Below are 44,584 nucleotides of genomic sequence, written 5' to 3' on the forward strand. Positions count from 1 at the left end.
ATGTGCGGACGGGATAAGTGCTGAAAGCATCTAAGCATGAAGCCCCCCTCAAGATGAGATTTCCCATAGCGCAAGCTAGTAAGAACCCTGAAAGATGATCAGGTTGATAGGTCAGAGGTGGAAGCGTGGTAACATGTGGAGCTGACTGATACTAATCGTTCGAGGACTTAACCAATTTTTAAGGCATACTCGTTTTTACAAACTTCTTCTGCATTATCTAGTTTTGAGGGAATGATACCTCAATAAAATAGTCTGGCAGCAATGGCGAGAAGGTCACACCCGTTCCCATACCGAACACGGAAGTTAAGCTTCTCAGCGCCGATGGTAGTTGGGACACGCGTCCCTGTGAGAGTAGGACGTTGCCAGGCAAATCTAAGACAACCAGTAATGGTTGTTTTTTTGTTATGTGGAGAAAATAATTGTGATTATTAATTTATGGTGATGTAAACCAGGGAGTAAGGATAAGTGTCCGATCTTAAGGCTCACAGTGCCCATGCACGAAGAAAAAAGGACCGAACGGTCACTCTGAGGAGATCACAGTGCCCATGCTCGAAGAAAAATACACTGAACGGTCACTCTGAGGGTTTCAAAGGACAAAATCTCACAAGTGAGCAGGAAAAAAGTCTATCGTAAAATTATTTTTCCATTAATTGTTTGTAACATCAAACATTGTAAACACTAAGTATGATTGGAAGACAAGTGGGTGATATGATGGATTGGATGGAATTGCTGCATCACTATAAACTGATAAGTATTCTAATAGCTGCTGTTATTGCAAGGGTCATTGTTTTTATCATAAATAAAACGGTTCATAATTTCTTTCTAAAAACTCATTTCATTGAGGAACGAAAAGAGCAAACGATTGAAAGCATGATCCGCTCTTTAACAAAATACACAGTTACGATTAGTTTCATCTTTTTTGCGATATCTCAATATGTAAGTAATTTTGGAAGAATTCTTGCCGGGGCAGGGGTTGTCGGGGTAATCGTTGGATTTGGGGCGCAAAGCTTAATCAAAGATATTCTCTCAGGTATTTTCTTAATTTATGAAAAGCAGCTGCATAAAGGCGATTTTATCACAATCAATAATACCTTTAATGGAACGGTTGTGGATATAGGATTAAGGTTCTTAAAGATTCGAGAATGGAATGGAAAGGTTTTAACGATAAGCAATGGAGAAGTAAAACAGATTCACAATTTTAATATCGATCAAATGCGTGTGATTGAAAGAGTAGTGGTAAGCTATCGGGAAAATCCTGAAAGGGTGTTTGAGATTCTTGAGATTGCCTGTGAAAAAATTAATGAGGTTCACAAACCATGTTTAAAGTTAGACCACTCCAATTGTGCAATTGAACCGTTTGAAGTATATGGGATGACTACGATCAATTCGGGTTATCGAGGGATAGAATACACGGTAACGGGTCTTGTGGATGATGCCTATTACTGGGATGCAGCAAAAGGAGCAAGAAGGATTATTGCTCAAACCCTGTTTGATTACGAAATAAAATTGGCCGAAGACACTATGTTATTAAGACAGGCTGAAAATGTCTTACTTAGAGAGAGAAATTAAAGGTGGAAAGAGAGGTAATTAGTGTCAATGGGTAAAAAGAAAATGCAATTTGAGGTACATGAAAATGAAAGTATTGAGGAATGCTTGAATAGAATGAAAACGTTGGGATATACGCCTGTACGCCGCACGGAAAAGCCGATTTTTCAAGAAATAAAAAAAGGCAGTGAAACAATTTATGAGCCCGTAGCACGCCAAATTATCTTTGAAGGTACATTAATAGAGTAAAACACGAACAATATACTGTTATTTAAAAATATTGTTCGATTAATTGGTTGACACCTAAATGAGATGATTGTAAGATATAGAAGTGATTTAAACAACAAACAATTTATCTTTACCCTCGTATATCCATGGGGATATGGCCCATAAGTTTCTACCCAATAACCGTAAATTATTGGACTATGAGGGAAAGTCGATATGTTCGGTAGATTAAGGGCTGGCCCCTTTCTATTGTTATGCCCGAACAAATGGCTTTCTCTTTCATGAGAAGCTATTTGTTACGGGCTTTTTATTTAGGTAAAAAAGGAGGATTAGCGATGTCCATTCTTGTTGGAGTTATCATGGGGAGTAAATCGGATTGGGAATCAATGAAATATACTTGTGAGGTTCTCGACCAGTTAGAAATTGCTTATGAAAAAAAAGTGGTATCAGCCCATCGGACACCTGATTTGATGTTTACATATGCGAAGGAAGCCAGAGATAGAGGTTTAAAGGTGATTATTGCCGGAGCCGGCGGTGCGGCCCACCTTCCCGGAATGGTAGCTTCACAAACCATCTTGCCGGTCATCGGTGTTCCCGTACAAACACAGGCATTAAAGGGATTGGATTCATTGTTGTCTATCGTCCAAATGCCGGGTGGTGTACCTGTAGCAACAGTCGCGATTGGTAAAGCGGGTGCAGTGAATGCAGGTTTACTAGCTGCACAAATTTTAGCAACGGGTGACGCTGAATTAGCTGGAAAATTAGAAGCAAGAAGAGAAGCAACTAAACAAGAGGTACTGGAAAGTAGTGATCAACTTGTCTAACAAAACGATTTTACCAGGAGCAACGATAGGAATTATCGGCGGCGGCCAACTTGGTCGTATGATGGCTCTAGCGGCAAAGGCTCAAGGCTTTCGAATTGCGGTATTAGAACCGACGGAAGATTCTCCGTGCGGACAAGTCGCAGATATTGAAGTCATTGGGGCTTATGATGATCGCAAAGCCATCGGTAAATTAGCAGAAGTTAGTGATGTCATCACATATGAATTTGAAAACATTGATGCAGATACATTAGACTGGTTATGTGATCAAGCTTATGTGCCGCAAGGGCCGCGGCTGTTAACGGTCACGCAGGACAGGATTAAGGAGAAAGCAGCTATCCAACAAGCTGGGGTAGATGTTGCACCATATGAAGTAGTTAACAGCATGGAGGATTTATTTTTAAAAATTAACACCATCGGTTACCCGGCTGTCCTGAAAACGGCAAGAGGCGGTTATGACGGAAAAGGCCAGCTGGTGATTAGGGAACCTCAGGATTTATCGAAAGGGGAACCCCTTCTAAAACATGGTGCCTGTGTAGTAGAAAAATGGATTCCCTTTGAAAAAGAGATATCTGTGATTGTGACACGAAAGCCTGATGGTGAAACAACATTTTTTCCAGTCGCTGAAAACATTCATGAAGAAAATATTTTAGATACGACGATTGTTCCTGCACGAATTTCACAAGTTTTACAAAGAGAAGCTATTCAACTGGCAAAGAAGCTGGCCGATTCGTTACAATTAGTCGGGACGCTTGCTGTCGAAATGTTTTTGACTAGTGATGGAACCATTTATATTAATGAATTGGCGCCACGGCCGCATAACTCTGGTCATTTCTCAATTGAAGCTTGTGAAACGTCACAGTTCGAGCAGCATATCCGTGCGATCTGTAATTGGCCGCTAGGGAATACGGGGCTATTAAAACCGGCAGTTATGGTTAACCTATTAGGAGAGCATCTTGAAAACCTATATGAGGAAATTCCGACTTTGAATGACTGGAAGATTCATTTATATGGAAAAAAAGAACCAAAAATCAAACGGAAAATGGGCCATGTGACGATTTTGCGAGAGAGTGTCGAAGCGGCTCTTGCGGAAATTAATGAAAGTAGCATCTGGAAAAAAACAAAAGAAAAGATCGGGGGATAAAACATGATTGATCGTTATACTAGACCGGAAATGGGAGCTATTTGGACGGAGGAAAACCGCTTTAATGCTTGGCTTGAGGTGGAAATCCTTGCATGTGAAGCATGGGCGGAACTTGGGGATATTCCAAAGGAAGATGTTAAGAAACTTCGTGAAAATGCCTCTTTTAATATTGACCGCATTAAAGAGATTGAAGAGGAAACACGGCACGATGTGGTTGCCTTTACCCGAGCTGTCTCTGAAACATTAGGGGAAGAGCGGAAATGGGTCCATTACGGCCTAACGTCAACAGATGTGGTTGATACGGCCCTTTCTTATTTATTAAAGCAGGCCAATGCGATTTTACAAAAAGACTTAGAAAACTTTGTTGAGATATTAAAAAATAAAGCCAAGGAACATAAATTAACGGTAATGATGGGACGGACGCACGGAGTTCATGCGGAGCCGACCACATTTGGTTTAAAGCTTGCCCTTTGGTATGAAGAAATGAAACGGAACTTGGAGCGCTTTAGACAAGCGGCCGAGGGTATTGAGTTCGGAAAGATTTCAGGTGCGGTAGGGACATACGCGAATATTAATCCGTTTGTAGAACAGTATGTTTGTGAAAAATTAGGGTTGCAACGGGCGCCGATTTCGACGCAAACCTTGCAGCGCGACCGCCATGCCCACTACATGTCGACGCTTGCTTTGATTGCAACTTCTATTGAGAAATTCGCTGTTGAGGTTCGCGGACTGCAAAAGAGTGAAACTCGTGAAGTGGAAGAGTTTTTTGCAAAGGGACAAAAGGGATCTTCGGCAATGCCGCATAAGCGAAATCCAATTGGTTCGGAAAATATGACTGGTTTAGCCCGAGTGATTCGCGGCTATATGATGACGGCTTTCGAAAATGTACCGCTTTGGCATGAACGTGATATCTCTCACTCATCTGCGGAACGGATCATTTTACCGGATGCCACGATTGCTTTGAATTATATGTTGAACCGCTTTGGTAACATTGTGAAGAACCTAACCGTTTATCCGGAGAATATGAAGCGCAACATGGATCGTACCCTCGGGTTGATTTATTCCCAACGTGTGTTGCTTGCACTGATTGATAAGGGGCTATCACGCGAAGAAGCTTATGACACAGTACAGCCAAAGGCGATGGAAGCATGGGAGAAACAAGTTCCTTTCCGCAGCTTAATTGAAGCAGAGGATAAAATTACTTCGCTGCTATCCAGTGCTGAAATTGCCGATTGTTTTGATTATAGCTATCATCTTCAACATGTAGATACAATTTTTGACCGCTTAGGGTTGAATGAGTAAAGGGACATGTGACTAAAACATAAAAAAAGGCGAGAGCTGGGGCACTCATGCCCCTCGCCTAGTAAGAAGATTCCCAATATTGCAATATAGGAGGCGTTTCTACAATGAAAAAACCTTTATACGAAGGAAAAGCGAAACGAATTTATGCAACAGACGACGAACAGATTGTTTTGGTTGAGTATAAGGATTCAGCAACTGCCTATAACGGACAAAAGAAGGCTGACATCACAGGAAAAGGCCGTTTAAATAACGAGATTACTAGTTTGTTATTTTTAAAACTTAAAGAACAGGGAATTGAATCCCACTTTATCGAGCGTATATCTGAAATAGAACAATTGGTGAAAAAAGTAACCATCATTCCGCTTGAAGTAGTTGTTCGAAATATTGCGGCAGGAAGCCTTGCAAATAGATTGGGAATTGAAGAGGGCCGCGAGTTATCGACGCCGATTGTTGAGTTTTACCTGAAAAACGATGAACTTGGAGATCCGCTTGTAACATTAGATCACATCCTTGAACTGCAAGTTGCAACTGAAGAGGATGCAGCAATTTTACGAGAAAAAGCACTTCAAATTAATACAGTTTTATCAAGCTTCTTCAATGAACTTGGCATACGTCTCATCGATTTTAAACTAGAGTTTGGAAAAGACAAGGACGGTCAAATATTACTTGCCGATGAAATTTCCCCCGACACCTGCAGGCTATGGGATAAAGAAACCAATGAAAAGCTCGATAAGGATGTATTCCGCCGTGATTTAGGAAGTTTAACAGATGCTTACGAAAATATTTTAGCGAGATTGGGAGGACGTCAGCATGTATAAAGTAAAGGTATTTGTCACATTAAGAGAAAGTGTATTAGACCCACAGGGGAAAGCAGTAACCAACTCGTTAAATTCTCTAAACTATAAGGAAGTAGCCGATGTCCGAATCGGTAAATATATGGAGTTAACGATTGAAAAATCAGATCGGGATATTAATGAAGTGATCAATGAAATCTGTACCAACCTTTTAGCTAATCCGGTCATTGAAGATTACCGTTACGAAGTAGAGGAGTGTGTTACTCTGTGAAATTTGCGGTAATCGTCTTCCCTGGATCAAATTGTGACGTTGATATGTTCCATGCCATTCAAGATGAACTTGGAGAGCAAGTTGAATATGTTTGGCATGATTCTGAAAGCTTAGAAGAATTTGATGGAATTTTGCTTCCAGGCGGCTTTTCTTATGGTGACTATTTGCGCACTGGAGCTATTGCTAGATTTAGTAATGTTATGAAAGAAGTCATCAAAGCGGCAGAAGCAGGAAAGCCGGTTCTTGGAGTATGTAACGGATTTCAAATTCTGCTCGAAGCAGGGTTACTTCCAGGGGCTATGAGACGAAACGAAAGCCTCTCATTTATTTGTAAGCCTGTTGAGTTAAAAGTCGAAAACAATCAGACGATGTTTACGTCTGAATACAGCAAAGGGGAATCTATTGTTGTCCCTGTTGCGCACGGTGAAGGAAATTACTATTGTGACGAGGAAACACTTGCGAAGTTGAAAGAAAATAATCAAATTGTTTTTACCTATAATCAAAATCCGAACGGTAGTCTTGCTGATATCGCTGGAATTACCAATGAAAAAGGAAACGTTCTTGGGATGATGCCTCACCCGGAAAGAGCAGTAGATGAACTATTAGGCGGCGCCGATGGACTGAAAATGTTCCAATCGATTGTGAAAACTTGGAGGGAAGCACATGTTGTCAACGCTTGAACCAAATCCTAACCAGATCAAAGCAGAAAAAATATATCAGCAAATGGGTTTGTCCGACGAAGAATTTGCAATGGTTGAAAACATTCTTGGACGTACACCGAATTATACCGAAACAGGTTTATTTTCCGTCATGTGGTCGGAACATTGCAGCTACAAAAATTCAAAGCCGATTCTTAGAAAGTTCCCGATTACAGGGGAACGAGTTTTACAAGGACCTGGTGAAGGTGCGGGTATCGTAGATATCGGCGATGAACAGGCTGTTGTTTTTAAAATAGAAAGTCATAATCACCCATCAGCTATTGAACCATATCAAGGAGCAGCAACCGGCGTAGGCGGTATTATCCGCGATGTTTTCTCGATGGGAGCAAGACCAATCGCTATGTTAAACTCGCTTCGCTTTGGTGAACTGGACTCCGCCCGGGTACGCTATTTATTTAAAGAGGTCGTTGCAGGGATTGCCGGCTATGGCAACTGTATTGGAATTCCAACAGTTGGCGGCGAAATCCAATTCGACCCTTGCTATGAAGGAAATCCGCTAGTCAATGCCATGTGTGTTGGACTAATTGACCATAAGGACATCAAAAAAGGGCAAGCACATGGTGAAGGCAATACTGTTATGTATGTTGGGGCTAAAACTGGCCGAGACGGTATTCATGGTGCGACCTTTGCTTCCGAGGAATTAACGGAACAATCCAATGAGGATCGTCCTGCAGTTCAAGTAGGCGACCCATTTATGGAAAAATTACTGCTTGAAGCCTGCTTAGAATTAATTCATTTTGATGCACTTGTCGGCATTCAGGACATGGGTGCAGCGGGACTTGTCAGCTCATCTGCGGAAATGGCCAGTAAAGCAGGAATGGGAATTGAAATGAATTTAGACTTGGTTCCACAGCGGGAAACAGGGATGTCTGCTTACGAAATGATGCTGTCTGAATCCCAAGAACGGATGCTCATCGTCGTGAAAAAAGGTAGAGAACAAGAAATTGTCGAGCTTTTTGAAAAATACGGACTTGAAGCAGTTGGTATCGGGACAGTAACTAGCGATAAACAGCTTCGTCTCATTCATAACGGGGAAATCGTTGCGGACGTTCCGGCTGATGCGTTAGCGGAAGATGCACCGGTTTACCAAAAACCGTCAAAAGAACCAAGCTATTTTAAGGAATTCCAAACAATGGAGAACGAAATTCCACAGGTAGATGATGTGAAAGAAACGCTTTTACAAATTTTACGTCAGCCAACCGTTGCAAGTAAGGAATGGGTGTATGAGCAGTACGATTACATGGTGCGTACAAATACAGTCGTTTCCCCAGGATCAGATGCTGCCGTTGTTAGAATTCGTGGAACAAGGAAAGCATTAGCGATGACAACGGATTGTAATTCCCGCTATGTCTATTTAGATCCAGAAATGGGTGGGAAGATCGCCGTGGCAGAAGCAGCCCGCAATATTGTTTGTTCTGGTGCGGAACCATTAGCGATTACAGACAACCTAAATTTCGGAAACCCGGAAAAACCAGAAGTGTTCTGGCAGATTGAAAAAGCTGCTGATGGCATGAGCGAAGCCTGCCGTGTTCTTGAGACTCCGGTAATTGGTGGAAACGTCTCTTTATATAACGAAACAAGTGGAACAGCGGTCTATCCAACACCAGTCGTCGGGATGGTTGGTTTAGTAACCGATATTGATCATATTACGACACAGCACTTTAAAAATAGCGGCAACCTTATTTATTTAGTCGGGGAGACAAAGGATGAATTCGGCGGCAGTGAACTGCAAAAGCTTCTGAACGGAAAGGTTTTCGGTAAAGCCCCTGAATTAAATGTAACGATTGAAAAAGAAAGACAGAATCAGGTCCTAGCTGCGATTCGTGCAGGATTGGTTCAATCAGCTCATGACCTATCAGAAGGCGGTTTAGCCGTTGGGTTAGCTGAATGTCTTTTTGCGAATGAAAAGCTTGGAGCGGAAGTAGAAATAGCGGGAAACCTAGTTTCTGCCTTATTCAGTGAAACACAGTCTCGTTTCCTTTTGTCGGTAAAAGAAGAAGATAAGCTTGAATTTGAAAGCTTAGTAGACGCAGTACAAATCGGTTTAGTGAATGATACAGCTAAATTGCAAATCACAATGGGTGAGTCAACCGTACTTGAAGCTTCAATTGAAGAATTAAAAGATGCCTGGAAAGGGGCGATCCCATGTTACCTGAAATCAAGGGATTAAATGAAGAGTGTGGAATTTTTGGGGTTTGGGGACATGTAGACGCAGCACAGCTTACCTATTACGGACTTCACAGCCTTCAGCATCGCGGCCAGGAAGGAACAGGCATTGTTGTATCTGATGGAAGTAAGTTAAAAGGCGTAAAGGGTGAAGGGCTCGTGTCCGAAATCTTTACGGCTAGTGCCATGAAGGAATTGACAGGTACTGCAGCGATTGGACACGTTCGGTATGCAACAGCAGGCGGCGGCGGGTACGAAAATGTTCAGCCGCTCTTGTTTCATTCACAAATGGGAAGTCTTGCCCTTGCACATAATGGCAACCTAGTTAATGTGAACTCATTAAAACATCAGCTTGAGGCTCAAGGGAGTATTTTTCAAACCAGCTCTGATACCGAGGTATTAGCTCACTTAATGAAGAGAAGCGGCTACACTGATTCAAGGGACCGTGCCAAAAACGCACTCTCGATGTTAAAAGGGGCGTATGCCTACCTTATTATGACAGAAAACGAATTAATGGTGGCACTTGATCCGCACGGCTTAAGACCTCTTTCGCTCGGATGCCTTGGTGATGCCTATATTGTTGCATCAGAAACCTGTGCTTTTGATGTAGTAGGTGCGGAATATATTCGCGATATTCGCCCCGGGGAACTATTAATTATCAATGATAAGGGGATAACTTCTGAACAATTCGCTGTAAGTACAACGAAAGCTATTTGTACGATGGAATATATTTATTTTTCAAGACCGGACAGTAACATTCAAGGAATCAACGTTCATACCGCCCGTAAAAACCTCGGGAAAAGAATGGCAGTTGAAGCCCCGTTTGAGGCGGATGTCGTCACAGGTGTACCGGATTCTAGTATTTCAGCTGCGATTGGTTATGCGGAAGCAACGGGAATTCCCTATGAAATGGGATTAGTCAAAAACCGCTATGTCGGAAGGACGTTCATCCAGCCTTCTCAATCGTTACGAGAGCAAGGGGTAAAAATGAAGCTTTCCCCTGTACGTGGCGTAGTAGAAGGAAAGAGAGTCGTGATGGTGGACGATTCGATTGTTCGAGGAACAACAAGCAGGCGGATTGTCACGATGCTAAAAGATGCAGGAGCAACAGAGGTTCACGTTGTCATTACTTCTCCTCCGATTAAAAATCCGTGCTTCTATGGAATTGATACGTCTACGAAGGAAGAATTGATTGCCTCTGATAAATCGATTGAAGAAATGAGAGAACTGATTGGTGCGGACACGCTAACGTTTATTAGCGTGGAGGGAATGATCGAAGCGATTGGTAGAAAAGATGGGGACGGCACCAGCGGTTATTGCCTTGGCTGTTTTACCGGAAATTACCCAACCGAAATTTACCCTGACACACTCCAATATTATTACCAAAAGTAGAAAGGGGCGAGCAGCGTGGCAAATGCGTATAAGCAAGCAGGAGTCAATATTGAAGCAGGCTATGAAGCAGTAGAGAGAATGAAAAAGCATGTTCAAAAAACAGCCCGGGCTGGCGTCCTTGGCAGTTTGGGCGGATTTGGCGGTATGTTTGATTTATCTGCACTACAATTAAAAGAACCAGTTTTGGTGTCAGGCACCGATGGGGTGGGCACGAAACTGATGATTGCTTTTTGGATGGATAAGCATGATACGATTGGAATCGATGCAGTCGCGATGTGTGTTAATGATATTGTTGTACAGGGTGCAGAGCCCTTGTTCTTTTTAGATTACATTGCTTGTGGAAAAGCGGAGCCTGAAAAAATTGAGGCAATTGTCAAAGGAATTGCCGATGGTTGTGAGCAGGCTGGCTGTGCGCTGGTTGGCGGTGAAACAGCTGAAATGCCTGGATTGTATAGTGAAACGGAGTATGATTTAGCCGGATTTACGGTTGGTGCCTGTGAAAAATCGCAGCTCATCACGGGCGAAACGATTCAAGCGGGTGATGTGCTGATTGGCTTAGCATCGAGCGGTATTCACAGTAATGGTTATTCACTTGTAAGAAAAGTATTTAATGACTGGTCGTTACTTGATTTTGTTGATGAACTCGGGTGTACATTAGGAGAAGAGTTACTCAAGCCTACAAAAATTTATGTGAAACCGATTTTGTCCGCGTTGAAAAAGTTCCAATTAAAAGGTATGGCTCATATAACAGGCGGCGGATTTATTGAAAATATTCCGCGCATGCTGCCAGCGGGTCTTGGTGCTGAGTTGTATGAAAAAAGCTGGGATATCCCACCTGTTTTTAAACTACTATCTTCTCATGGACAAATTGATTACCAAGAGATGTATAATATTTTTAACATGGGTATCGGCATGGTGATTGCTGTGGATCCGGAAAATGCAGCTGACCTGTTAGAACATTTTAACCAATCTGGAGAGACCGCTTATGAAATTGGTGTGGTAACTGGGAATGAAGGAATTAACATCAAGGCTCAAGGTGGCCGCCTATGAAAAAGATAGCTGTGTTTGCATCAGGGAGCGGAAGCAATTTCCAGGCCATTATTGATGTAGTTCAAGCAGGCCATCTTGATGCAAATATTTCTCTTTTAGTTTGCGACAAACCGGGTGCTTTTGCGATTGAAAGAGCAAGAGCAGCAAAAATCCCGAGTTTTGTTTTTACCGCAAAGGACTATACTAGTAAGGAACATTATGAGGAAGAAATTTTAGCTCAATTAAAGACCTCTGGTGTAGAATTTATTGTCCTTGCCGGATACATGCGCTTGATTGGTTCGAAATTGTTAGCTGAGTATAAAGGAAGAATCGTCAATATCCACCCGTCACTCCTTCCAGCTTTTCCTGGCAAAGATGCGATTGGGCAGGCGTTGGCTGCTCAAGCGAAGTGGAGCGGTGTCACCATCCATTTTGTTGATGAGGGAATGGATACGGGTCCAATCATTATTCAGGAGCGGGTTCGACTCGACGAAAATGAGACAAGAGATAGCCTACAGCAGAAAATCCAGAAAAGCGAACATAAACTTTATCCATCCGTACTGCAAATGCTATTGACACAAGGAGATGTAATCAATGACACAAAAGCGCGCGCTAATTAGTGTTTCTGACAAAAATGGAATAACTGAATTTGCAAGGGATTTAGTCAGCCTAGGATATGAACTTATTTCCACAGGAGGCACGAAAAAGGCTCTTCAAGAGCAGGGTATACCTGTTCTTAGTGTTAGTGATGTAACTAATTTTCCGGAAATTTTAGAAGGTCGTGTGAAAACATTAAATCCATTGATCCATGGCGGCTTGCTTGCAAAACAGGATGATGTAAAGCATCAACAACAGCTAGACGAGCATGGAATACAAGCAATTCAACTGGTTTGCGTCAATCTTTATCCTTTCCAGCAAACAATCGAAAAACCAGATGTTACAGTTGCTGATGCGATTGAAAATATTGATATCGGCGGTCCAACGATGCTTCGTGCTTCTGCCAAAAACCATCAATATGTCACTGTTGTGGTCGATCCAACTGACTATGAGACCGTAATTGCTGAATTAAAAGCAGATGGTGAAACGAAGTTTGAAACAAGAAGAAAGCTTGCAGCAAAGGTGTTCCGCCACACTGCAGCCTATGATGCCTTAATTGCGGAGTATATGACCCATTTGGCTGAAGAAAAAAACCCAGAGACATTAACAGTAACATATGAATTAAAACAGTCTCTTCGTTATGGGGAAAATCCACACCAACAAGCAGCTTTTTATAAAAAGCCACTTGGTTCGACATTCTCGATTGCGAATGCCGTCCAGCTTCATGGAAAAGAGCTATCTTATAACAATATCAACGATGCGGATGCAGCCCTGCAGATTGTTAAAGAGTTTGCAGGACCAGCGGCTGTCGCCGTAAAGCATATGAACCCATGCGGTGTTGGAACAGGTGAAACAGGGTATGATGCCTTTACAAAAGCATTTGCAGCGGATCCTGTGTCAATTTTTGGAGGAATTATTGCTTTTAACCGTGAAGTAGATGCCCAAACAGCAAGCAAACTTCATGAAATTTTCTTAGAGATCATCATTGCGCCTTCCTTCTCAGAGGAAGCATTAGCGATTTTAACTGGGAAAAAGAATCTTCGCCTGTTAACCATTCCATTTAATGATGTTAAAAAACCAGAGTTAAAAATGACAACGATTGAAGGCGGATTGTTAGTTCAAGAGCAAGACCGTTATACATTAGAAGATGCGAACGTCACGGTTGCCACGAAAAGACAACCGACAGATGCAGAATGGGAAGCATTAAAGCTGGGCTGGAAAGTTGTCAAGCATGTGAAATCAAATGCGATTGTGGTTACTAATGAGGATATGACAATTGGTATTGGTGCTGGACAGATGAACCGAGTAGGTGCAGCTGAAATTGCGTTGAAGCAAGCTGGTACAAAGGCTGAGGGAGCGGCTCTTGCATCAGATGCCTTTTTCCCAATGGACGATACCGTTGAAGCAGCGGCGAAAGCTGGAATTACGGCAATTATTCAGCCAGGCGGATCCATCCGTGATGAGGATTCAATTAAAAAAGCAGATGAATATGGAATTGCAATGGTGTTTACAGGAGTTAGACATTTCAAACATTAAACCGATGGAGGGCATTCGATGAACGTACTGATTATCGGCCGTGGTGGTAGAGAACATGCAATTTGCCGAAAAGTAAGTGAAAGCGCAGGATTAGAAAAAGTATTTGTTGCTCCTGGTAATCCCGGAATGGCAGATGTAGCGGAACTTGTCTCGATTGCAGAGTCGGAACATGAACAGCTCCTTCAGTTCGCTAAGGACAATGGAGTGGGCTTAACGATTATTGGTCCAGAGGTACCCTTGCTGGAGGGACTTGCTGACAAATTTGAAGCTGCTGGTTTGGCCGTATTCGGTCCGCGCCAAGCAGCAGCCGAGATTGAAGGAAGTAAGTCATTCGCAAAAGAACTAATGAAGAAATATCAAATCCCTACGGCTGATTATGCTGTTTTCACTAAATATGAGGATGCCCGTAACTATATTGAGGAAAAAGGTGCGCCGATTGTCATTAAAGCGGACGGATTAGCAGCAGGAAAAGGTGTCACCGTAGCGCTCACGAAAGAAGAGGCCCTCGCTAGCGTGGAAGAAATGCTTATTGATGCAAAATTCGGTGCAGCGTCATCCCGTGTAGTCATTGAAGAGTTTTTAGCGGGTGAGGAATTTTCGTTAATGGCATTGGTGAATGGTGAGGTCGTCGTACCATTAGAAATCGCTCAAGATCATAAACGCGCCTATGATGGTGACCTTGGTCCAAATACAGGCGGAATGGGTGCTTACTCACCTGTTCCTCAAATCGGTGCGGAGACCGTTCAAACGGCTGTTGATACTGTCCTTATTCCGGCGGCAAAAGCAATGGTACAGGAAGGCAGAAGTTTTTGCGGCGTGTTATATGCGGGTTTGATAAAAACACCTGATGGTCCAAAGGTGATTGAATTTAATGCCCGTTTTGGTGATCCAGAGACACAAGTAGTGCTGCCTAGATTGAAATCGGATTTAGTTCAAGTCGTGTTGGAGCTCTTAAATGGAGGATGTCCTACTCTTGAATGGGATGAACAGGCTATGATCGGTGCTGTAGTGGCTGCGAAAGGGTACCCTGAGGTATATGAAAAGGGTGCAGTGTTAACAGGGTTAGCAGAGTTAAATAATCAAGAGGTTTTCACTTTTCATGCAGGAACAGTGAAAAATGATGCAGGTGAGTTTGTTACTGCTGGAGGCAGGGTGCTTCTTGTAGGAGCCAAAGCCGAAAGTATAGTAGAAGCGCAAGAAAAAGTGTATCGTGAACTGGAAAAGTTAACATGTGATGGTGTCTTTTATCGAAAAGATATCGGTGCAAAAGCGATCCAACCCGTTACGCGCTAACGGGCTCGCCTCTTTCCAGTTCGACGGATAAACACATAAAGAAGTGCGACAATGCTGCCGATAATGGCAATTAGAACAAACGACATATCCGTTAGATACTCCCAAAACATGAACAATCAACTCCAATCAAGGGCTGACCGCTTTAGGGTCAGCTCTTTTTTAGCTTGAAAAAAATGAGATTCGATGATATCTACAATTCCCCGATTTAAGTTGGATTATAGGGTACCAATTGATCCCCATCCCCATTAAGTCCTTCCATTCCATCCATTGAATCCATCGCCCGATCGTGATCCTCGATCATGCACTGACATTTTTCAAATAAAGCAGTAAGCGGACAATAGCGGATAATTCCCTCTGCTACCTTCATTGCCCCACACAAGGCGACAAACAAATAAGAATCTCTCCAAGGGTGTTTGACCAGTTTAGAAGTAGTCCAGGAAAGAATCGTTAAGCCGATCGTAATCCGAATTAATGCATTTAAGATACTAATATTTGGTTTAACATTCATTTTGTTCACTCCTTCACAAATTGTTTACAAATATTATCAATTCTTTAATGCGTTAAACAGTAAAATATGATAATATTGTATCTAAAGAATTTTTTGTAAGGGCTTTCTTTACTGTTAAATCAACTTATTATTGTATAGATAGTTTTTTTAAAAAAGGGGAGGGAAGACGTATGCTAGAGCAACGCTACCGCTGGAAAAATAAACACTTACGCATGCATGTATCCGTTTTGGATGGAAAAACGTCTCCAACCATTTTATTGAAAAACGCCTTGTATTTAAATCAGACGTTTCAAAAGTGGTTAAGAGCAAATATTTGGATTTGTGAAGATCGGATTGTTTATGTGGGTGAGAACTTGCCAACACATCTTGATAACTGTGAAATCATTGATTGCACCAATGAGATTCTTGTCCCGGGATACATTGAGCCACATGCCCATCCGTTTCAATTATATAATCCCCAAACACTGGCTGCGTATGCATCCCAGTTCGGGACAACGACATTAATTAATGACAATATGGCCCTTGTTTTACATTTGGAAAAAAGGGAAGCGTTTACATTATTAAAGGATCTTCGCTCCATTCCAACAACGATGTTTTGGTGGAGCCGTTTTGATTCACAAACAGAAATTCTGCATGAAGAAGAAATTTTTTCACATAGTAATGTTAAATCATGGCTTGAGCACGATGCGGTTCTTCAGGGCGGGGAATTGACAGGATGGCCCAAACTGCTTGATGGCGATGATATGATGCTCCATTGGATTCAAGAAGCAAAACGGATGCGCAAGCAAATTGAAGGCCACTTTCCAGGAGCTTCGGAAAAAACATTGGCAAAAATGATGCTGCTTGGTGCGGACTCTGACCATGAAGCGATGACAGGTGAAGAAGTATATAACCGATTAATGCAAGGGTATATGGTGTCTTTAAGGTATTCATCGATTCGACCTGATCTTCCGAACATATTGGATGATATGAAGCGACTAGGTATAGAGGCATATGATAGATTAATATTTAATACTGATGGTTCATCCTCAACCTTTTACGAGCAAGGAGTCACTGATGCAATGATTCGCATTGCCATTGAAAAAGGTGTTCCAGCTATTGATGCCTATAACATGGCAACAGTAAATATTGCCCGCTATTACAATATTGATCATCTCCATGGTAATATTGCCACTGGCCGGGTAGCCAATATAAACTTCTTATCCAGTATTGAAAATCCAACACCTGTTTCCGTTCTAGCGAAAGGAAAATGGGTCAAACGGGATGGACAGCGAGTGGCCGATGCCTACCCGCCAATTACTTGGAACGATTATGGACTAAAGCCGATGGAGTTGGATTGGGATTTATCAATAGATGATATGCAATTTTCCATGCCGTTTGGGATCAAGATGGAAAATGCCGTCATCACCAAGCCATATTCCATTTCTATTGATGCATCAGGTGATGAACTGCCATCACATCATGATGAATGCTTTTTTACATTGATTGACCGCAATGGGAAATGGCGAATTAATACGTTATTAAAAGGATTTGCGACTACATTATCAGCGTTGGCCAGTTCGTATTCAAATACCGGAGATATTATTTTAATAGGAAAAAATAAACAAGATATGCTCCAGGCTTTTAATAGAATGAAAGAATTAGGCGGCGGCATTGTGATGGTTGAGGACAATCAGGTCGTGTGCGAGATACCATTAACTTTAGGTGGAATCATGTCAAACCTTCCAATCGAAGAATTAATCAGTCATGAAAAAAGACTGCTTACCGAGTTAAAAGAACGAGGCTATTCATTTTCAGATCCTATATACAGTCTTGCCTTCTTTTCTGCAACACATTTGCCTTACATTCGGATTACCCCACAGGGAATGTACGATGTAATGAATAAAACAGTACTCTTTCCGTCAATAATGCGTTAAACTGTAAGTGAGTAAAGTTTTAAAGCGTGAAAGTGTTTTTCTTATTGAGAGTAAATAGGGGTGTGTTCATGAAAATGAAAAAATGGGTTGTTTTCGTGATAGCTTTCCTGTTACTACTTTCTGGGTGTAGTGATAAGGAAAAGGTTACGGAACCAGTAAAGAAGGAAAAACCTGTAACTCAAACAGAGAATAAACCAGAAGAGAAACAAGTTGACCCGTATTCTTATCCATTAACAGGGATTGGCTCTGAAACCAGCACAGATGGAAGAGCGGTAGCTGTAATGATTAATAATCACCCAAAAGCAAGACCCCAATCGGGCCTGAACAAGGCAGATATCGTCTATGAAATTCTAGCAGAGGGTGATATCACTCGCTTCCTGGCAGTATTTCAAAGTGAAAAGCCGGCAAATATTGGTCCGGTAAGGAGTGCAAGGGACTATTATATATACTTGGCAAAAGGACTTAATGCCCTTTACATTGCCCATGGCTATAGCCCGGAAGCAAAGAAACTCCTAAATGGTAACTATATTGATAATTTAAATGGGATGGTCTATGATGGTACACTATTTAAACGCTCTAAAACCCGAAAAGCACCCCATAACTCCTATATTACGTATGAAAACATTTTAAAAGGTGCTAAGCAGAAGAAATACTCAATGGAAAAAAGTCCAGCACCATTTAAATTTTTCACAGAAGAAGAAAGTATAAATATTACGGGTAAGGAAGCTAAATCTGTTAAAATTACTTATTCTAAGAGTGGAATTTCCAATTCAGTCTTAAAATTTGACGATACGATCGGTAAATATATTCGTTTTTCAGGCAACGAGCAAACCATTGATTTAGATACAAAAGAGCCTGTTTTGTTGGATAATATTTTTATTATCGAAGCTGAGCACCAGTTTATCGATTCTTATGGGCGTCGAGATATCGATTTTAAGTCTGGCGGAAAAGCCTATTTGCTTCAAAAGGGTAAGGTCAACCAAGTGGAGTGGATGAATAAGAACGGTGAAATTGTTCCAGTCAAAAATGGTGAAGAGGTTCCACTCGTACCAGGAAAAACATGGGTCAATGTTGTTCCAACCAAACCTGGTCTGCAGAATATTGCCACGTTTGATGTAAACTAAATAGACATTTTAAAGGGGTAAACAATATGCAAATTAATAAATTACGGGGTAAGGAGCTTGATCAATTGTTTCAAGCCGTTCTTTCCTTAAATGATCTTGAAGAGTGCTATCGCTTTTTTGACGATTTATGCACAATTAATGAAATTCAGTCATTAGCACAACGTCTTGATGTAGCAAGAATGCTACGCGAAGGGAATACGTATCACAAAATTGAAACGGAAACCGGGGCGAGCACAGCCACCATTTCACGGGTGAAACGCTGCTTGAATTATGGAAACGATACGTATGAAATGGTCCTTGAACGAGTTAAGGGCGAAACGACTGGAACTAAACAAGAATAAACAAGCCGGAGAGAAATTGCTCTTCGGTTTTTTTTTTTGAATCCAGCTCCAGCCCCTGATCAAGGCTCTTCAGCTTTTTAGATTTAGTTATGATTTCCAAATTTAGATTTAGTGTTTTCTTTTTTAATCGAATCGGCTAGTGCTATAATGGTGTAATGGAATTAATGATATGGGAGGATCTTTTTGATGTATGATTTTCGCGAGTGGCGGCATGTGTTTAAACTCGATCCAAATAAAGAAATAGCGGAAGACCGTTTAGAAAAAATCTGTGAATCAGGAACCGATGCCATTATCGTAGGTGGGACAGATGGGATTACATTAGAAAAAGTCCTCGATTTGATGGCAAGAATTCGCAGGTTTTCGGTCCCATGTGTCCTTGAAGTATCAACGATTGAGACGGTTACACCAGGATTCGACCTTTATTTTATTCCAACCATTTTAAATAGCAGCGATACCAAATGGATTACAGGACTTCACCACCAAGCGGTTAAGGAATTTGGTGAAATCATGGATTGGGAAGAAATTATCATGGAGGGCTATTGCATTTTAAATGAGGAGTGCAAAGCTGCCAAACTGACAAATGTGAAAACAAACATAACCAATGAAGAAGTAATTGCCTACGCGGTAATGGCTGAAAAAATGTTTCAGCTGCCGATTTTTTATGTAGAATATAGCGGTAAATATGGTGATGTTGAACTGGTTGCGAGCGTGAAAAAGTCGCTTGAAAAAACAATCCTTTTTTATGGTGGAGGAATATCAACCATTGAACATGCCTCAGAAATGGCCAAGCATGCAGATGTCATTGTGGTCGGAAACGCCATTTATGAAAATTTTGACTTAGCCTTGGAGACAGTAAAGATTGATCGATCATTGCTAAAGTAGAAAAATAGAGTTATGATAAAAATAAGAACAAATGTTTGTGATGGTGGTGGATATTAAATGCAATATTTAACTGATAAGCTATTAAATGGACTGAATCCAGAGCAGCAAAGTGCCGTTAGGGCAACTGATGGACCGCTGTTACTAATGGCTGGTGCCGGAAGTGGTAAGACAAGAGTACTGACCCATCGAATTGGCTATTTAATTGTAGAAAAAAGAGTAAATCCATATAATATTTTAGCGATTACGTTTACAAATAAAGCCGCACGAGAGATGAGAGAACGGATCGGAAAAATGATGGGCGGGGCCGCCGAAGAAATTTGGATTTCCACCTTTCACTCGATGTGTGTCAGGATTTTACGCCGAGATATTGACCGAATCGGCTTTAACCGTAATTTTACGATTCTTGATTCAACCGATCAGCTATCCGTGGTCAAAGGAATTCTTAAGGAAAAAAATATTGATCCGAAGAAATTTGATCCACGTGCTATTTTAGGAGCTATCAGCTCAGCGAAAAATGAGTTGATCGAACCGGACGAGTATAAGAAGTCAGGCGGAGGCTATTTTGAAGATGTTGTAGGTACTGCGTACGAAGAATACCAGAAGCGATTAAGAAAGAATCAAGCGCTGGACTTTGATGATCTCATTATGATGACGATTCAATTATTTAGACGGGTTCCTGAGGTCCTCGAATATTATCAGCGCAAGTTTCAATATATTCATGTCGATGAGTATCAGGATACGAACAAAGCACAGTATCTGTTAGTAAAGTTACTTGCAAGTCGTTTCAAGAATTTATGCGTTGTAGGGGATTCTGACCAATCCATTTATCGATGGCGCGGAGCAGATATCGCAAATATCCTCTCGTTTGAAAAAGACTATCCGAACGCAACGGTGATTTTACTAGAGCAAAACTACCGTTCAACAAAAAGGATTCTTCTAGCTGCCAATAAGGTCATCCAAAACAATCTAAACCGTAAAGCGAAGAACCTATGGACCGAAAACCCTGAAGGCAACAAACTTGTTTATTACCGTGCGGACAGTGAGCAGGGGGAAGCACAATTCGTTGCTGGAAAAATTAAAGAATTAACACGTAATCATCAAAACAAATTAACCGACATTGCCATCCTGTATCGCACGAACGCTCAGTCCCGTGTCATGGAGGAAGTGCTTCTAAAATCGAATATCGAGTACTCGATCGTGGGCGGAACAAAGTTCTATGACAGGAAAGAAATTAAGGATATGCTGGCTTATTTACGCCTAATTTCCAATCCTGATGATGATATTAGCTTACGCCGTGTTATTAATGTTCCAAAGCGAGGGATTGGTTCAAGCTCCGTTGATAAAATTGCTGATTTTGCCGTAATGCATGATTTATCCCTTTTCCAAGCACTTGAGTCAGTGGAACTATTGGGCTTGAGTCCGAAAATCACCAAAGCAGCTAGAGAATTTCGCGATTTAATCGGAAATTATACCAATATGCAAGAGTTTCTGTCTGTTACAGAACTAGTTGAAGAAGTACTGGAAAAATCCGGGTACCGTGAAATGCTCAAAGCGGAAAAATCGCTGGAAGCCCAAAGCCGCCTCGAAAACCTTGAGGAATTATTATCTGTGACAAAAAGCTTTGAAGATTCAAGTGAAGATAAGAGTCTTGTTGCCTTTTTAACCGATTTGGCCCTGGTGGCTGATATTGATTCGCTTGATGACGATGGTGAAAAGGCAGATTCAATTACGCTCATGACCTTGCACTCGGCTAAAGGGCTGGAATTCCCGGTTGTCTTCTTGATTGGAATGGAAGAAGGTGTATTCCCTCATAGCCGATCTTTGATGGAAGAAGTAGAAATGGAAGAAGAGCGCCGTCTAGCCTATGTAGGAATTACTAGAGCGGAGCAAACGCTGTTCCTGTCAAACGCCCAAATGAGAACATTGTTTGGGAGAACCAATATGAATCCACCTTCTCGCTTTATAAAAGAAATCCCTGAAGACCTGATCGAAGGAGTCGAACCAGCGGAGAAAAAAGTGAATTCAAAATCATTTGGCTCAGGACGCAGCACATCGTTCGGATCACCGAAGACGTCATTTGGTCCACCGGCTGCAGCCAGAAAACCAGTTATGCGCCCAGTTTCTGCTGCTTCTGGCGATGAGGCTGGCTGGAAGGTTGGCGATAAAGCCCAACATGGTAAATGGGGTATCGGAACCGTTGTAAGTGTAAAAGGCCAAGGGGAGGGAACGGAGTTAGATATTGCCTTTCCAAGTCCGGTTGGAATCAAACGCCTGTTAGCCAAATTTGCTCCGATTAATAAAGTCTAATTAGATAGGCTAAGTTAAACCTTATTTTGATTTTACACACTCTGTTGATTGGAGCGGAATGCGCGAGACTCCTGCGGGAGGACGGGGCAGGGGAGACCCCACAGGCGCTTAGCGCCGAGGAGGCTCCCCGGACCGCCCGCGCGGCGCTGCGCGCATGGAGTGGAAATCAACAGACAAGTTTAAGAAATCCTTAAGGAAAGGACTGAATATATGGACCTTCAACGTGCAGAAAAGAGAATCACTGAAATAAGCAGCCTGCTAAATCACTATGGCTATGAATACTATGTTTTAGACAAACCATCTGTACCAGATGCTGAATATGACAAGTTAATGCAGGAACTGTTGGAACTTGAGGAAAACCATCCGCAATTAAAAACAGCAGATTCGCCGTCACTGAGGGTTGGCGGCACCGTGCTCGATCTGTTTGAAAAGGTAGAGCATCGTACACCGATGCTTAGTCTTGGCAATGCTTTTAACGAGCAAGATTTAAGGGATTTTGACCGTCGCATCCGTCAAGCTGTCGGGGTCGATATTTCTTATGTATGTGAGTTGAAGATTGACGGTCTGGCTGTATCGTTACGATATGTGGATGGTCTATTTGCACAAGGCGCTACCCGTGGAGATGGGACCATTGGTGAAGATATTACCGCTAATATAAAAACCATCAAATCCGTCCCGCTCCGTCTCCGCGAAAATGTTTCTTTGGAGGTCCGCGGCGAAGCTTATATGCCAAAACGTTCGTTTGAAGCATTGAATCAAACAAGGGCAGAGCACGGCGAGGAGCTATTTGCCAACCCAAGAAATGCAGCAGCAGGGTCACTAAGACAGCTAGATCCGAAAATCGCTGCCTCTAGAAGACTAGATGTCTTTTTATATGGAATCGGAAATATCAGTGAAATCAGCGGGATTGATTCTCATAGCGAAGGCCTTGATTACTTGGATCGCCTCGGCTTTAAAACCAATCATGAGCGGAACAAGTGTGCATCGGTTGACGAAGTGATCGAATATGTCAATAGCTGGGTCGAAAAGCGCCCGCACCTTCCCTATGAGATTGATGGAATCGTCATTAAAGTAGATTCCTATGCCCACCAGGCAGAACTCGGAACGACAGCAAAAAGTCCGCGCTGGGCCATTGCTTACAAGTTCCCCGCAGAAGAAGTGGTCACAACTCTTTTAGATATTGAGTTAAGTGTTGGTAGAACAGGTGTGATTACCCCTACGGCCATTCTTGAGCCAGTCAAAGTAGCAGGAACAACTGTACAGCGTGCATCCTTGCATAATGAGGATTTAATCCGGGAAAAGGATATCAAGCTTGGTGACAAAGTCGTTATCAAAAAGGCAGGGGATATTATTCCAGAGGTGGTCAATGTTTTGGCTGACCATCGGACAGGGGAAGAAGTAGAATTCCACATGCCGACTCATTGTCCCGAGTGTGAAAGTGAGCTCGTGCGTTTTGAAGGAGAAGTGGCTTTACGTTGTATTAACCCTAAATGTCCTGCACAGCTTCGGGAAGGCTTAATTCATTTTGTTTCAAGGGTCGCGATGAACATCGAGGGTCTTGGGGAAAAGGTGATCAGCCAGCTTTTTGCTGAAAAATTAATTGCCGATGTTGCCGATATTTATAAGCTTACTCGTGAACAGCTTCTAGCCCTTGAAAGAATGGGTGAGAAATCAGCTACTAATCTTATTAAAGCCATTGAGATATCGAAAGATAATTCACTTGAAAAGCTTTTATTTGGACTAGGGATCCGTCATGTTGGTGCCAAAGCCGCAAAAACGTTAGCCCAACAATTTGGTACGATGGACAAACTCGCAGCTGCCACCAAGGAAGATTTAATCGCGGTTAATGAAATTGGTGATAAAATGGCGGATTCAATTGTCGCCTTTTTTGAAAAAGAAGAGGCTGTGGAGTTAATCAACGAATTAGTTATTGCGGGCGTTAATATGGAATATAAGGGTTCCAGACCAGTTTCCGCAGAAAATTCCGATTCCATCTTTGCAGGAAAGACCGTTGTTCTTACAGGAAAGCTGGAACGTTTATCCAGGAATGAAGCAAAGGATAAAATCGAAGCGCTGGGCGGGAATGTGGCTGGAAGTGTCAGCAAAAAAACACACCTTGTCATTGCAGGTGTTGAGGCGGGTTCAAAACTAACCAAGGCACAAGAACTAGGAATTGAAGTGTGGGGCGAGGAGAAACTCCTAGTTGAATTAAATAAATAAGAGGTGTATCGACGTGAGAAAGTTCTCATTGCTCGCTCTCTCCCTTGTCTTTTTGCTGAGTGCCTGTGCACCAAACTTTGAGAAGCAAAATGAGGTTGTGCAAACGAAGGAGAAAGTGAAAGGGAAGGCAATTATTCCAAAGTATAATATTTCGGACAGCTATTACCGGACAATTTTGCCATTTGAACCAGGGGAAGCACGCGGATTGGTTGTCAATAATATCAATACAAGATATGACTTAAACGAGTTTGAAATGGGCTTAATGAGAATTGCCCAAAATTCTTTTGATACAGAAAAATATTTGTTTCGTGAAGGACAGGAAATCAAAGAAGAGACAATAAGACTTTGGTTAAACCGTAAATACACAAAAGAGCAGTTCAATGAAATGAAAAAAGAAGATAAAACACTAAAAGATGCTGATAATATTGGGCTAAATCCTGTGAACACTGGAAGCAAGGGTGAACCGAGTTCGCCAATCTATTTAGCTCATATTTTAGAACACGACTACTTAATAAAAAATGAAAAGGGGAATGTAACACTCGGCGGTGTTACGATTGGCCTTGCCTTAAATTCAGTTTACTACTATAAACAGACATCAGACGGCGATACCCTTGAGGAAAAAGTCCCGCATTCAGAAATGGTCAGTGAAGGGAAGAAAATAGCTGCAGAAGTGATAAAGCGTATGAGGAGCATAAAGTCTTTAAAGGACGTTCCAATTACGATTGCCTTGTTTGAACAAGAAAGCAAGTCTTCCGTCGTTCCTGGTAACTTCATTACCTATTCCACTGTCGACAATGGCAGTACTACTTTAAATGGCTGGGAAAATGTAAATGAAAAGTACTTTCTTTTCCCTTCTGCAGATGCACAGGAAGAACATCGTGATGATGTCACTGCGTTTTTAAATTTTAAGCAGGATGTGGAGGAGTATTTTCCTAACTATAATGGTGTGATTGGCAGAGCCTTTTACATGGGAGACCAACTGCAGGATTTAAATATTAACATTCCAATTCAATTCTATGGAAAAACAGAAGGAATAGGTTTTACGCAGTATGTAACCGGCCTTGTCATGGAACATTTTCCTAAATATTTGTCTGTCTCGGTAAGTGTTACATCTGTGGATGGTCCTGAAGCACTGATTGTCCGAAAGGCTAATGAAGAGGAACCTTTTGTCCATATTTATCAATAAGATCTGGCTAATGCTGGGTCTTTTTTTGTGGGACCCGACAATTATTGCGGCCTTTAAATGAAACATGTTAGAATGAACAGTGGAGTGTAAACGTTTTTAATACATAGGAGGGTTTAACAAATGGTACAACCTTACAAGCACGAACCATTTACAGATTTTACGATTGAAGAGAACCGTCAGGCCTATCTAAAGGCGTTAAAAACAGTTGAAGGTTACTTAGGTCAGGATTACGACTTAGTTATTGATGGAGAAAGAATTGCAACAGAAGATAAAATTGTTTCTTATAATCCTTCCAATAAGGAAGAAGTAATTGGCCGCGTTTCAAAAGCTAGCCAAGACCTAGCTGAAAAAGCAATGCAAGCAGCAGTCGAAGCATTTAAAACTTGGAAAAAGGTCAAACCTGAAGTCCGCGCGGATGTTTTATTTAAAGCTGCAGCAATTATTCGCCGCCGCAAACACGAATTTTCTGCTCTTATGACGAAAGAAGCTGGTAAGCCATGGAGAGAAGCGGATGCAGATACTGCTGAAGGAATTGATTTCCTTGAATACTATGCACGCCAAATGCTAGCACTTAAAGATGGTGTACCCGTTCAAAGCCGTCCGAACGAATTTAATCGTTATTCCTATATTCCCCTTGGTGTTGGTGTTATTATCTCGCCATGGAATTTCCCATTTGCGATCATGGCAGGAACTACAGTAGCAGCTATCGTTTCTGGTAACCCGGTTCTATTAAAACCCGCTTCAACTACTCCTGTGATTGCAGCGAAGTTTGTTGAAGTCATGGAAGAAGCAGGTCTGCCTAAAGGTGTTCTTAACTTCGTACCAGGAAGCGGTGCTGAAGTGGGCGACTATTTAGTGGACCATAAAGATACTCGCTTTATCAGCTTTACTGGTTCCCGTGATGTTGGACTTCGAATTTTCGAGCGTTCTTCGAAAGTGAACCCAGGACAAGTATGGATGAAACGTTTGATTGCTGAAATGGGCGGTAAAGATACCATTGTGGTTGATAGTGAAGCAGATCTAGAGCTTGCTGCTCAATCAATTGTTGCAGGTGCGTTTGGCTTCTCAGGTCAAAAATGTTCTGCATGTTCACGTGCGGTAATCGTAGAAAGTGTTTACGATCAAGTATTGAATCGTGTCGTTGAATTAACTAATGAGTTAACGGTTGGAGATCCAACTGAACAAGCTACGTTCATGGGTCCTGTTAACGACAATAATGCGTTCAAAAAAATCATGGAATACATTGAAATCGGCAAGCAAGAAGGCAAGTTAATGGCTGGCGGCGAAGGAGATAATTCTAAAGGTTATTTCATTAAACCAACGGTTATTGCGGATCTTGCTCCTAAAGCACGTATTATGCAGGAAGAAATTTTCGGCCCTGTTGTTGGTTTCACAAAGGCAAAGAACTTCGATGAGGCTCTTGAAATTGCGAACAACACAGAATACGGCTTAACTGGTGCAGTTATTACTACAAACCGTGCTCACATGGAACAAGCTCGTGAAGACTTCCATGTTGGAAACCTGTACTTTAACCGTTCATGTACTGGAGCCATCGTTGGTTATCAGCCATTTGGCGGCTTCAATATGTCCGGAACCGACTCCAAAGCAGGCGGTCCTGACTACTTGCTGCTTCATATGCAGGCAAAAACAACATCTGAAATGTACTAATTATAAAAGTGACCCCCCTTCTCAAGCCGAGAAGGGGGGTCACTTTTATTTTGATATGTTTATCACAAAAGGGACGGTAAATACTTTGCCGTCGTGCTGAAATTGGCCCCATATCTTATAAATGCCTTTTTCAGGAAAAATAGTCATAAAGGTTACCGTTGGACCATTTCCTTCTGTTGTCATCGGATGGATGTGTAAATACTTTTCCGCATCACTGCTCATGGCGACCGCATGCCCCATTGCCCCTAAATATGGCTGCAGATTTTTAATGGGTTGATGGTTTTTTGCATCACTAATGGTGAAATTCATATGGATCGTCATTCCAGCCATCATTTGGTCAAAAGAGAGCTTCACTAGTTTTCCATCAACGACTTTGGTTAGCTTCTGATCAGGGACAAGAGGTTTTTCTTCTGCGGCCTCCCCTTCAATCTGGACCCAATGATTTTCTACACTAGGGTCCCCTCCACCCTTCGGAGTAAATTCAGAGATGAGCTTATAATCTCCGCCGGCGGGGAAACTAGTGGTAAAATCAAATTCGCCATTTCCCTTATATTCTGGATGGATGTGAGAAAAATAAGCTAAATCCTTACTAACAATAAATAAATGCATTTTTTTCTCATGTACAGTATCAAATGATTGAATCGGTTTATTGGACTGATCCATTATTAGCAGTGAAATGGGTATTTTCTCATTTGCATTCGGATGATCCTGGATCTTCCAATCAGACTTTGTAGGGATGACACCAGTTGGAGTGGCACTCATATTATGAGCCATACTCGACTTTGGGACTCTAACCGGATTACAAGCCGATAAAAACAAGGTATAAAAAAGGATCATAACTAGGATAGATTTTTTCAGTGGGAATTCCTCCATTCAATGAGAACTTACTTTTTTAAAAATACATTACCTAATTCAACCAATGCAAGAATTTTATGTAATTTAAAAAGTTACCTATAGTAAAAATAATGATAATATAGAGAAAAGGCAGTAAGGACTAAAAGTGTGGGGGATTGTAAAATTGATTCCATTATATCTATTTCACGTCACATCAGTCCAACATAGTGAAAATTTACTTTGGACATTTTTAATCTGTAATATTTTTGTTGTCACAGCAGGATTTACGTTTATGTATAAATTATTTCGACAGAAAAATGTTCGGGGCGCTGGAATTACTTTTGCGATTGCGTTAGCTGTGAATTATATTCTTATTGCCATCTTTGGGGATATATTTGATTTACTTGGATAAGCGCTAGAGAGGAGATGATATCGTTGAAATATTATCGTTTATGGGTACTTGCCTTTCTATTAAAATTTATTGGTTCTGCATGGGATGCTTCTTATCATTTTAAATATTTATTTGAGGAATACTCCATTCCCCATATTGTTAATACCATCGGTTTTGCTTTAGGCGCATATTTGTTAATTCAAGAGTGGCGACGTTTAAATTATCTGGACCGATTTTCTAGAAACCTGATTACAATAGGCTACGTTATATTCCTAATTGGGATCCCACTAGATTTCACCTATCATATTGCGTATGGAATTGATTTAACCACATGGAGTCCAACCCATTTTATTTATTATATTGGTACAGCAATTATGATTTTTGGGGTCTGGCACGGTTACTTTCTATATACGAGAGATATTCAACCGTCATGGTGGTCACTTCATACCTGGTTTGCCATGTATCTCCTTGAATGCTTGATGTTTCCGAATATGCAACAGGAAAACGGGGCCATTTCATATGATCAATACATTCATGGAAAATCGATTGCCTCAAAGGAAATCCTTGAACTAATCTCAGATCCTGCCTCACAGATTTTTGGCGGCATTCCGGAATGGGTCTATCCCACCTATTCAATCCTAATGGTCGCTCTCCTAACAATTCTAATCATCCGATATTGCCGTGATTATACCATACCTGTGATGGCGACGGCACTTTATATCCTGTTAAGGTTTGTAGGCAAAGCTATTTTTGCTGCAGTTGGTTATCCAACCTCTTATGTTCCGATAACGCTTTTATTCATTCCTTTATGCTATTTATTGTTTAGAAAAACCCCTCGGTTAGCTGGTCTGGCAGGCAGCCTAGCTTATTTTCTTACTTTGTATGCAATCCATATAACTGGTATTCTCATCACTCCACCCTTGGTATTATGGGAGCTTGCCCCTGTTGTAGTAATTGGTGTGCTTGTTCCCATGATTCATTCAATGGTAAAACTCTTTCAAATAAGGAAAACTGAAAAAAAGGTAGTTTAGAGTTAGATAGCATGCATTTTTTGTGTGCTATTTTTTTGTTGCCCAAATATACTATGACAATTATGTGAAAATATTCACATAATTGTTTGGATAGTGACGTACTTCACAAATTTTATCGACGCTAGCATTTACAATTTAAATATAAAGAAAACCTTACTAACCTTAAAAATACTTATTTAACATATAAGGAGTGATTGATAAATGAAAAAACTAGTAATGATCGGAAATGGTATGGCAGGCGTCAGAACGGTAGAGGAAATCCTCAAAGTAACCACTGAACCATTTGAAATTACTATTTTTGGACAAGAACCATATCCAAACTACAATCGGATTAAACTATCAAATATACTTCAAGGGGATACAAACTTTGAAGATATTATCATTAACCCGCTAGATTGGTATAAAGAAAATAGAATTCAATTATTTACAGGTGAATCGATTGTAAACATTGATGTGGACGGAAAACGTGTGGTTAGTAATTTAGGCAGGGAAGTCGAATATGATGAATTAATTATTGCCACAGGATCAAATTCTTTCATCCTCCCAATTCCAGGTGCAGACAAAATCGGTGTGACTGGATTTCGTGATATCAATGATTGTGAAATGATGATCAAGTCAGCTCAGCAATTTAAGAAAGCCGTGGTCATCGGCGGCGGACTTCTAGGTCTTGAGGCAGCAAGAGGACTGTTAAACCTGGGAATGAAGGTTGATGTTGTTCACTTAATGCCGCATCTAATGGAGCGACAGCTGGATTCGGTTGCTTCATCCTTACTGAAGGCAGAACTAGAAAGCCAGGGCATGAACTTCTTAATGGAAAAAGAAACCGTTGAAATCCTTGGCAAGGAACGAGTAACAGGTATTCGCTTTAAAGATGAATCAGAGGTGGAAGCGGACCTGGTGGTTATGGCAATCGGAATTAAGTCTAACACCGAAGTGGCAAGAAACAGCGGAATCTATGTCAATCGCGGGATAGTGGTCAATGACTTCATGGAAACAAGCGTCCCTAATGTTTACGCCGTGGGGGAATGTGCGGAACATCGAGAGATTGTCTATGGCTTGGTGGCCCCATTATATGAACAAGGAAAAGTGCTGGCCAACCGTATTTGTGGCAATTTAGGCGAACCATATGAAGGCTCTGTGACCGGAACACAATTAAAGGTAGCCGGCGTGGACCTTTTCTCTGCTGGAGAAATTTTTGAAGATGGTTCAACAAAATCGATCATGGTCTACAATGAATATGATGGTGTCTATAAAAAGATCTTAACAAGAAATAACACGATTGTTGGTGTCGTGCTATATGGAGACACCAAGGATAGCACCAAATTATTCCGGATGCTGACGAAAAAAGAAGACATTAGCGGAATGACTAGTATTTCGGTCCTGCAATCTGAATGCAGTGCAGGAGGCGGCAATGGTGATGTAGCTTCAATGCCGAATGATGAATTAGTTTGTGGCTGTAATGGAGTCACTAAAGGCGCCATTGTTGAAGCAATCAAAACTCAAGGGTTAACCACACTGGACCAAGTGAGCCATTGTACGAACGCAGGCCGTTCTTGTGGACGCTGTAAACCGATGGTAAGCAATATTCTTGCCTATACACTGGGCGACCAATTTGATGAAGCGGCAGCACAAAAGACAAGCCTGTGCGGTTGTACAACCCTAAGCCGTGATGAAGTTGTGGCCGAAATTAAAGAAAAAGGCTTAACAAGTGTAAAAGAAGTTATGAACGTCCTTGAGTGGAATAATGAGGAAGGCTGTACCAAATGCCGTCCGGCCATCAACTACTATCTAGGTATGATTCATATGGATGAATACAAAGATGATCGTGATTCCCGACTCGTCAATGAAAAAATGCATGCCAATATCCAAAAGGACGGAACCTACTCGGTTGTACCAAGAATGTATGGCGGGGAAACGACAGCAGCCGATTTGAAAAAAATCGCCGAGGTTGCCGAAAAGTATGAGGTACCACTGGTAAAATTAACAGGCGGACAGCGGATTGGTTTATTCGGAGTGAAAAAAGAAGACCTGCCAAGAATGTGGGAAGAGCTCGATATGCCCTCTGGTTATGCCTATGGAAAAACGCTTCGTACCGTAAAAACTTGTGTCGGCGCTCAGTTCTGCCGCTATGGAACACAGGATTCGATGGCACTTGGCATTGAACTTGAAAAGAAATTTGAACGCCTCGATACTCCTCATAAAGTAAAAATGGGCGTATCGGCCTGCCCGCGGAACTGTTCCGAAGCAGGAATCAAAGACATTGGCTTTGTCGGAATTGATGGCGGCTGGGAGATTTATGTCGCTGGTAACGGCGGTGTCGACCTCCGTGCGGGGGACCTCCTATGTACTGTGAAAACACAAGCGGAAGTAATGGAAATCACGGGTGCTTACCTTCAATATTATCGTGAAACAGCCAACTACCTAGAGCGTACTTCAAAATGGGTAGAACGTGTTGGCTTGGATCATGTGAGAGAAGTACTTGCCAATGAGGAAACACGGAAAGCTTTAAACGAGCGCATGGATAAAACATTAAATAAATATATCGAACCTTGGAATGAAGCGATTCAAAGTGAAGAAATTCAAGATAAATATTATGCAAAACACACTATTAAGGCTGGGGAGTGATTCAATATGCTTCAAACAATAACAAGAATTCCAGTGGCAAACTATTCTAATTTAAGAGTTCGATCTGGGTATACTATTTAAAATCGATTATACAGAAATTGCCCTATTTAAATTAACAAGTGGAGAGGTTTATGCGATTGAAAACCGCAGTCCCCATCCAAAAGGAGGCGTCCTTTCAGAAGGCCTTGTCAGTGGCGAGTATGTATATTGCCCCGTCTATGATTGGAAAATATCCTTAAAAGATGGTAAAGTACAGTCACCGGATGTAGGTCAAGTACGGACATTTAAGGTTGAATTAGAGGAAGATATCGTTTTTATTGTCAGATAAGAGCGAAATGGAAAGGATGGCTGCAGAATGAAAAATGGGAAAGTATTTTTAGTAGGAGCAGGACCCGGGGACGTTCGTTTAATCACCGTAAAAGGACTGGAGGCTATAAAGCAAGCCGAAGTGATTTTATATGACCGGCTTGCCAATCCCAAACTTTTAGAGTTTGCTCCAGCAGATTGTGAACTGATTTATTGCGGAAAATTACCGAACCGCCATATTTTACGCCAAGGGAATATCAACGAGCTTTTGGTTGAGAAGGCTCTTGAAGGCAAGCGAGTCGTTCGTTTAAAAGGAGGAGACCCAGGCGTGTTTGGCAGAGTTGGCGAAGAAGCGGCATCCCTGGCCGAATATCAAATTCCATTTGAAATCGTTCCTGGCATTTCATCGGGGATTGCAGCCCCCCTTTATGCAGGAATTCCTGTTACCCACCGTGAGTATGCAGAGTCATTTGCAGTCGTTACTGCCCATGACAAATCGCAAGAGGGCAAACCAGTACTTGATTGGGAAGGACTGGCTCGTGGTGTTGATACCATTGCCTTTTATATGGGAGTCGGCAATTTACCGTTTATTTGCGAAAATCTCCTTAACAACGGTAAACCAGCGTCGACCCCGATTATTTTGATTCAATGGGGTACATTTGGCCGCCAAAAAACATTGCAAGGGACACTTGCTGATATTTCCGAGAAGGTCTTGGAGGCAAAGTTTAGCAACCCATCGATTATTTTAGTAGGGGGTGTCATTTCTCTGCGTGAAAAAATCAGCTGGTTCGAGAAAATGCCGCTGTATGGACGGCAAATACTGCTTGCCCGGACGAGTGAGGGTCAAAGTGAATTAGCAAAGGAATTAATGGATCAAGGCGCCGATGTGATTGAATTTCCAAAGTGGAAAAAGACGGCACTGCCTGTTGATCTGACAAAAGTAACTTCCTATGAAAAAATATTTTTTACCTCACCTGAAAGTGTAGACGATTTTTTTACAGCGGTGATGGAAAGTGGAATGGATATTCGAAAAATCCGTGCCGATTTCTTTGGCGCTTCGATGAAATCAATCAAAGCATTAAATAATCGTGGATTTATTGCTGTACAGGTTGATGAAATGGACGAGACCGGAGCCTTGCTCATTGTTGGGGACGATAGCATCTTGAAAAAAGAGTATGATCAGGCAGACATCATGGTGACTAGCAGAAAAGAAATAGATCACCAGTTCATGCCTCTTTTTAAAAGAATGTTAGATGAGGCTGACGTGAATACCATTGTATTCCCAAGCAGTGCGTCCGTTGAACCGTTTGTACAAGCGTTACGTGAATGTGACTTGAATACGGTTGAACTGTTGCAAGGGTTGCATGTGGTCAGCATGGGAAAACAAACAGCAGCTGCGGTTGGAAAAGCCGGGTTTATGTCACATGGAATGCCTGCCAGCGCAACGAAAGAAGCCTTGGTTGAATATTTAGCGGTCCGTCCTGTCGAGGAAGTTTAGAGGATGAATTCAGGCTATCCTGTAATCCTAAGGTTAGAAGGAAAAACAGTCGTCATTGTTGGGGGCGGGAAAGTTGCCGAGCGAAAAGTGACGGGACTGCTTGGTACGGGTGCAGAAATCGTAATCGTCAGCCCGGAGGCAACGGATGAAATTCAAGGACTTCATCGTGAGGGGAAAATTGTTTGGAAGCAAAAGCCCTTTTCTGACGGGGATATAAAGGATGCATTTATGATTTTTGCCGCAACGAACAATCTCGAAAAAAATCAGTTGATTAGAAGTTCAGCAGCACCCCATCAGCTTGTAACGATTGCAGACGATCCAGATCGCTCCAATTTCCATGTCCCAGCCCATTTTCAACGTGGACTGTTGAGCATAGCCGTTTCAACAGGAGGTGCGAGTCCAACCCTCGCAAGCAAAATTCGGGAGCAGCTCGAGGAGCAGTTTGATGATTCCTACGAGGGCTATCTTGAGTTTCTTTTTTCAAAACGAAGATGGATTCTGAAAGAAGTGGAAAATGCTTCTTTGAAGAGAAAACTATTAAAAACCATTGTAAGTTCGGAGTTCTTAACTAGTGATAATCGGGAAGATGACTTTATTAGAATATATGAAACGCTTCTTAACGAAACGGGCCAATAATGACTGCAAAAAAGGATGTCGATGACGTCCTTTTTTTTATGGACTTTTCCTTTTGAAAAATCAGAGGACAGGGAGTTTTTACCTATTTTTATAAAATTTTCTGAAAAGTGGTTCCATTTTTAAAATCAGTGTTATATAATACAAAACGTAGATAGTTGCTGTATTATAACAAAGAGGTGATGTAGTTCATGTCGACGCAAACGACAGGTATTGAAGTGGTTGGGGCAATGAGAGCCCAGTACGAAGAGATTTTAACACCAGAGGCATTAAATTTTATTGAAGCGCTAGAACGAAAGTTTGGCGAAAGAAGAATTGAACTGTTACAGTACAGGCAAAAACGCCAAGCCGAAATTAATGATGGGAAATTGCCAGATTTTCTCCCTGAGACAAAACATATTCGGAATGGTGACTGGACCATTGCTCCGCTGCCGGATGACCTGCAAGATCGCAGGGTAGAAATTACAGGCCCGACCGATCGAAAAATGGTCATCAATGCTTTAAACTCTGGTGCAAAGGTTTTTATGGCTGATTGTGAAGACGCCACTTCACCGACATGGGAAAACATCATCGAAGGACAAATCAACTTAAGAGATGCAGTAAATCGGACGATTTCCTTTGAAAATCCTAACGGTAAAAAATATGAACTACATGAAAAAACAGCTGTTCTGTTTGTTAGACCACGCGGCCTGCATTTAGAAGAAAAACATATTTTACTAGATGGCAAGCCTATTTCAGGAAGTTTCTTCGACTTTGGGATGTACTTTTTCCATAATGTGAACCAGTTACTTAAGAGGGGAACAGGACCATATTTTTATCTACCAAAATTGGAAAGTCACCTGGAGGCAAGGCTTTGGAATGATGTATTTGTATTTGCGCAAGAGAAGCTTGGGATTCCGAATGGAACCATTAAAGCGACTGTCTTACTAGAAACCATCATGGGCGCATTTGAAATGAATGAGATTTTATTTGAGCTAAAGGAACACTCTGCAGGATTGAATTGTGGAAGATGGGATTATATCTTCAGTTACTTAAAAAAGCTGCGTAACCACAAGGATGTCATTTTACCGGATCGATCACAGGTAACGATGACAGTACCATTCATGCGTTCGTATTCGTTATTAACGATTCAAACCTGTCACCGCCGCAAGGCACCGGCAATCGGAGGAATGGCAGCCCAAATTCCGATTCGCAATAATCCGGCTGCTAATGAGGAGGCTTTTGCAAAGGTTCGTGCCGATAAAGAGCGTGAAGCCCGTGATGGTCATGATGGAACATGGGTGGCACACCCAGGTCTTGTTCCGGTAGCCCTGGAGGTTTTCAACCGTGAAATGCCGATTGCAAACCAAATTCATACACTTAAGCAACAGAAAATCAGAGTAACAGCCCAAGATTTGCTTGAATCACCAGGTGGAACGATTACTGAAGAGGGCGTTCGTTTAAACATAAATGTTGGGATTCAATATGTGGCTTCCTGGCTAAGTGGAAGTGGCGCAGCCCCTATTCACAACTTAATGGAAGACGCTGCTACTGCAGAAATTTCACGAGCCCAGCTGTGGCAGTGGATTCGCCACCCTAAAGGGATGCTTAACGACGGACGGAAAGTCACTGTGGAGATGTATGAGCAATATAAGGTGGAGGAATTAGGAAAAATAAAACAGGAAATTGGTGTGCAGGCATTTGAAGGCGGTCGATTTGATAAAGCAGTTGAACTGTTTGACCGTTTGATTTTAAATGATGATTTTGCTGAATTTTTAACTTTACCAGGGTATGAGTTGATCTAGTTTATTAAATTAAAAAAATACTTAATAGATTAATAGGAGGAATATAAAATGACAAATTCAAGAGTAGCACAATTACAAGAAAGCTGGGAAATGGATAGCCGTTGGAAAGGGATTACAAGACCATACACTGCCGAGGATGTTATCAAGCTACGCGGATCCATTGATATTGAGCATACGTTGGCTCGGAAAGGGTCTGAAAAGCTTTGGAAGCTATTAAATGAAGAAGACTATGTAAATGCCCTTGGAGCATTAACAGGAAATCAAGCAGTCCAGCAAGTTAAAGCAGGACTAAAAGCGATCTACCTAAGCGGTTGGCAGGTAGCAGCCGATGCAAACCTGTCCGGACACATGTACCCTGACCAAAGCTTATACCCAGCAAATAGTGTACCAAGTGTTGTCAAAAGGATTAATCAAGCACTTCAACGTGCAGACCAGATTACCCATTCAGAGGGCGACAATTCAATTGATTGGTTTGCTCCAATTATCGCTGATGCAGAAGCCGGTTTTGGCGGCCAATTAAACTGTTTCGAACTAATGAAAGGCATGATTGAAGCTGGGGCTTCAGGTGTCCACTTTGAAGATCAGCTTTCTTCCGAGAAAAAGTGTGGCCATTTAGGGGGTAAAGTATTGCTGCCAACCCAAACGGCGGTTCGTAACTTGATTGCCGCTCGTTTAGCTGCTGACGTTATGGGTGTTCCTACGATACTAGTTGCTCGTACCGATGCAAACGCGGCTGATTTAATTACAAGTGATATCGATATGAATGATGCACCTTTTATTACTGGTGAACGTACTGGAGAAGGATTCTATCGTGTTAAGGCGGGGATTGACCAGGCAATTGCTCGCGGTCTAGCATATGCACCATATGCAGATCTTGTTTGGTGCGAAACTTCTGAGCCGAATCTCGAGGAAGCAAGACAATTTGCAGAAGCGATCCATGAGCAATTCCCAGGCAAGTTGCTCGCATACAACTGTTCGCCATCATTCAACTGGAAAAAGAAATTGGATCAAGAAACAATTGCGAAATTCCAAGTCGAACTTGGAAAAATGGGCTACAAGTTCCAATTCGTTACTCTTGCTGGCTTCCACGCCCTAAATCATGGCATGTTCGAACTTGCTCGCGGCTATAAAGAGCGCGGCATGGCAGCTTACTCCGAATTGCAGCAAGCGGAATTCGACAGCGAGCAATACGGCTACACAGCCACACGTCACCAGCGTGAGGTTGGTACAGGTTACTTTGACCAAGTATCTATGGTCATTACCGGTGGAACATCATCAACAACCGCATTGAAAGGTTCAACAGAGGCAGAACAATTTACAGGAAAAAACTAGGTTTTAGCAGGGCGCGAATCCTTCTCTCCTATTGGAGGGAGGGATTTTTTGTTGGTGGGTATATGAATAAATTAGTGGTTTACTGTCGGATAGGCGGGGAATTGGGATCCAACTTGCGGATGAGGTGATCCAATTTGCGGATGGGATGGTCCAACTTGCGTATGAGGTGATCCAACTTGCGGATGGGATGGTCCAACTTGCGGATGAGGTGATCCAACTTGCGGATGGGATGGTCCAACTTGCGTATGAGGTGATCCAACTTGCGTATGAGGTGATTCAACTTGCGGATAGTTAAATTTACAAGCTGCTGAACCCACTTTTTGGAACGGAACGTTTTTTAGAGTATCATCATAGATAATAATAGCCTTTATATGGAGTTGATTGAGTTGAAAAAGACAACCGTTGATGAGGTCTTACAGCAGGGTATCTATGGACCACTTGAAACAAAACCAGATGAGCGGCGGAAATTCTTAGGAACTTTAAGAGAGCGGATTGTGTTGGCTCTTACGAAAAGCCAAGTAGGAGAATCAACAGTATATCCCCAAGTGGAGCAGCATATGAAGGAAAAGCCCCAGTCCCATCTTTTCTTAAATGGAAACATGAATTACGAGGCCCTTTCCAAATATGTAAAGCTGGCCACAAAATATAAGATTGAACATACTATTGTGACCAATAAAGAACACGACACGGAAATCGGCTTGGTGTTAGCTATGGATCATGCAATTGATAAGGAAGATATCTATATAACCAAGAAGGTACCTGCCCAACTGCAGGAAGTTAAAAAAAACAAGGGCTTTTTTTCAAAAATCTTTAAAAAATAAGCAGATGTGATTTCAGAGAACATACGCCTTTAACACCGGAAATCATCAAACCAGAGCCCAAACTGTCCTTATGAGAGGTTCATAAGGACAAAATACCTCATGTACAACCTCCAACTGTCTTTATGACACTATACACTCCTCTGTTTTTCACCCAACTGCCACTTCCACTATAGCTTGCAGTTCGATTTCCACATTTCCCTGAATGGCGCGACTGATCATGCAAGAAGACTCCGCTTTTTTGGCGAGTCTCTTAGCCATCGCCACTTCTTTTTCGGATGCACCTGTTCTCAAGACTACATGTGGTCGGTGAATAATCTTTTTATATGTAAAAACCCCATTGGTGACATCCACAATTCCTTCAGACTCCATCATTAGAGTCTCTTTCTGCAAATGACTACGTTCCATCATCGCTGCAAGTGTGATAATATAGCAGGTCGCGGCAGCCCCAAGCAGCATCTCATCTGGATTAGTGCCGACACCCGGCCCATCCATTCCTAGTGGGATGGAAATCTTTGTTTTTAGATTCCCGGCTTCAATCTCTCCGACATCATTCCGTAATCCCGGCCAGCTCGCCTTTAAATGAAAAATATGTTCAGCCATTCTAAATTCCTCCAATTTGAGTTTTGCTCCCACGTAATTTTAAAAATATGGTATGGTTATTTAGATATGTAAAAATGGAGCAGTGATAATGAAAATTATTTTTAAAATTACCCTTTTCCTAATTCTTTGTTTATATTTAGCGATTCTTTCGAAATTAATTTTGTTTAAATATATCCCGTTATCGGAGATTATTAATCATTTTAACTTTACCTATGATGAATACCACTGGCGGTCGAATAATTTCGTCCCCTTTAAAACCATTAAATTTTATCTGTTTTTAGCAGATATCAATCTAAGTATTCGAATTGAGAACTTAGCAGGGAATGTCATCGGTTTTATGCCGTTTGGATTTATCTTACCATTGCTGGCAAAAAAGTTTCAAAAAATCAGCGCTGTCACCTTTGCTACCTTTTGTTTAAGTCTAACGTTCGAACTGTTGCAGCTCGTATTTGAATTTGGCAGCTTTGATGTGGACGACTTAATTTTAAATACGGCTGGTGGAATTCTTGGTTACCTGCCTATTAAGCTCGTTTTTCTGATCGCCCATTTGAAAAAGAAAAACATAAAAACAACGCAATTTTAGGGGGCAGTTTCAAAGTAAACAAAAACCACCGATGAATCTTCAAAAAGATCCACTGGTGGTTTTTTCAGTGCCGTTTACTGGAACGGTATCTGCTAACAATTGAATATTATTCGTTACCTTTGTGCTATAGGTAAAATCACCATAGCAGTAAGGGTAGCGGAAATTATCTTTATTGCCGCCACAAGTATATATAGCTGGCTTTTCTTTTACCCGCTGGAGGGAGAATTCTTTCGCCAATGCCTCACTATGTTTGCCGCCGTGCTGTGCAACATAGTCAATGTAACCAATTCCCATGTTGTAAGACTGGATAATGGCCTGGAAATCTACCTTTTTCTGATTCCCATAAGTAAGAACGCGCTGAAAATGTTTAACCCCAACCTGAATACTTTTTTTCGGATCTGTAATTGTATTTCTTGCCAAACCAGCCGATTCCGACGACTGCATAGGATCCCCGCCTTTGCCACGGCTTTCCTGCTGCATTAAGGCTACTAGTACTGTCGTATGAGTTTCGAGATTATATTTCGCTAATTCATCATGGATTAAGGGACGATATTTTTTTACATCAGCAAATGGATCAGATTTTTCAAGTTGAAGGGAACCTGCTTGTTGAAAATAATTTTGAAACATGGCCAATCCACAAAAAAGCATAAACAGCATCAAAAAGAGTTTAAATTTCTTCCGTCTTCGTTTTTTCATTCAGAAGCCCTCCCATCCATGACCATTATAAGGGAAGATGCCAAGAATGTCTGTGATGAACTTATTAGAAAAAATATTTGCATTATTAAGAGAGAAATAGAATTAAATTTTTAAAAGTTTGAACAAAAATTGATTTGCTTGCCAATACTGATAGTTGAATCATTGCGGTAATGCGGAAAAGTTTGGTATCATCATTAGTATTGATATGACAAGACAAATGGGATTGGGGGTTATGATATGTCAAGAATTTCAAATGAGCAGGTTAAGCATGTAGCCAACTTGGCACGCTTGGCTATAACAGAGGAAGAAACAGAAAAGTTTACAAAGCAGCTGGATGCGATTATTACCTTTGCTGAGCAGTTAAATGAATTGGACACGGAAAATGTGGAACCTACATACCATGTGCTGGATATGAAAAATGTTTTACGTGAAGATAAATCCAAACAAGGATTAGCGCTTGAAGAGGTACTAAAAAATGCGCCGGAACATCAGGATGGACAGATTAAAGTACCATCGATTATGGGGAAGGAGGATTAAATCGTGAGTTTATTTGACTATAAAGTTGCAGATCTACATGAGCTGCTACATAAAAGGGAACTAAATGTATCCGATCTTGTTGAAGAATCATACAAGAGAATCGGACAAGTCGAGGACAAAGTTCAGGCATTTTTAACATTAGATGAAGAGCGTGCCCGTCAATCAGCAAAAGCATTAGATGAGAAACTTAACACGGATGCGGCAAAAGGTTTGCTATTCGGGATGCCGATTGGCTTAAAAGATAACATGGTTACAAAAGGACTGCGGACAACCTGTGCGAGTAAAATTCTCGAAAACTTTGATCCAATTTATGATGCCACCGTCGTTCAGAAACTGCAGCAGGCAGAAACGGTAACGATTGGGAAGTTAAATATGGATGAATTTGCAATGGGATCTTCAAACGAAAATTCCCATTATCAAACGACACGGAATCCATGGAATCTTGAGACGGTTCCAGGTGGTTCATCAGGCGGTTCAGCAGCATCTGTTGCAGCAGGTGAAGTCCTATTTTCCCTAGGTTCTGATACGGGTGGTTCGATCCGTCAGCCAGCTTCTTTTTGTGGTGTCGTCGGCTTAAAGCCAACCTATGGTCGTGTTTCCCGCTTTGGCCTTGTAGCCTTTGCGTCATCACTTGATCAAATTGGACCGATTACAAGAACCGTTGAGGATAATGCCTACCTGCTTCAAGCGATATCCGGCCTGGATCCAATGGATTCAACCTCAGCAAATGTGGACGTACCCGACTTTGCTAGTGCCTTAACTGGTGACGTAAAGGGTCTTAGAATCGCAGTACCAAAAGAGTATCTTGGTGAAGGTGTCAGCGAATCTGTCCGACAATCCGTCTTAAATGCATTAAAGGTGCTCGAGGGTCTTGGCGCAGTTTGGGAAGAAGTTTCCCTGCCGCACTCGAAGTATGCACTTGCTGCTTACTATTTGCTTTCGTCATCAGAAGCCTCAGCGAACCTCGCCCGTTTCGATGGAGTCCGTTACGGCTATCGTACAAAGGATGCGGAAACGTTAATTGATTTATACAAAAAAACACGAGCAGAAGGTTTCGGTGATGAAGTAAAGCGCCGGATAATGCTTGGAACGTTTGCACTAAGCTCAGGTTACTATGATGCTTATTACAAAAAGGCACAGCAGGTTCGGACATTAATCAAGCAAGACTATGAGAATGTTTTTGCCAAGTATGATGTGATTATTGGCCCGACTACACCAACACCAGCTTTCAAAATTGGTGAAAAAATCGAGGATCCGTTAACGATGTATGCCAATGATATTTTAACGATTCCATTGAACCTTGCAGGCTTACCAGGAATTTCGGTTCCGTGTGGCTTTGATGGCGGGTTGCCGCTAGGCTTACAAATCATCGGCAAGTATTTTGATGAAGCAACAATTTATCGGACAGCACATGCATTTGAACAGGCAACAGACTATCATAAACAGAAACCTGGATTATAGGGGGTGAAGACCGTGGAATTTGAAACAGTGATTGGACTTGAGGTCCATGTTGAGTTAAAAACAGATTCAAAAATTTTCTCGGCGAGCCCAAACCATTTTGGTGCGGAACCGAATACGAATACTAGTGTGATTGACCTTGGTTATCCTGGCGTTTTACCTGTCCTAAATAAAAAAGCGGTAGAATTTGGGATAAAGGCTGCTATGGCCATTAATTGCGAGGTTGCGACCCACACAAAGTTTGACCGCAAAAACTACTTTTACCCGGACAATCCCAAGGCCTATCAGATTTCCCAGTTTGACAAGCCGATTGGGGAACATGGCTATATTGATATTGAGGTAAATGGCTATACAAAGCGAATTGGCATTACGCGAATTCATTTGGAAGAAGATGCAGGAAAGCTGAACCATGGAAAAGGGTATTCACTATGCGATTACAATCGTCAGGGCACCCCTCTCGTTGAAATCGTTTCTGAACCGGATATTCGCACTCCTGATGAGGCATATGCCTATCTTGAAAAATTAAAATCAATTATCCAATATACAGGCGTTTCCGATTGTAAAATGGAAGAGGGCTCACTTCGTTGTGACGCAAATATTTCGATTCGTCCCGTTGGTCAAGAAGAATTCGGAACGAAAACAGAATTGAAAAACCTGAACTCATTTAATTTTGTCCGCAAAGGGCTTGAATACGAAGAGAAGCGTCAACGCGAAGTGGTGTCGGCCGGTGGAACGATTGATCAAGAAACACGCCGCTTTGATGAAGCCACTGGGGCAACCTTGCTGATGAGGGTTAAAGAAGGTTCCGATGATTATCGTTACTTCCCGGAGCCAGATTTAATGGATTTGTACATTGATGAGGACTGGAAAGCACGAATTCGTGCCGAAATCCCTGAACTGCCAGACCAGCGTCAAAAGCGTTATGTAGAAGAGCTTGGGTTACCTGTTTACGACGCAAAAGTTTTAACTGTAACGAAAGAAATGGCTGATTTCTTCGAGGAGACAGTTAATGGTGGTGCGGATGCGAAGCTTGCCTCGAACTGGATAATGGGGGATGTTTCCGCCTACTTGAATGCTGAGCAAAAAGAGCTTCATCAAGTAGCGTTAACACCAGAAGGTCTTGCAAGCATGATTAAGCTAATCGAAAACGGAACAATTTCTTCGAAAATCGCGAAAACTGTTTTTAAAGAATTAATCGAAAACGGCGGCGATGCCGAGCAAATTGTGAAGGACAAGGGGCTTGTCCAGATTTCCGATGAGGGAACACTTCTCAAAATTATTTCTGAAGTGCTGGATGCGAATCCGCAATCGATTGAAGATTTTAAGAATGGGAAAAATAAAGCTGTTGGCTTCTTAGTTGGGCAGTTAATGAAAGCAACTAAGGGCCAGGCCAATCCACAATTGGTCAACCAATTGTTGCAGCAAGAATTACAAAAGCGTTAAATGGAAGCTGGCAGAATCTATTCTGCCAGTTTTTTTATTGTTTGCGTGTTTCGACATTTTTTTCGCCATTTCCCGGGAAAAAATCCTTTTGTTAAAAGGGTTTTTCCCGAGACTAATCAAACGTTTGGTTAGTAAGGAATGATCAGGTATCGTGTCGAAGCATAGGAATTTCCCTAAGATAGTCCTAATATCGACTTGTTTTTTATTTTATTAGAGGTAAATTATCGCTCGGGTCGACAAAGGATTTTCACAATAAATGGCTGGAACCCTTTATTTATATGGTGTCGCGGCTAACTAATCAAACGTTTGGTTAGTTTTTTGGAGCAGTGTAAATTCTACAATCTTTTTTCCGGATTCAGGAGTAAAAGGTTGAGAGGGAGGGCTATTCCGCCTATTTAATTAAACGTTTGATTAGTTTGCAGTTGGTCGAAGGGTGTAAATTTAAAGGGAAATAAGGTGAATGGAAGGCTTAGCTGTCCCAGTTCCCGACAAACTTTTTATAAGATTTCGGAGAAAAACATTGATTTACCGGGGCTGATACCCGTTTTAATCAAACGTTTGGTTAGTTTTATATTTTCGGGAAAATAGTCGAGGTATGTAAAGGAACAAAGGCAAAATAATAGACTGATTAATTCGTTTATTATTCGATACGCTGATAAAATCTAGTTTATCGCTGATAAACTGTGTGAATTCGCTGATAAATGGACTAGATTCGCTGATAAAACCCTCAAATCCGCTGATAAAAAATGAGTGGGGAATAATTACAAACGATATATTATAAAAATCTCCTACTTTTAGTGTGTAAATATTATTTTTTTCTAAAAAAAGCGCAAATACGCAATAAAAAGAGGGTACCTAAAGCTTCTGATGTGACCCCCAAAAGTTAGAGTTTTATGTTAAGCAGCTAATTGGCTGGTATGGATACGGAATTGAACCGGACTCATGCCTGCCAATTTTTGCTTTATACGCTTGTTATTATAATAATTGATATATTCTTCGATTCTCTCTTTTAATTCCTCAAATGGG

The 44,584-nt window shown here is 41.6% G+C and carries 42 protein-coding genes, 2 rRNA genes and 1 riboswitch; of the genes, 38 read left to right on the forward strand and 6 right to left on the reverse strand.

Going from position 1 to position 44,584, the window contains the following annotated elements; translation table 11 throughout:
* The 16 genes from J7E77_RS27955 to purD form a co-directional block, all read left to right on the forward strand.
* Positions 1-175: ribosomal RNA gene (locus J7E77_RS27955) — 23S ribosomal RNA — on the forward strand; the annotation flags it as partial.
* Positions 176-251: 76 nt separating this feature from the next.
* Positions 252-368: ribosomal RNA gene (rrf, locus tag J7E77_RS27960) — 5S ribosomal RNA — on the forward strand.
* Positions 369-708: 340 nt separating this feature from the next.
* The gene (locus J7E77_RS27965; RefSeq protein ID WP_214718604.1) at positions 709-1,569 is read left to right on the forward strand and encodes a mechanosensitive ion channel family protein; all 861 of its coding nucleotides are present in this window, start codon (positions 709-711) and stop codon (positions 1,567-1,569) included.
* A gap of 27 nt (positions 1,570-1,596) precedes the next feature.
* Positions 1,597-1,794 (forward strand): NETI motif-containing protein, encoded by a 198-nt coding sequence (locus J7E77_RS27970; protein WP_214718666.1) that lies wholly within the window; start codon positions 1,597-1,599, stop codon positions 1,792-1,794.
* 95 nt (positions 1,795-1,889) lie between these two features.
* A riboswitch (purine riboswitch) is annotated at positions 1,890-1,991 on the forward strand.
* A gap of 114 nt (positions 1,992-2,105) precedes the next feature.
* Positions 2,106-2,594, forward strand: a complete 489-nt coding sequence (purE, locus tag J7E77_RS27975; RefSeq protein WP_088085138.1) for a 5-(carboxyamino)imidazole ribonucleotide mutase — start codon at positions 2,106-2,108, stop codon at positions 2,592-2,594.
* Entirely contained in the window at positions 2,587-3,735 is a 1,149-nt protein-coding gene (purK, locus tag J7E77_RS27980) for a 5-(carboxyamino)imidazole ribonucleotide synthase (RefSeq protein WP_214718667.1), read from the forward strand. Before purE ends, purK begins: the two co-directional genes overlap by 8 nt.
* A 3-nt stretch (positions 3,736-3,738) precedes the next feature.
* Positions 3,739-5,037, forward strand: a complete 1,299-nt coding sequence (purB, locus tag J7E77_RS27985) for an adenylosuccinate lyase (protein ID WP_214718606.1) — start codon at positions 3,739-3,741, stop codon at positions 5,035-5,037.
* 104 nt (positions 5,038-5,141) lie between these two features.
* Entirely contained in the window at positions 5,142-5,855 is a 714-nt protein-coding gene (gene purC / locus J7E77_RS27990) for a phosphoribosylaminoimidazolesuccinocarboxamide synthase (protein ID WP_098934681.1), read from the forward strand.
* On the forward strand, positions 5,848-6,102 hold the full coding sequence (gene purS, locus J7E77_RS27995; protein ID WP_214718608.1) for a phosphoribosylformylglycinamidine synthase subunit PurS: 255 nt from the start codon (positions 5,848-5,850) through the stop codon (positions 6,100-6,102). The genes purC and purS overlap by 8 nt, the downstream gene beginning before the upstream one ends.
* Entirely contained in the window at positions 6,099-6,782 is a 684-nt protein-coding gene (gene purQ / locus J7E77_RS28000; RefSeq protein ID WP_214718611.1) for a phosphoribosylformylglycinamidine synthase subunit PurQ, read from the forward strand. Before purS ends, purQ begins: the two co-directional genes overlap by 4 nt.
* Complete coding sequence (gene purL / locus J7E77_RS28005) at positions 6,766-8,991, forward strand: phosphoribosylformylglycinamidine synthase subunit PurL (protein ID WP_214718613.1); 2,226 nt, start codon at positions 6,766-6,768, stop codon at positions 8,989-8,991. The genes purQ and purL overlap by 17 nt, the downstream gene beginning before the upstream one ends.
* Positions 8,967-10,379 (forward strand): amidophosphoribosyltransferase, encoded by a 1,413-nt coding sequence (gene purF / locus J7E77_RS28010; protein WP_214718614.1) that lies wholly within the window; start codon positions 8,967-8,969, stop codon positions 10,377-10,379. Before purL ends, purF begins: the two co-directional genes overlap by 25 nt.
* A 15-nt stretch (positions 10,380-10,394) precedes the next feature.
* Positions 10,395-11,429 (forward strand): phosphoribosylformylglycinamidine cyclo-ligase, encoded by a 1,035-nt coding sequence (gene purM / locus J7E77_RS28015; protein WP_214718617.1) that lies wholly within the window; start codon positions 10,395-10,397, stop codon positions 11,427-11,429.
* A complete protein-coding gene (purN, locus tag J7E77_RS28020) occupies positions 11,426-12,028 on the forward strand; it encodes a phosphoribosylglycinamide formyltransferase (RefSeq protein ID WP_214718618.1) in 603 nt (200 codons plus the stop codon). Before purM ends, purN begins: the two co-directional genes overlap by 4 nt.
* On the forward strand, positions 12,003-13,541 hold the full coding sequence (gene purH, locus J7E77_RS28025) for a bifunctional phosphoribosylaminoimidazolecarboxamide formyltransferase/IMP cyclohydrolase (protein WP_214718619.1): 1,539 nt from the start codon (positions 12,003-12,005) through the stop codon (positions 13,539-13,541). The genes purN and purH overlap by 26 nt, the downstream gene beginning before the upstream one ends.
* An 18-nt stretch (positions 13,542-13,559) precedes the next feature.
* On the forward strand, positions 13,560-14,834 hold the full coding sequence (gene purD / locus J7E77_RS28030; protein WP_214718620.1) for a phosphoribosylamine--glycine ligase: 1,275 nt from the start codon (positions 13,560-13,562) through the stop codon (positions 14,832-14,834).
* Here the strand turns inward: purD and J7E77_RS31890 are convergent.
* Both J7E77_RS31890 and J7E77_RS28035 read right to left on the reverse strand, forming a co-directional pair.
* Positions 14,831-14,944, reverse strand: a complete 114-nt coding sequence (locus J7E77_RS31890; RefSeq protein ID WP_348982634.1) for an EYxxD motif small membrane protein — start codon at positions 14,942-14,944, stop codon at positions 14,831-14,833. The two genes, purD and J7E77_RS31890, sit on opposite strands and share 4 nt — an antisense overlap.
* A 95-nt stretch (positions 14,945-15,039) precedes the next feature.
* Positions 15,040-15,342 (reverse strand): YgaP family membrane protein, encoded by a 303-nt coding sequence (locus tag J7E77_RS28035; protein ID WP_214718621.1) that lies wholly within the window; start codon positions 15,340-15,342, stop codon positions 15,040-15,042.
* A 170-nt stretch (positions 15,343-15,512) separates the two neighbouring features.
* On the opposite strand from J7E77_RS28035, the gene J7E77_RS28040 reads away from it, so the two are divergent.
* From J7E77_RS28040 to pruA, 8 genes are all read left to right on the forward strand, one after another.
* Positions 15,513-17,258 (forward strand): adenine deaminase C-terminal domain-containing protein, encoded by a 1,746-nt coding sequence (locus tag J7E77_RS28040; protein ID WP_214718622.1) that lies wholly within the window; start codon positions 15,513-15,515, stop codon positions 17,256-17,258.
* Between the two features lie 74 nt (positions 17,259-17,332).
* Entirely contained in the window at positions 17,333-18,382 is a 1,050-nt protein-coding gene (locus J7E77_RS28045) for a DUF3048 domain-containing protein (RefSeq protein WP_214718668.1), read from the forward strand.
* 26 nt (positions 18,383-18,408) lie between these two features.
* A complete protein-coding gene (locus J7E77_RS28050) occupies positions 18,409-18,723 on the forward strand; it encodes a YerC/YecD family TrpR-related protein (RefSeq protein ID WP_214718623.1) in 315 nt (104 codons plus the stop codon).
* A 186-nt stretch (positions 18,724-18,909) separates the two neighbouring features.
* Positions 18,910-19,605, forward strand: coding sequence for a heptaprenylglyceryl phosphate synthase (gene pcrB / locus J7E77_RS28055; RefSeq protein WP_214718624.1), 696 nt, complete (start codon positions 18,910-18,912; stop codon positions 19,603-19,605).
* A 57-nt stretch (positions 19,606-19,662) separates the two neighbouring features.
* Entirely contained in the window at positions 19,663-21,912 is a 2,250-nt protein-coding gene (gene pcrA, locus J7E77_RS28060) for a DNA helicase PcrA (protein WP_214718625.1), read from the forward strand.
* 210 nt (positions 21,913-22,122) lie between these two features.
* The gene (gene ligA / locus J7E77_RS28065; protein ID WP_214718627.1) at positions 22,123-24,132 is read left to right on the forward strand and encodes an NAD-dependent DNA ligase LigA; all 2,010 of its coding nucleotides are present in this window, start codon (positions 22,123-22,125) and stop codon (positions 24,130-24,132) included.
* Between the two features lie 13 nt (positions 24,133-24,145).
* Complete coding sequence (locus tag J7E77_RS28070; protein ID WP_214718629.1) at positions 24,146-25,318, forward strand: CamS family sex pheromone protein; 1,173 nt, start codon at positions 24,146-24,148, stop codon at positions 25,316-25,318.
* Positions 25,319-25,438: 120 nt separating this feature from the next.
* A complete protein-coding gene (pruA, locus tag J7E77_RS28075) occupies positions 25,439-26,986 on the forward strand; it encodes an L-glutamate gamma-semialdehyde dehydrogenase (RefSeq protein WP_214718637.1) in 1,548 nt (515 codons plus the stop codon).
* A 45-nt stretch (positions 26,987-27,031) separates the two neighbouring features.
* Here pruA and J7E77_RS28080 read toward each other — a convergent pair whose 3' ends face one another.
* The gene (locus tag J7E77_RS28080; protein ID WP_251026884.1) at positions 27,032-27,760 is read right to left on the reverse strand and encodes a hypothetical protein; all 729 of its coding nucleotides are present in this window, start codon (positions 27,758-27,760) and stop codon (positions 27,032-27,034) included.
* A 244-nt stretch (positions 27,761-28,004) separates the two neighbouring features.
* Between J7E77_RS28080 and J7E77_RS28085 the strand changes: the two genes are divergently transcribed.
* The 10 genes from J7E77_RS28085 (at position 28,005) to J7E77_RS28130 (ending at position 38,241) form a co-directional block, all read left to right on the forward strand.
* Positions 28,005-28,232: a hypothetical protein gene (locus tag J7E77_RS28085; protein ID WP_214718640.1), complete on the forward strand. Its 228-nt coding sequence runs from the start codon at positions 28,005-28,007 to the stop codon at positions 28,230-28,232.
* A 23-nt stretch (positions 28,233-28,255) separates the two neighbouring features.
* Positions 28,256-29,242 carry a hypothetical protein gene (locus tag J7E77_RS28090; RefSeq protein WP_214718642.1) on the forward strand — a complete coding sequence of 329 codons (987 nt, stop codon included), beginning with the start codon at positions 28,256-28,258 and terminating at the stop codon, positions 29,240-29,242.
* A gap of 201 nt (positions 29,243-29,443) precedes the next feature.
* Positions 29,444-31,867 carry a nitrite reductase large subunit NirB gene (gene nirB, locus J7E77_RS28095; protein ID WP_214718644.1) on the forward strand — a complete coding sequence of 808 codons (2,424 nt, stop codon included), beginning with the start codon at positions 29,444-29,446 and terminating at the stop codon, positions 31,865-31,867.
* Positions 31,868-31,964: 97 nt separating this feature from the next.
* Positions 31,965-32,195 carry a nitrite reductase small subunit NirD gene (nirD, locus tag J7E77_RS28100; RefSeq protein WP_308160820.1) on the forward strand — a complete coding sequence of 77 codons (231 nt, stop codon included), beginning with the start codon at positions 31,965-31,967 and terminating at the stop codon, positions 32,193-32,195.
* Between the two features lie 27 nt (positions 32,196-32,222).
* Positions 32,223-33,671 carry a uroporphyrinogen-III C-methyltransferase gene (gene cobA, locus J7E77_RS28105; RefSeq protein WP_214718646.1) on the forward strand — a complete coding sequence of 483 codons (1,449 nt, stop codon included), beginning with the start codon at positions 32,223-32,225 and terminating at the stop codon, positions 33,669-33,671.
* Between the two features lie 3 nt (positions 33,672-33,674).
* A complete protein-coding gene (locus J7E77_RS28110) occupies positions 33,675-34,307 on the forward strand; it encodes an NAD(P)-binding protein (protein WP_214718648.1) in 633 nt (210 codons plus the stop codon).
* 188 nt (positions 34,308-34,495) lie between these two features.
* On the forward strand, positions 34,496-36,088 hold the full coding sequence (gene aceB, locus J7E77_RS28115; RefSeq protein ID WP_214718650.1) for a malate synthase A: 1,593 nt from the start codon (positions 34,496-34,498) through the stop codon (positions 36,086-36,088).
* A 48-nt stretch (positions 36,089-36,136) separates the two neighbouring features.
* On the forward strand, positions 36,137-37,420 hold the full coding sequence (gene aceA / locus J7E77_RS28120; RefSeq protein ID WP_168241662.1) for an isocitrate lyase: 1,284 nt from the start codon (positions 36,137-36,139) through the stop codon (positions 37,418-37,420).
* Between the two features lie 124 nt (positions 37,421-37,544).
* Positions 37,545-37,715, forward strand: a complete 171-nt coding sequence (locus tag J7E77_RS30975) for a hypothetical protein (RefSeq protein WP_214718651.1) — start codon at positions 37,545-37,547, stop codon at positions 37,713-37,715.
* A 91-nt stretch (positions 37,716-37,806) separates the two neighbouring features.
* The gene (locus J7E77_RS28130; RefSeq protein ID WP_251026883.1) at positions 37,807-38,241 is read left to right on the forward strand and encodes a YueI family protein; all 435 of its coding nucleotides are present in this window, start codon (positions 37,807-37,809) and stop codon (positions 38,239-38,241) included.
* 147 nt (positions 38,242-38,388) lie between these two features.
* On the opposite strand, the gene J7E77_RS28135 is transcribed toward J7E77_RS28130, so the two are convergent.
* A complete protein-coding gene (locus J7E77_RS28135; protein ID WP_214718653.1) occupies positions 38,389-38,841 on the reverse strand; it encodes an OsmC family protein in 453 nt (150 codons plus the stop codon).
* An 88-nt stretch (positions 38,842-38,929) separates the two neighbouring features.
* On the opposite strand from J7E77_RS28135, the gene J7E77_RS28140 reads away from it, so the two are divergent.
* Complete coding sequence (locus J7E77_RS28140; protein WP_098934661.1) at positions 38,930-39,424, forward strand: VanZ family protein; 495 nt, start codon at positions 38,930-38,932, stop codon at positions 39,422-39,424.
* Between the two features lie 39 nt (positions 39,425-39,463).
* Here J7E77_RS28140 and J7E77_RS28145 read toward each other — a convergent pair whose 3' ends face one another.
* Positions 39,464-40,120, reverse strand: a complete 657-nt coding sequence (locus tag J7E77_RS28145) for a lysozyme family protein (RefSeq protein WP_214718654.1) — start codon at positions 40,118-40,120, stop codon at positions 39,464-39,466.
* 237 nt (positions 40,121-40,357) lie between these two features.
* Between J7E77_RS28145 and gatC the strand changes: the two genes are divergently transcribed.
* From gatC to gatB, 3 genes are read left to right on the forward strand one after another with little or no spacing between them, the layout of a single operon-like run.
* Complete coding sequence (gene gatC / locus J7E77_RS28150) at positions 40,358-40,657, forward strand: Asp-tRNA(Asn)/Glu-tRNA(Gln) amidotransferase subunit GatC (protein WP_088085175.1); 300 nt, start codon at positions 40,358-40,360, stop codon at positions 40,655-40,657.
* Between the two features lie 3 nt (positions 40,658-40,660).
* Positions 40,661-42,118, forward strand: coding sequence for an Asp-tRNA(Asn)/Glu-tRNA(Gln) amidotransferase subunit GatA (gatA, locus tag J7E77_RS28155; RefSeq protein ID WP_214718663.1), 1,458 nt, complete (start codon positions 40,661-40,663; stop codon positions 42,116-42,118).
* A gap of 12 nt (positions 42,119-42,130) precedes the next feature.
* Entirely contained in the window at positions 42,131-43,558 is a 1,428-nt protein-coding gene (gatB, locus tag J7E77_RS28160; protein ID WP_214718664.1) for an Asp-tRNA(Asn)/Glu-tRNA(Gln) amidotransferase subunit GatB, read from the forward strand.
* A gap of 896 nt (positions 43,559-44,454) precedes the next feature.
* Here gatB and J7E77_RS28165 read toward each other — a convergent pair.
* On the reverse strand, positions 44,455-44,584 hold a 130-nt coding region (locus tag J7E77_RS28165), incomplete at its 5' end, for an IS3 family transposase (RefSeq protein WP_214718670.1).

The organism is Bacillus sp. ISL-77 (genome assembly GCF_018613105.1).

Bases quoted from the DNA above. Each gene is read 5' to 3' on its own strand.
- J7E77_RS27965 (WP_214718604.1), top strand. From the start codon at position 709: ATGATGGATTGGATGGAATTGCTGCATCACTATAAACTGATAAGTATT.
- J7E77_RS27970 (WP_214718666.1), top strand. From the start codon at position 1,597: ATGGGTAAAAAGAAAATGCAATTTGAGGTACATGAAAATGAAAGTATT.
- purE (WP_088085138.1), top strand. From the start codon at position 2,106: ATGTCCATTCTTGTTGGAGTTATCATGGGGAGTAAATCGGATTGGGAA.
- purB (WP_214718606.1), top strand. From the start codon at position 3,739: ATGATTGATCGTTATACTAGACCGGAAATGGGAGCTATTTGGACGGAG.
- purC (WP_098934681.1), top strand. From the start codon at position 5,142: ATGAAAAAACCTTTATACGAAGGAAAAGCGAAACGAATTTATGCAACA.
- purS (WP_214718608.1), top strand. From the start codon at position 5,848: ATGTATAAAGTAAAGGTATTTGTCACATTAAGAGAAAGTGTATTAGAC.
- purL (WP_214718613.1), top strand. From the start codon at position 6,766: ATGTTGTCAACGCTTGAACCAAATCCTAACCAGATCAAAGCAGAAAAA.
- purF (WP_214718614.1), top strand. From the start codon at position 8,967: ATGTTACCTGAAATCAAGGGATTAAATGAAGAGTGTGGAATTTTTGGG.
- purN (WP_214718618.1), top strand. From the start codon at position 11,426: ATGAAAAAGATAGCTGTGTTTGCATCAGGGAGCGGAAGCAATTTCCAG.
- purH (WP_214718619.1), top strand. From the start codon at position 12,003: ATGACACAAAAGCGCGCGCTAATTAGTGTTTCTGACAAAAATGGAATA.
- purD (WP_214718620.1), top strand. From the start codon at position 13,560: ATGAACGTACTGATTATCGGCCGTGGTGGTAGAGAACATGCAATTTGC.
- J7E77_RS31890 (WP_348982634.1), bottom strand. From the start codon at position 14,944: ATGTTTTGGGAGTATCTAACGGATATGTCGTTTGTTCTAATTGCCATT.
- J7E77_RS28035 (WP_214718621.1), bottom strand. From the start codon at position 15,342: ATGAATGTTAAACCAAATATTAGTATCTTAAATGCATTAATTCGGATT.
- J7E77_RS28040 (WP_214718622.1), top strand. From the start codon at position 15,513: ATGCTAGAGCAACGCTACCGCTGGAAAAATAAACACTTACGCATGCAT.
- J7E77_RS28045 (WP_214718668.1), top strand. From the start codon at position 17,333: ATGAAAAAATGGGTTGTTTTCGTGATAGCTTTCCTGTTACTACTTTCT.
- J7E77_RS28050 (WP_214718623.1), top strand. From the start codon at position 18,409: ATGCAAATTAATAAATTACGGGGTAAGGAGCTTGATCAATTGTTTCAA.
- pcrB (WP_214718624.1), top strand. From the start codon at position 18,910: ATGTATGATTTTCGCGAGTGGCGGCATGTGTTTAAACTCGATCCAAAT.
- pcrA (WP_214718625.1), top strand. From the start codon at position 19,663: ATGCAATATTTAACTGATAAGCTATTAAATGGACTGAATCCAGAGCAG.
- ligA (WP_214718627.1), top strand. From the start codon at position 22,123: ATGGACCTTCAACGTGCAGAAAAGAGAATCACTGAAATAAGCAGCCTG.
- pruA (WP_214718637.1), top strand. From the start codon at position 25,439: ATGGTACAACCTTACAAGCACGAACCATTTACAGATTTTACGATTGAA.
- J7E77_RS28080 (WP_251026884.1), bottom strand. From the start codon at position 27,760: ATGGCTCATAATATGAGTGCCACTCCAACTGGTGTCATCCCTACAAAG.
- nirB (WP_214718644.1), top strand. From the start codon at position 29,444: ATGAAAAAACTAGTAATGATCGGAAATGGTATGGCAGGCGTCAGAACG.
- cobA (WP_214718646.1), top strand. From the start codon at position 32,223: ATGAAAAATGGGAAAGTATTTTTAGTAGGAGCAGGACCCGGGGACGTT.
- J7E77_RS28110 (WP_214718648.1), top strand. From the start codon at position 33,675: ATGAATTCAGGCTATCCTGTAATCCTAAGGTTAGAAGGAAAAACAGTC.
- aceB (WP_214718650.1), top strand. From the start codon at position 34,496: ATGTCGACGCAAACGACAGGTATTGAAGTGGTTGGGGCAATGAGAGCC.
- aceA (WP_168241662.1), top strand. From the start codon at position 36,137: ATGACAAATTCAAGAGTAGCACAATTACAAGAAAGCTGGGAAATGGAT.
- J7E77_RS28135 (WP_214718653.1), bottom strand. From the start codon at position 38,841: ATGGCTGAACATATTTTTCATTTAAAGGCGAGCTGGCCGGGATTACGG.
- J7E77_RS28140 (WP_098934661.1), top strand. From the start codon at position 38,930: ATGAAAATTATTTTTAAAATTACCCTTTTCCTAATTCTTTGTTTATAT.
- J7E77_RS28145 (WP_214718654.1), bottom strand. From the start codon at position 40,120: ATGAAAAAACGAAGACGGAAGAAATTTAAACTCTTTTTGATGCTGTTT.
- gatC (WP_088085175.1), top strand. From the start codon at position 40,358: ATGTCAAGAATTTCAAATGAGCAGGTTAAGCATGTAGCCAACTTGGCA.